The organism is Streptomyces sp. SD15, from assembly GCF_054462255.1.
The window spans coordinates 1-57,671 of sequence record NZ_JBTLMO010000054.1 but is presented as its reverse complement, the minus strand read 5'-3'; the positions used below and the strand labels follow the sequence as shown (position 1 = coordinate 57,671).

Annotated in this window: 45 protein-coding genes, 6 pseudogenes and 2 riboswitches (1 of these 53 running past the window's edge); of the genes and pseudogenes, 28 read left to right on the top strand and 23 right to left on the bottom strand. The window is 71.1% G+C overall.

Annotated elements, in window-relative coordinates:
* Window positions 1-5,085, top strand: part of the annotated coding region (locus ACX28W_RS36155) for an amino acid adenylation domain-containing protein (RefSeq protein ID WP_459004233.1) (this coding region is incomplete at its 5' end). Its footprint begins 336 nt before the window's first position; 5,085 of its 5,421 annotated nt are in view.
* Window positions 5,086-5,128: 43 nt separating this feature from the next.
* Entirely contained in the window at window positions 5,129-5,338 is a 210-nt protein-coding gene (locus tag ACX28W_RS36150; protein WP_362067570.1) for an MbtH family protein, read from the top strand.
* A 63-nt stretch (window positions 5,339-5,401) separates the two neighbouring features.
* Here ACX28W_RS36150 and ACX28W_RS36145 read toward each other — a convergent pair whose 3' ends face one another.
* From ACX28W_RS36145 to ACX28W_RS36130, 4 genes are all read right to left on the bottom strand, one after another.
* On the bottom strand, window positions 5,402-6,469 hold the full coding sequence (locus ACX28W_RS36145) for an iron-siderophore ABC transporter substrate-binding protein (RefSeq protein ID WP_459004232.1): 1,068 nt from the start codon (window positions 6,467-6,469) through the stop codon (window positions 5,402-5,404).
* Between the two features lie 59 nt (window positions 6,470-6,528).
* A complete protein-coding gene (locus ACX28W_RS36140; RefSeq protein WP_459004231.1) occupies window positions 6,529-8,310 on the bottom strand; it encodes an ABC transporter ATP-binding protein in 1,782 nt (593 codons plus the stop codon).
* Window positions 8,307-9,989: an ABC transporter ATP-binding protein gene (locus tag ACX28W_RS36135; protein ID WP_459004230.1), complete on the bottom strand. Its 1,683-nt coding sequence runs from the start codon at window positions 9,987-9,989 to the stop codon at window positions 8,307-8,309. Before ACX28W_RS36135 ends, ACX28W_RS36140 begins: the two co-directional genes overlap by 4 nt.
* Window positions 9,990-10,133: 144 nt before the next feature.
* Entirely contained in the window at window positions 10,134-11,081 is a 948-nt protein-coding gene (locus ACX28W_RS36130) for a methionyl-tRNA formyltransferase (protein WP_459004229.1), read from the bottom strand.
* Window positions 11,082-11,186: 105 nt separating this feature from the next.
* Between ACX28W_RS36130 and ACX28W_RS36125 the strand changes: the two genes are divergently transcribed.
* The 9 genes from ACX28W_RS36125 to ACX28W_RS36085 all read left to right on the top strand — a co-directional run bounded on the left by ACX28W_RS36125 (window position 11,187) and on the right by ACX28W_RS36085 (window position 20,482).
* A complete protein-coding gene (locus ACX28W_RS36125) occupies window positions 11,187-12,755 on the top strand; it encodes an amidohydrolase (RefSeq protein WP_459004228.1) in 1,569 nt (522 codons plus the stop codon).
* Between the two features lie 70 nt (window positions 12,756-12,825).
* Complete coding sequence (locus ACX28W_RS36120; protein ID WP_459004227.1) at window positions 12,826-13,056, top strand: hypothetical protein; 231 nt, start codon at window positions 12,826-12,828, stop codon at window positions 13,054-13,056.
* The gene (locus tag ACX28W_RS36115) at window positions 13,056-15,344 is read left to right on the top strand and encodes a heavy metal translocating P-type ATPase (RefSeq protein ID WP_459004226.1); all 2,289 of its coding nucleotides are present in this window, start codon (window positions 13,056-13,058) and stop codon (window positions 15,342-15,344) included. Before ACX28W_RS36120 ends, ACX28W_RS36115 begins: the two co-directional genes overlap by 1 nt.
* Window positions 15,341-15,862 (top strand): copper chaperone PCu(A)C, encoded by a 522-nt coding sequence (locus tag ACX28W_RS36110; protein WP_459004225.1) that lies wholly within the window; start codon window positions 15,341-15,343, stop codon window positions 15,860-15,862. Before ACX28W_RS36115 ends, ACX28W_RS36110 begins: the two co-directional genes overlap by 4 nt.
* Window positions 15,863-15,968: 106 nt before the next feature.
* Entirely contained in the window at window positions 15,969-16,631 is a 663-nt protein-coding gene (locus ACX28W_RS36105) for a hypothetical protein (RefSeq protein WP_459004224.1), read from the top strand.
* A gap of 95 nt (window positions 16,632-16,726) precedes the next feature.
* Window positions 16,727-17,341, top strand: a complete 615-nt coding sequence (locus ACX28W_RS36100; protein WP_459004236.1) for a sigma-70 family RNA polymerase sigma factor — start codon at window positions 16,727-16,729, stop codon at window positions 17,339-17,341.
* A gap of 161 nt (window positions 17,342-17,502) precedes the next feature.
* Window positions 17,503-18,573, top strand: a complete 1,071-nt coding sequence (locus tag ACX28W_RS36095) for an ABC transporter substrate-binding protein (RefSeq protein ID WP_459004223.1) — start codon at window positions 17,503-17,505, stop codon at window positions 18,571-18,573.
* A gap of 2 nt (window positions 18,574-18,575) precedes the next feature.
* Window positions 18,576-19,682 (top strand): FecCD family ABC transporter permease, encoded by a 1,107-nt coding sequence (locus ACX28W_RS36090; protein ID WP_459004222.1) that lies wholly within the window; start codon window positions 18,576-18,578, stop codon window positions 19,680-19,682.
* Window positions 19,679-20,482, top strand: a complete 804-nt coding sequence (locus ACX28W_RS36085) for an ABC transporter ATP-binding protein (RefSeq protein ID WP_459004221.1) — start codon at window positions 19,679-19,681, stop codon at window positions 20,480-20,482. The genes ACX28W_RS36090 and ACX28W_RS36085 overlap by 4 nt, the downstream gene beginning before the upstream one ends.
* Window positions 20,483-20,568: 86 nt before the next feature.
* Here ACX28W_RS36085 and ACX28W_RS36080 read toward each other — a convergent pair whose 3' ends face one another.
* Entirely contained in the window at window positions 20,569-20,697 is a 129-nt protein-coding gene (locus tag ACX28W_RS36080) for a hypothetical protein (protein WP_459004220.1), read from the bottom strand.
* A gap of 71 nt (window positions 20,698-20,768) precedes the next feature.
* Here ACX28W_RS36080 and ACX28W_RS36075 point away from each other — a divergent pair.
* The 4 genes and pseudogenes from ACX28W_RS36075 to ACX28W_RS36060 form a co-directional block, all read left to right on the top strand.
* A pseudogene (locus ACX28W_RS36075) lies at window positions 20,769-21,812 on the top strand (MFS transporter); the annotation flags it as partial.
* 217 nt (window positions 21,813-22,029) lie between these two features.
* On the top strand, window positions 22,030-22,878 hold the full coding sequence (locus tag ACX28W_RS36070) for a class I SAM-dependent methyltransferase (RefSeq protein WP_459004235.1): 849 nt from the start codon (window positions 22,030-22,032) through the stop codon (window positions 22,876-22,878).
* A 112-nt stretch (window positions 22,879-22,990) separates the two neighbouring features.
* Window positions 22,991-23,482 carry a peptidylprolyl isomerase gene (locus ACX28W_RS36065; protein WP_459004219.1) on the top strand — a complete coding sequence of 164 codons (492 nt, stop codon included), beginning with the start codon at window positions 22,991-22,993 and terminating at the stop codon, window positions 23,480-23,482.
* 248 nt (window positions 23,483-23,730) lie between these two features.
* Window positions 23,731-23,913 (top strand): annotated as a pseudogene (locus ACX28W_RS36060) (phosphoribosyl-dephospho-CoA transferase MdcG domain-containing protein); the annotation flags it as partial.
* A 49-nt stretch (window positions 23,914-23,962) separates the two neighbouring features.
* A riboswitch (cobalamin riboswitch) is annotated at window positions 23,963-24,158 on the top strand.
* Between the two features lie 210 nt (window positions 24,159-24,368).
* Here the strand turns inward: ACX28W_RS36060 and ACX28W_RS36055 are convergent.
* From ACX28W_RS36055 to ACX28W_RS36035, 5 genes are all read right to left on the bottom strand, one after another.
* Window positions 24,369-24,500 carry a hypothetical protein gene (locus ACX28W_RS36055; RefSeq protein WP_459004218.1) on the bottom strand — a complete coding sequence of 44 codons (132 nt, stop codon included), beginning with the start codon at window positions 24,498-24,500 and terminating at the stop codon, window positions 24,369-24,371.
* Between the two features lie 74 nt (window positions 24,501-24,574).
* Window positions 24,575-25,438 carry an energy-coupling factor ABC transporter ATP-binding protein gene (locus tag ACX28W_RS36050; RefSeq protein WP_459004217.1) on the bottom strand — a complete coding sequence of 288 codons (864 nt, stop codon included), beginning with the start codon at window positions 25,436-25,438 and terminating at the stop codon, window positions 24,575-24,577.
* Window positions 25,435-26,184: a cobalt ECF transporter T component CbiQ gene (cbiQ, locus tag ACX28W_RS36045; protein ID WP_459004216.1), complete on the bottom strand. Its 750-nt coding sequence runs from the start codon at window positions 26,182-26,184 to the stop codon at window positions 25,435-25,437. Before cbiQ ends, ACX28W_RS36050 begins: the two co-directional genes overlap by 4 nt.
* 5 nt (window positions 26,185-26,189) lie before the next feature.
* Entirely contained in the window at window positions 26,190-26,567 is a 378-nt protein-coding gene (locus ACX28W_RS36040) for an energy-coupling factor ABC transporter substrate-binding protein (protein WP_459004215.1), read from the bottom strand.
* The gene (locus ACX28W_RS36035) at window positions 26,564-27,253 is read right to left on the bottom strand and encodes an energy-coupling factor ABC transporter permease (protein ID WP_459004214.1); all 690 of its coding nucleotides are present in this window, start codon (window positions 27,251-27,253) and stop codon (window positions 26,564-26,566) included. The genes ACX28W_RS36040 and ACX28W_RS36035 overlap by 4 nt, the downstream gene beginning before the upstream one ends.
* A gap of 30 nt (window positions 27,254-27,283) precedes the next feature.
* Window positions 27,284-27,466: riboswitch (cobalamin riboswitch) on the bottom strand.
* 128 nt (window positions 27,467-27,594) lie between these two features.
* Between ACX28W_RS36035 and ACX28W_RS36030 the strand changes: the two genes are divergently transcribed.
* Window positions 27,595-28,350, top strand: a complete 756-nt coding sequence (locus ACX28W_RS36030; protein ID WP_459004213.1) for a DUF1775 domain-containing protein — start codon at window positions 27,595-27,597, stop codon at window positions 28,348-28,350.
* 138 nt (window positions 28,351-28,488) lie between these two features.
* On the opposite strand, the gene ACX28W_RS36025 is transcribed toward ACX28W_RS36030, so the two are convergent.
* Window positions 28,489-28,683: a hypothetical protein gene (locus ACX28W_RS36025; RefSeq protein WP_459004212.1), complete on the bottom strand. Its 195-nt coding sequence runs from the start codon at window positions 28,681-28,683 to the stop codon at window positions 28,489-28,491.
* Between the two features lie 240 nt (window positions 28,684-28,923).
* Complete coding sequence (locus ACX28W_RS36020; protein ID WP_459004211.1) at window positions 28,924-29,511, bottom strand: DinB family protein; 588 nt, start codon at window positions 29,509-29,511, stop codon at window positions 28,924-28,926.
* Between the two features lie 63 nt (window positions 29,512-29,574).
* Between ACX28W_RS36020 and ACX28W_RS36015 the strand changes: the two are divergent.
* From ACX28W_RS36015 to ACX28W_RS35995, 5 genes and pseudogenes are all read left to right on the top strand, one after another.
* A pseudogene (locus ACX28W_RS36015) lies at window positions 29,575-30,178 on the top strand (helix-turn-helix transcriptional regulator); the annotation flags it as partial.
* Window positions 30,179-30,298: 120 nt separating this feature from the next.
* Complete coding sequence (locus tag ACX28W_RS36010; RefSeq protein WP_459004210.1) at window positions 30,299-31,411, top strand: ABC transporter substrate-binding protein; 1,113 nt, start codon at window positions 30,299-30,301, stop codon at window positions 31,409-31,411.
* Between the two features lie 111 nt (window positions 31,412-31,522).
* Entirely contained in the window at window positions 31,523-32,509 is a 987-nt protein-coding gene (locus tag ACX28W_RS36005) for a LysR family transcriptional regulator (protein WP_459004209.1), read from the top strand.
* 81 nt (window positions 32,510-32,590) lie between these two features.
* Window positions 32,591-33,133: a DapH/DapD/GlmU-related protein gene (locus ACX28W_RS36000; protein ID WP_459004208.1), complete on the top strand. Its 543-nt coding sequence runs from the start codon at window positions 32,591-32,593 to the stop codon at window positions 33,131-33,133.
* A 552-nt stretch (window positions 33,134-33,685) separates the two neighbouring features.
* Window positions 33,686-35,683 carry an ATP-binding cassette domain-containing protein gene (locus ACX28W_RS35995; RefSeq protein WP_459004207.1) on the top strand — a complete coding sequence of 666 codons (1,998 nt, stop codon included), beginning with the start codon at window positions 33,686-33,688 and terminating at the stop codon, window positions 35,681-35,683.
* 245 nt (window positions 35,684-35,928) lie between these two features.
* Here ACX28W_RS35995 and ACX28W_RS35990 read toward each other — a convergent pair.
* Both ACX28W_RS35990 and ACX28W_RS35985 read right to left on the bottom strand, forming a co-directional pair.
* Window positions 35,929-36,106, bottom strand: a pseudogene (locus ACX28W_RS35990) (catalase); the annotation flags it as partial.
* 104 nt (window positions 36,107-36,210) lie between these two features.
* Window positions 36,211-36,747 carry a hypothetical protein gene (locus ACX28W_RS35985; protein WP_459004206.1) on the bottom strand — a complete coding sequence of 179 codons (537 nt, stop codon included), beginning with the start codon at window positions 36,745-36,747 and terminating at the stop codon, window positions 36,211-36,213.
* A 174-nt stretch (window positions 36,748-36,921) separates the two neighbouring features.
* On the opposite strand from ACX28W_RS35985, the pseudogene ACX28W_RS35980 reads away from it, so the two are divergent.
* Window positions 36,922-37,053, top strand: a pseudogene (locus ACX28W_RS35980) (SDR family NAD(P)-dependent oxidoreductase); the annotation flags it as partial.
* Window positions 37,054-37,227: 174 nt separating this feature from the next.
* Here ACX28W_RS35980 and ACX28W_RS35975 read toward each other — a convergent pair.
* The 5 genes and pseudogenes from ACX28W_RS35975 to ACX28W_RS35955 form a co-directional block, all read right to left on the bottom strand.
* Window positions 37,228-37,860 (bottom strand): annotated as a pseudogene (locus tag ACX28W_RS35975) (hypothetical protein); the annotation flags it as partial.
* A gap of 68 nt (window positions 37,861-37,928) precedes the next feature.
* Window positions 37,929-38,654 carry a YqjF family protein gene (locus tag ACX28W_RS35970; protein ID WP_459004205.1) on the bottom strand — a complete coding sequence of 242 codons (726 nt, stop codon included), beginning with the start codon at window positions 38,652-38,654 and terminating at the stop codon, window positions 37,929-37,931.
* A gap of 391 nt (window positions 38,655-39,045) precedes the next feature.
* On the bottom strand, window positions 39,046-39,675 hold the full coding sequence (locus tag ACX28W_RS35965) for a CoA-transferase (RefSeq protein WP_459004204.1): 630 nt from the start codon (window positions 39,673-39,675) through the stop codon (window positions 39,046-39,048).
* Window positions 39,675-40,370: a 3-oxoacid CoA-transferase subunit A gene (locus ACX28W_RS35960; protein WP_459004203.1), complete on the bottom strand. Its 696-nt coding sequence runs from the start codon at window positions 40,368-40,370 to the stop codon at window positions 39,675-39,677. The genes ACX28W_RS35965 and ACX28W_RS35960 overlap by 1 nt, the downstream gene beginning before the upstream one ends.
* Window positions 40,367-41,563, bottom strand: coding sequence for a thiolase family protein (locus ACX28W_RS35955; protein WP_459004202.1), 1,197 nt, complete (start codon window positions 41,561-41,563; stop codon window positions 40,367-40,369). Before ACX28W_RS35955 ends, ACX28W_RS35960 begins: the two co-directional genes overlap by 4 nt.
* A gap of 78 nt (window positions 41,564-41,641) precedes the next feature.
* Here ACX28W_RS35955 and ACX28W_RS35950 point away from each other — a divergent pair, with 78 nt between their 5' ends.
* The 5 genes from ACX28W_RS35950 (at window position 41,642) to ACX28W_RS35930 (ending at window position 47,496) form a co-directional block, all read left to right on the top strand.
* The gene (locus tag ACX28W_RS35950) at window positions 41,642-42,523 is read left to right on the top strand and encodes a LysR substrate-binding domain-containing protein (RefSeq protein WP_459004201.1); all 882 of its coding nucleotides are present in this window, start codon (window positions 41,642-41,644) and stop codon (window positions 42,521-42,523) included.
* A 112-nt stretch (window positions 42,524-42,635) separates the two neighbouring features.
* Complete coding sequence (locus tag ACX28W_RS35945; protein WP_459004200.1) at window positions 42,636-43,601, top strand: helix-turn-helix domain-containing protein; 966 nt, start codon at window positions 42,636-42,638, stop codon at window positions 43,599-43,601.
* 143 nt (window positions 43,602-43,744) lie between these two features.
* Window positions 43,745-45,535: an FAD-dependent oxidoreductase gene (locus ACX28W_RS35940; protein ID WP_459004199.1), complete on the top strand. Its 1,791-nt coding sequence runs from the start codon at window positions 43,745-43,747 to the stop codon at window positions 45,533-45,535.
* Window positions 45,536-45,538: 3 nt separating this feature from the next.
* Complete coding sequence (locus ACX28W_RS35935) at window positions 45,539-46,594, top strand: maleylacetate reductase (protein WP_459004198.1); 1,056 nt, start codon at window positions 45,539-45,541, stop codon at window positions 46,592-46,594.
* A complete protein-coding gene (locus ACX28W_RS35930; RefSeq protein WP_459004197.1) occupies window positions 46,591-47,496 on the top strand; it encodes an intradiol ring-cleavage dioxygenase in 906 nt (301 codons plus the stop codon). The genes ACX28W_RS35935 and ACX28W_RS35930 overlap by 4 nt, the downstream gene beginning before the upstream one ends.
* 120 nt (window positions 47,497-47,616) lie before the next feature.
* Here ACX28W_RS35930 and ACX28W_RS35925 read toward each other — a convergent pair whose 3' ends face one another.
* On the bottom strand, window positions 47,617-49,074 hold the full coding sequence (locus tag ACX28W_RS35925) for a DUF1996 domain-containing protein (RefSeq protein ID WP_459004196.1): 1,458 nt from the start codon (window positions 49,072-49,074) through the stop codon (window positions 47,617-47,619).
* A 901-nt stretch (window positions 49,075-49,975) separates the two neighbouring features.
* Entirely contained in the window at window positions 49,976-51,136 is a 1,161-nt protein-coding gene (locus tag ACX28W_RS35920) for a magnesium and cobalt transport protein CorA (protein ID WP_459004195.1), read from the bottom strand.
* A 225-nt stretch (window positions 51,137-51,361) separates the two neighbouring features.
* Here ACX28W_RS35920 and ACX28W_RS35915 point away from each other — a divergent pair, with 225 nt between their 5' ends.
* The gene (locus ACX28W_RS35915) at window positions 51,362-52,507 is read left to right on the top strand and encodes a winged helix DNA-binding domain-containing protein (RefSeq protein ID WP_459004234.1); all 1,146 of its coding nucleotides are present in this window, start codon (window positions 51,362-51,364) and stop codon (window positions 52,505-52,507) included.
* Window positions 52,508-52,696: 189 nt separating this feature from the next.
* Here ACX28W_RS35915 and ACX28W_RS35910 read toward each other — a convergent pair whose 3' ends face one another.
* Both ACX28W_RS35910 and ACX28W_RS35905 read right to left on the bottom strand, forming a co-directional pair.
* Complete coding sequence (locus ACX28W_RS35910) at window positions 52,697-53,488, bottom strand: S1 family peptidase (RefSeq protein WP_459004194.1); 792 nt, start codon at window positions 53,486-53,488, stop codon at window positions 52,697-52,699.
* A gap of 942 nt (window positions 53,489-54,430) precedes the next feature.
* Window positions 54,431-57,241, bottom strand: coding sequence for a helix-turn-helix transcriptional regulator (locus ACX28W_RS35905; protein ID WP_459004193.1), 2,811 nt, complete (start codon window positions 57,239-57,241; stop codon window positions 54,431-54,433).
* Window positions 57,242-57,671 lie beyond the last annotated feature (430 nt).

Below are 57,671 nucleotides of genomic sequence, written 5' to 3'. Positions count from 1 at the left end.
GGCTTCCGGATCGAACTCGGCGAGATCGAGGCGGTGTTGGCCGCGCACGAGACCGTCGCGCACGCCACCGTCCTCGTCAGGGACGACCGCCTGGTCGCCTACGTCGTCCCGGTCGGCGCCCACGACACGTCCCGCCTGCGCGCCGCACTGTCCGCCACCCTCCCCGCCCACATGGTCCCGGCCGCCGTCATCCCCCTGGACGTGCTCCCGCTCACCCCCAACGGCAAACTGGACCGGCGGGCCCTGCCCGCGCCCGACTTCGCCGCCGAGGTCACCGCGACCCAGCCGCGCACCCCCCGCGAGGCCCTGCTGTGCGAGCTGATCGCGACCGTCCTCGGGCTCGAACGGGTCGGCCCCGACGACGACTTCTTCGCCCTCGGGGGAGACAGCATCGTCGCCATACAGTTGGTCGGGCGGGTGCGTGCGGAGGGCCTGACGATCACCCCGCGTGACGTCTTCCGGCACAAGTCGGCCGCCGGACTGGCCGCCGTCGCCGAGGACTCCGTACGACGCCGGGACACGGCCGACGAACCGGCCGCCGTGCTGCTCGACCTCACCGCGGACGAGCGGGCCGAACTCCCCGACCACGCCGACCTGTTGCCGCTGTCGCCGCTCCAGGCCGGTCTGCTCTTCCACGCCGCCCTCGACTCGGGCGACGCGGGCCCGGACGTCTACACGGTCCAGGTGTCGTACGACATCGAGGGCCCTCTGGACACCGAACGGCTGCGCGCCGCCGGGCAGGCGCTGCTCGACCGGCACGACAGCCTCCGCTCCGGCTTCCGGCACCTGTCCACCGGCCGCCCGGTGGCCGTCGTACCCCGCACGGTGGCCCTGCCCTGGCGCCACCTCGACGCCCCTGAACAGGAAAGCGGCTGGGAGCGGCTGCTCGGCCAGGAGCGGCGCCGCTTCGACCCCGCCGAGCCGCCACTGCTACGGCTGCTCCTCGCCCGGACCGGCCCGGACCGGCACCGGCTCGTCCTGTCCCACCAGCACCTGCTGCTGGACGGCTGGTCGGTGCCGCGTCTGATGGCCGAGCTGTGGGAGCTGTACGCGGGGCGGGAACTCCCCGCGCCCGCCCCCTACCGGGACTATCTGCGCTGGCTCGCCCGCCAGGACATGGCCGCCTCCCGGTCCGCCTGGGGCGAAGCCCTGGACGGCCTGGCCGAGCCCACGCACCTGGTCCCCGCCGACCCGAACCGGCCCGCGGTCGTGCCGCGCACACACACCGTGCACGCGGACGCCGGGCTGACCGAGGCGCTCACCGCGCTCGCTCGGAGCAGGGGCGTCACCGTCAACACCCTGGTGCAGGCGGCCTGGGGACTGCTGCTGTCCCGGCTGACCGGCCGCGACGACGTGGTGTTCGGCGCCACCGTGGCCGGACGGCCGCCCGAGCTGGACGGCGTCGAGTCGATGATCGGCCTGTTCATCAATACCGTGCCGGTGCGCGTCCGGCTCCGGGACGACGAGCCGGTGGGCGCCTTCCTGGACCGGTTGCAGGAGGAGCAGTCCCGGCTCCTGGACCACCAGCACCTGGGCCTGGCCGACATCCAGCGCGGCGCGGGGCTCGGCGAGCTCTTCGACACGCTGGTCGTGTTCGAGTCGTACCCCGTCGTCGAGAGCGAGGGGGACGGCAGCGGACCTCGCGCGACCGTCCGGGACCACGAGGACTCCACCCACTACCCGTTCGCGTGGGCCGTGGAGCCCGCCGAACGGCTGCGGCTGACCGCCGAGTTCCGGCCCGACCTCTTCGAGGAGACGACCGCCCGGCGGCTCGTGCAATCGATGCTCACGCTGTTCGCGGCCATGACCGCCGACCCCGAACAGCCCGTCGGACGGCTCGACATCCTCACCCCCGCCGACCGCCGCACCCTCCTGGAGACCTGGAACGACAACGCCCTCCCTGCCGGACCAGGCACCGTTCCCGCGCTCTTCGAGGCGCAGGCCGCGGCCACCCCGGACGCGATCGCCGTCACCGACGCGGACGTCACCTGGACCTTCGCCGAGCTGAAGGCGCGCGCCGACCGGCTCGCCCGGGTGCTGGCCGCCGAGGGCGCCGCTCCCGAACGGATCGTGGCCCTCTCGCTGCCCCGTACGGCCGACCACATCACCGCGATCCTGGCGGTGCTGAAGGCCGGCGCGGCCTATCTGCCCCTCGACGCCGACCTGCCCGCGGAGCGGATCCGCGACCTGCTCGCCGACGCGCGCCCGGCGCTGGTCCTCACCACCGCCGAACTGGGCCCCACGCTCCCGGAGACCACCGTCCGCACCCTGCTGCTGGACGCGCTGGACGACGTACCCGGGATCGAGCCGACGGCGCCCGACCCGGACCATCCGGCCTACGTCATCTACACCTCCGGCTCGACCGGGCGGCCCAAGGGCGTGGTCGTCACCCACCGCAGCGTCGCCAACCTCTTCCACAGCCACCGGCACGACCTGCACGACCGGGCGAAGGAGCTGGCCGGCCGTCGGCATCTGCGCGTCGGCCATGCCTGGTCGTTCTCCTTCGACGCGTCCTGGCAGCCGCAGCTGTGGCTGCTGGACGGGCACGCCCTGCACATCGCGGACGACGAGACCCGTCGCGACCCCGAACTCCTCACCGCGCTCATCCGCAGCCAGAAGCTGGACTTCATCGAGGTCACCCCGTCCCTGCTGGCCCAGATGGCCGACAACGGCCTGATCGGGGAGGACGGCGACTGCCCGCTGGCCGTGGTCGGCTTCGGCGGCGAGGCGGTCCCGGACGCGCTCTGGTCCCAACTGGCCGCCCTGCGTGCCACGGAGGCGTTCAACCTCTACGGTCCGACCGAGGCCACCGTCGACGCCCTGGTCGGCAGGGTGGCGGACAGTGCCACCCCGGTCGTCGGGCGCCCGGTGCACAACTCCCGGACATATGTGCTGGATTCGGCGCTGCGCCCCGTACCTCCCGGTGTCACGGGCGAGTTGTACCTCTCCGGCGCCGGACTGGCACGCGGCTATCTCGGCCGGCCCGACCAGACGGCCGAGCGGTTCGTGGCCGATCCGTTCGGACCGGCGGGCGCCCGGATGTACCGCACCGGCGACCTGGCCCGCTGGACGGAGGGCGGACAGCTGGAATACGCGGGACGCACCGACGACCAGGTCAAGATCCGCGGCTACCGGATCGAACTCGCCGAGGTCGAGGCGGCCCTCGGCTCCCACGCGGGCGTCGCCCAGGTCGTGGTCACCGCCCGCGAGGACCGGCCCCGGGTCAAGCAGCTCGTCGGGTACGTGGTGGCGGCCGAAGGCAGCGCGGCCGCCGACCCGGCTCAGTTGCGGGCGCATGTGGCCGCCGTACTGCCGGAGTACATGGTTCCGGCCGCCGTGGCGGTCCTCGACCGGCTGCCGCTGCTGTCCAACGGCAAACTCGACCGCAAGGCGCTGCCCGCGCCGGACTTCACCGCGCTCGTGGGCGGCGGCCGGCAGCCCGGGAACGACATCGAGCGCGCGCTGTGCGCGGTCTTCGGCGAAGTACTGGGGCTGCCCGCCGAAGTCGTCGGCGCCGCCGGAGACTTCTTCGCCCTCGGCGGCAACAGCCTCGTCGCCATGGAGCTGGTCGGCCGGGCCCGTGCGGCGGGCCTGGGGATCACCCCGCGCCAGGTCTTCCAGCACCGGGACGTGGCCGCGCTGGCCGCCGTCGCCGTCCCACTGGACCCGGCGGGGGCGGTCCGCGGGCACGACGACGGCGCCGTCCCGCTCACGCCGATCATGCACGCCCTGCGCGAACGCGGTGGCCCCATCGACGGATACCACCAGGCCGCCCTGCTCCAGACCCCGGCCGCCCTGGACGAGGCCGGACTGCTGGCGGTCCTGCGGGCCGTCGCCGACCGGCACGACATGCTGCGCGCCCGGCTCGACCGTACCGACGGCGCGCGGTGGACCCTGTGCGTACCCGCCGCCGACACGGTCGACGTGGCGGAGTGGTTCGTCCGCGCCGATGTGGCCGGCGCCGACGACACGGCCCTGCGCGCGGTGATCGCCGAGCAGGCGCGCGTCGCCCGGGACCGGCTCGCCCCGGATGCCGGGGCGATGGTGCGGGCGGTCTGGTTCGACGCGGGCCCCGAGCGCCCGGGACGCCTGCTGCTGCTCGTCCACCACCTGGTGGTCGACGGCGTCTCCTGGCGGATCCTGCTGCCGGACCTGGCCGCCGCCTGGGCGGCGGTCGCGGCGGGCCGCACGCCCGACCTGGCCCCCGTCGACGTGTCCTTCCGCCGCTGGTCGCACCTGCTCGCCGCGCGCGCCGCCGACCCCGTACGCGAGGACGAACTGCCGCTGTGGCGTTCGGTCCTGGCCGACGGCGCCGGTCTGCCGCAGTCCCGGCCGCTCGACCCGGCCCGGGACACCGTCGCGTCCACCCGGCATCTGTCCCTGACCCTGCCCGCCGACCGCACCGCCCCCCTGCTCGGCAAGGTGCCCACGGCCTTCGGCGCCAGCGTCAACGACGTGCTGCTGACCGCGTTCGCCCTGGCCGTCGCCGACTGGCGGCAGCGGGGGACAGGGACCGGGGGCAACGCGGTGCTGGTGGACCTGGAGGGCCACGGCCGGGAGGCGGAGCTCGCGTCGGACGCCGATCTGTCCCGTACGGTCGGCTGGTTCACCAGCGTCGTCCCGGTCCGGCTCGACCTCGGGGAGATCGACCTGGCGGACGCCTTCGCAGGCGGCCCGGATCTGGACCTGGCGCTCGCCCGGATCAGGGACCACCTGACCGCGCTGCCCACCGCGGGCATCGGGCACGGCCTGCTCCGCCACCTCAACCCGCGCACCGGACCCGAACTGGCGCACCTCGACGCACCGGGCATCGAGTTCAACTACATGGGCCGCTTCGACCACCCCGAGGCCGCCGACTGGTCCTACGCCGTCGAGGGCGACGCCGCCGATCTCGGCGCCGACCCGGGCCTGCCGATGGCGCACGCCCTCACCGTCAACTCCCTCACCGAGGACCACCCCGGGGGCCCGGAGCTCAGCGCCCACTGGGCCTACGCCGACGGGCTGCTGACGGAGGAATCCGTCCGGGACCTGGCACAGACCTGGTTCCGGGCCTTGGAGGCCCTGGTGGACCGCGCAGGCCGATGACACCCCTGACGTACACATCCAAGACAGTGGGAGGAACCAAGAGATGAGCAGCAACCCGTTCGAGAATCCCGAGGGCGTCTACGCGGTCCTGGTCAACGACGAGGGCCAGTACAGCCTCTGGCCCGACTTCGTCGAGGTCCCCGCCGGGTGGACGGTCACCCACGGCCCCGCCCCGCGCCAGGAGTGCCTGGAGCACATCGAGGCCAACTGGACGGACATGCGCCCCAGGAGCCTTGCCGAGCGCGGCCGGTAGGAGCACGAGCGAGGGGGCCGGTACGCGGATCCGCGTACCGGCCCCCAGCCTTTTGGCTCGCTGTCAGGAAGTGGGCTGCTCCACCTCGGTGTCCGTCTTGCCGTCGACCGCCGCCGCGAGCTGCGGCGCCAGTCGCTCGATGACGTACGGCAGGCTCAGCACGGTGACGAACGAGAAGGCCTTGCCGTAGTCGCTCCCCTCCTCGATGAACACCTCACGCCCCTCCTTCGCGACGGTGAGGTTCTTGTACGTGTTGTCCTCGTGCAGCTTCGCCGGGTCCTTGGTGAGATCGGGCACCGTCCACACGGTGACGTCGGTGTCCAGCAGATCCGTCCGCTCCTTGCTGATGTTGGCGCCGAACTGGTCGCCGATGCTCTTGTCGAGATCGGTCGGCAGCTTGAAGCCCAGCGAGGTGAGCGTGCGGGAGCGGGAGTCCTGGCTGCCGAAGACGAAGAAGCCCTCGTACGGGGTGGCCACCACACTGCCGGCGTCCTTGAAGGCGGGGTTCGCCTTCGCCGCCGCCGCGAACTTCGCGTCGACACCCTCGACAAGCTTCTTCGCCTCGGCCTCCTTGCCGAGCGCCTTGCCGATCGACTCGGTCTGCTGCTGCCACGGGATGCCGTAGTCGTTGTACTCCTTCGGCTGGGCCACCACCGGGGCGAACTTCGACAGGCTCTCGTACTGGGCCTTCGTCAGCCCGCCGTAGAGGGCGAGGATCAGATCCGGCTTGAGGGCCGCGATCTTCTCCACCTGGGGGCCGGTGCCGGTGTCCTTGAGGAGGGTCGGCGCCTTCGCCGAGCCGAGCTTGTCCTTGGCCCAGGGTCCGATGGCGCCGTCGTAGCCGCCGAGCCAGTCGGTGGTGCCGACGGGCACCTTGCCCAGCGCGAGCACGGCGTCCTGGTCGGTGAGGCCGACCGTGAAGATACGCTGCGGCTCGGACTTGATGGTCGTACTGCCGAACTTGTGCGTGAGGGTGACGGGGAAGGCACTGCCGGCGGAGCTCTTGTCCGACTGCGAGGAGGCGGAGTCGGAATCCGAGTCGGAGGAGCCGCACGCGGCCACCGAGCCGACGAGCATCAGGACGGAAGCGAGCAGTCCGGCGAACCGGGGGGCTCTCTTGGCGCGGAGCATCGGGTGATCCTTCTGTTCGGTCGTGTGTGAGCGGGGTGCGGGGGGTTGGTGGTGGCGGATCAGGGCCGGGTACTGCGGTTCTCCGACCAGGCTTGCCACAACGCCGCGTAAGGACCGTCGGCGGCGCGCAGTTCGTCGTGGGTGCCGCTCTCGGCGACCCGGCCGTCCTCCATCACGATGATCCGGTCCGCGGCGGCGGCTTGGCTCAGGCGGTGCGCGACGACCAGCGCGGTGCGGCCCTCGAGTGCCCGCTCGGCACCCTGCTCCAAGCGCTGGGCGCCGGAGCTGCCCGCCTCGGCGGTGGCCTCGTCGAGCACCGCGACCGGCGGATCGGCCAGCACCAGGCGGGCCAGGGCGAGTTGCTGCGCCCGGTCGGCGGTCAGCCGGTGGCCGCCCTCGCCCACGATCGTGGCGAGCCCTTCCGGCAGGGCCTCGGCCCAGCCGAGGGCGCCGACCCGGTCGAGGGCCTCGCGCAGCTCCTCGTCGGTGGCCGCAGGCCGGGCCAGTCTCAGATCGTCGGCGAGCGGTCCGGCGAAGACATGGACCTCCTGGGTGACCAGCGCCACCGTGCGGCCGGACTCGTCCGGCTCGGCGCCACCGATGCGCACGGTGCCGACCGATGGGCGATGCACACCGACGACCAGTTTGGCGAGGGTGGTCTTTCCCGCGCCGCTGGCACCGACCAGGGCCACTTTCTCCTTGGGGCGCAGCGCGAGGTCGACGTCGTGCAGTACGGGGCGGCCCGGCACGTAGGAGTGTCCGAGCCCGGTCACGGTGACGGTGGCGTCGGAAACGGGCCCCCGGTCGACGGTGTGCGGCACCGGTTCGTCGACGACGCCGACCAGCCGGGCCAGGGCCGCTGTCGCCGACTGGGCGTCGTCGAGCAGTACCAGAGCGGTGTTGACCGGCCCGAACAGACTGTGGAAGTACAGTGCGGCGGCCGTCGCGGTACCGATCGAGGTGGAGCCGCCGCGCACCAGCAGGAAACCGGTCACCAGGACGGCCGCGAGACCCGTGTACTCGGCCAGGTGCAGCCGGCTGTAGAAGCGCAGCACCAACTGCACGCCCCGCATGGTCAGTTCGACCGCGGTCCTGGAACGCGCGGTGACCCGCTCGGTGTGTTCGGCCTCCATCCGGTACGCCCGTACCGTGCCCGCCCCGCTGATGGTGTCGAGGAGCTGCTGCTGCTGGGCCCCGGTGGCGATGCGCTCCTTCGCGTACAGCGGGGTGGCGTTGCGTACGTACCAGCGGGCGGTGTGGGCCTGCACGGGCACCGCGAGCAGCGCGGCGAGCAGGAAGCGCCAGTCGAGCAGGGCCAGCGCGCCGAGGGTGAGCACGATGGACAGCGCGGAGCCCGCCAGTTCGGGCAGCGCGGTGCGCACCGCGTCGGTGACCCGGGAGACGTCCCGGGTGACGCGCGCGTTCAGATCGCCCGAGCCGGCCTTCTCCAGCCGGTCGAGCGGCAGCCGCAGGGCGCGTTCGACGAACCGCTCGCGCAGTTCGGCCAGTACGGTCTCGCCGAGCCGGGAGACCAGCGACCGCCCGAGCGCGGCGGCGATGCCCTGTGCGACGGCGACGGCGACCAGCAGCAGCACGGGCAGCGTGAGGTCTCCGGCCGGGCTGTGGTCGGTGACGAGGTCGATGATGCGGCCGAGCAGCGGCTGGGTGAGCAGTCCCACGCCGGTGGCCAGCACCATCACACCGAATCCGGCCCAGGCCAACGCCCGGTGCGGGATGAGCAGTTCACCGACGGCGGCCCGGGTGCGGGCGGGGGTGGCGGTGGGCAGCAGCTCGGGGGCCCCAGGGTTCGACGGGGTCGCGTCGGGTTGTGCGGTGGTCATGCCAGCACCGTCTTCCGGTACGCCGCGTCGGCTCGTACGAGATCGGCGTGCGGGCCGTCGGCGGCGACCCGGCCGGCGTCCAGGAGCACCACTCGGTCGGTGACGGCGAGCAGTGCTGGGCTGTTGGTGACCAGGAGCGTGGTGCGGGCGTGCCGGAACGCGCGGACGCCGTCGGCGATCCGGGCCTCGGTGACGGCGTCCACGGCGGTGGTCGGGTCGTGGACGACGAGCACGGGCCGGTCGGCGCCCAGCGCGCGGGCGAGGGCGACGCGCTGGCGCTGGCCGCCGGAGAGCGAGCGGCCCCCTTCACTGACCTGGGTGGCGCTGCCGTGCGGCAGGGCCCGGGCGACCTCGTCGGCCGCCGCGGCGGCCATCACCCGCTCCCTGCGGTCGCCGGTGCCGATGTTGTCGCTCAGGGTGCCCTCGAACAACGCGGCGTCGTGCGCCGCGACCAGCACCGCGGTGCGCAGCTCGGCCGGGTCGAGGTCCGACAGCGGTACGCCGTCGAGTTCCACCACACCCGCCTCAGGGTCGTCGGTGCGGCCGAGGCAGCGCAGCAGAGCCTCGGCGGCGGCCGGGTCGGTGCTGGCGACTCCGAGCAGTTCGCCGGGTGCGACGGTCAGGTCCAGTTCGCGCAGCCCACCGAGGCTGACTCCGCGCAGCCGGAGCGCGCCGCGCACCGGGGCGGACAGCGGCCGGTCGCCGGGGAAGACGCCGGGGGCGGCGGCGAGGACGTCCGCGATCCGGGCCGCGGAGGCCCGGCCCTGGGCGAACTCGGTGTTGACCCAGGCCAGTACGTCGAGCGGGCCGAGGAGGAACAGGGCAAGCCCGAGCGCCGAGACCAACTGCCCCAGCGTGATGTCCCCTTCGACGGCGAGCCGCCCGCCGATCAGCGCCACCAGCGCGATGAACCCCCCGGTCAGTGCGAGCACCACACCACGCTGCCAGGCCTCGGCGCGGGCGGCGCGCAGCGTGGCGGCCAGCGAATCCCGGCTGGTGCGCCGGTAGCGGTCGACGGCCGCGGCCTGCGCGCCGATGCCCTTGAGTACCCGCAGTCCGGCGACCAGGTCGGCCGCGACACCGGAGGCGTGGGCGGCCCGCTCCTGCTCGGCCTCGCTGCGGCGTTCCAGCGGCTTGCTGAGCAGATGCCCGAGCCAGAGCAGGACGGGCGTGCCCAACAGGACGACCAGGCCGAGCGGTACGGAGATCAGCAGCAGCGCGACCGCGCTGACGATCAGACCGGTGAGGGCCGAAGTCCCCAGCATGACGGCCATGTTGACCGCGCCGACCCGCTTGGCGTCCTCGGTGGCGATGTTGGCCAGCGCGCCCGGAAGTCGTCCGCTCTCGGCCCCGCCGCGCGGATCGAGGACGCGTCGTACGAGGTCCACCCGCAGTGTGTGCGCGGCCTGTTCGGCCGCTCGCTCCCCGGCCCGCGCCCCGAAGCGGAAGCTGAAGGACAGTCCTACGTACATGACGGCGAGTACGGCGAGCCAGCGCACCAGCGCCCCGGTGTCGCCCGCCGCGACGCCCTGGTCGATCACGATGCCGATGAGCACCGGGACCAGGGCCTCGCCGAGTTGATGGGCGGATCCGAGGAGCGCGGCGGTGGCGACCGCGCGCCGCTGTCCCGCGACCGTCCGCGCCAGAACGGTTCGCCCTGACGGTTCCTCAACTCCCATCGGCCGCACCCTCCGGAACCAGCCAGAATGAAATTTAGGTAAGGCTAGTCTAAGTGGGAGCCTCCAGGTCAAGGCTCTCGTCCATGGCGGATGGTGCGGTGACGGGTCCGGTGACGGGTCCCTCACGGGTCCGATCGACCTGGGTCAACTGCGGGCGGTGAGATAGCCGCCCATGGAAGTGAAGTAGTCGGTCGCGGGCATCTCTTCGCCGTCCTCCGTACGGATGCGCGTGATGGCGAGTCCGTGATGGCGCCCCGTGCGCGCGTCGGCTCCGGCGACGATCACCACCCCGTCGCCCTCGCGGTAGAAGATCCGGCCCGGAGTGCCGCCGTAGCGGCCGGTGGACACGACCGCCGCCAGGATTTCGAGGCGCTTGCCCCGGTGATAGGTGAACGCGCTCGGATACGGGGCGGACTGGGCGCGCACCAGACGTTCGAGGTCTTCGGCGGGCCAGTTCCAGTCGATGCGGATGTCCTCGGCGGACCGCTTGTGGAAGAAGCTCGCACGGGAGCGGTCCTGCCGGGTGAACTCGGTCTGCCCGGAGGCGATCAGGCGGAGGGCCTCCGTGGTGACCGGGGCGATCAGGTCGACCGTCTTGTGGAACAGGTCCGTCGCGGTGTCCCTCGGCCCCACGGTCACCGCGTGCTGGGCGACGATGTCGCCGGCGTCGAGTTCCTCGTTCATCATGTGCGCGGTGACGCCGACTTCCTTCTCGCCGTTGATCAGTGCCCAGATCAGGGGGGAGAACCCGGCGTAGGCCGGCAGCAGCGAGTCGTGCACGTTGAGGGTGCCGTGGCGGGGCAGTTCGAAGATGCGCGGGGGGATCCAGGTCCGCCAGTTGTTGGCCACGATGACATCGGGCGCGGCCTCTTCGAGTGCGGCGAACAGTTCCTCGTCGTCGGGCCGCTTGCGGATCAGCACCGGCACACCGTGCTCGCGGGCCAGGTCGGCGACCGAATCGCTCCAGATCTTCTCGTACGCGTGCTCGCTCTTGGGGTGCGTCACGACCAGTGCCACGTCGTGCTCGGAGTCCAGGAGCGCTTTCAGGGTTCGATGGCCCCAGGTCTGATAGCCGAACATGACGACCCGCATGCGGTTCCTCCTCGGGCTGAATGAAGAGCAGCGCCAAGTAAAGCAAGGCTTGCCTAAGTGGGCAATGGTGACAGGGGTCGCGGGTCACGTTAGCCTCGCCCCACCATGACGGGAACGCTGTGCACGAGGCTCACGAACGCCCACATCATCACCATGGATCCGGACCGCCCCGTCGCCCATGACCTGGGGATCTGGCACGGCCGCATCGCGGGCCTGGACGAGGCGGTGACCGGACTGCCCGCGCGCAGGGTGGTCGACCTCCAGGGCGCCACGGTGCTGCCCGGTTTCATCGACAGTCATGTGCATCTGGCGTGGACGGGATTCAAGGCGAACACCCCGACCGTTGCCCCGTGTACGCGGGTCGACGACGTGCTCGACGCCGTGGCCGCGGCCGTCGCCCGCAGCCCGCACGGCGCCTGGGTCAGCGTCGCGGGCTACGACCAGCGGGCACTGGGACGCCATCTGACCGCCGCGGAGCTGGACAAGGTCAGTGACGGCCGCAAGGTGTTCCTGCTGCACGAGTCCGGACACGCCTGCGTCGTCAACAGCGCGATCCTGAACCGGCTCCCCGCCGATGTCCCGCACGAGAACGGCTTTCTCGCCGAGGGCGCCATGGGTGCCGCACGCAGGCTCCGCGACCCGTACACCCAGGAAGAACTCGCGGACGCCATCGTGCGAGCCGGCCGGATCTGCCGGGCCGAAGGGGTGACGGCCTGCGCCGAAGCGGGCATCGGCGGCAGGCTGTTCGGCCACGGGCCCATCGAACTGGCGGCCTATCAGCTCGCGCGGGAGCAGGGCCGCCTGCCGCTGCGGGTGCAGCTGATGATCGCGGCGGACGTACTGCATCCGATCGGGCCACCCGGCGAGAACCATGGACCCCGGGCGCTCGACCTCGGCCTGCGCACCGGATTCGGCGACGACTGGCTGTCCGTGGGAGCGCTCAAGGTCTACACCGACGGCGGCATGATGGCGCGCACGGCCGCACTGAGCAGCCCGTACGAAGGCATGGGACATGCCGGGCAGTTGCAGGAGGACCCGGAACTCCTGATCGATACCATCGTCAACGGTCACCTCGGCGGCTGGCAGCTCGCCGTCCACGCCATCGGCGACCGCGCGGCCGATCTCGCACTGGACGCGCTGGAGCGGGCGCAGCGCCTCCGGCCGCGCCCCGGCGCCCGGCATCGCATCGAACACGCGGGCCTGATCCGGCCCGACCAACTGCCCCGCTTCGCGCGGCTCGGCGCGATCGCGGTGGTCCAGCCCAACTTTCTGCGGTACTTCGGCGACGACTACGCGTCGATCATGGGTAAGGAGCGGGCCCCGTGGCTGTACCGGGGCAAGGGCTTCCTGGACCAGGGCATCACGCTGGTGGGCAGTTCCGACCGGCCCGTCGCGGACGGTTCGCCCTTGCGGGCCGTTCAGTTCATGGTCGAACGTGCCTCCGAGTCCGGTCGGCTCATCGGCGCGGACGAGGCCATCGCGGTCGACGACGCCCTGCGCTCCTACACCGTCGGCGGGGCCTTCGCCTGCCACTGGGACGACCGGGCGGGCAGCCTCACCCCGGGCAAGCGGGCCGACCTGGTGGTGCTGGGGGACGACCCGCGGCGCGTCGATGTCGCCCGCATCGGTGACATCGAGGTGGTCACGACGCTGGTGGACGGCCTGGAAGAGTAACCACATCTGATGTGACGCACGTCACTCCAACCTTCCGGAACTCGAGCCCCGGCACTCCCGACTCCTGAAGATGGAAGAGTTCCCCCAATCCTCCTCCGGCGTGGATTCCATGCTTCGGAAACTGCTGCCCCCGCCCGCGCTCTGCGGCTTCCTCCTGCTGCTCGCGCTCATGTTCACGGTGTCCTACGCCGTCGGTGCCGCGGCCGGTCCGGTCGCGCCCGGCCTGCACGGCACCAGCACGGGCGGCGACGGAAGCGGCGGGGGCATGGAGGACATGGACATGCACGGGAGTGGCGGCTGATGGACACGGAAGCGGCGACCGGTCCACTGGTGACCACCGACCTCACCGTCGGCGGGATGACCTGCGCGGCGTGCGTGCGACGGGTGGAGAAGCGACTCGGCAAACTCGAGGGAGTCACCGCGACGGTCAATCTGGCCACCGGTCGCGCCCACGTCAGCCATCCGCCGCACATTCGCCCCGCCGAACTCGTCGCGACGGTCGAGCAGGCCGGATACACGGCCGCGCTGCCCGAGCCTGCCCCAACGCAGAAGGGCAAGGCGGGCAAGGTGGGCCAGGCGGATGAGGAGGAGCCGGAGGGCGCTCGGCTGGAGCGGCAGCGGCTGCTGGTCACGGCACTCCTCGCCGTACCCGTCCTCGTGCTGTCGATGGTGCCCGTGCTCCAGTTCCGCAACTGGCAGTGGCTGTGTTTCGCGCTGACGGCTCCGGTCGCGGTGTGGAGTGCCCGGCCGTTCCATGAACGGGCGGTGCGGGGGCTGCGGCACACGACGGCGACCATGGACACGCTGGTGTCGCTGGGCGTGATGGCGTCCTTCTTCTGGTCGGCGTACGCGCTCTTCCTCGGCGGAGCGGGTGATCCCGGGATGCGGATGCCGTTCAGTCTGCTGCCGTCCGCGGCGGACGGTACGGCGCACGTCTATCTGGAGGCGGCCGTCGGGGTGCCGCTGTTCGTGCTGACCGGGCGGTTCCTGGAGGGGCGGGCGCGGCGGAGCACCGGGGCGGCTCTGCGGTCCCTCGCCGGGCTTGCGGCCAAGGAGGTGTCGGTACGCGAGAACGGGGTCGAACGGCTCGTCCCCATCGAGGAGTTGGGGCTGGGGCAGGTCTTCGTCGTACGGCCCGGTGAGCGGGTCGCCACCGACGGGACGGTCGTGGAGGGCAGCTCCGCCGTGGACCTGTCCCTGGTCACCGGGGAGAGCGAGCCGGCCGAGGTCGGGCCCGGCTCGGCGGTGGTGGGCGGCGCCGTGAACGTCGGCGGACTGCTCCTCGTCCGCGCCACCGCGATCGGCGCCGACACACAACTCGCCCGGATCACCCGGCTGGTGACCGATGCCCAGGCCGGCAAGGCGCGGGCGCAGCGGCTGGCCGACGCGGTGGCCGGGGTGTTCGTGCCGGTCGTCCTCGCGCTCGCCGTCACCGTCCTCGGCTTCTGGCTCGGCGCCGGAGCCGACCCGCAGGCGGCCGTCACCGCGTGCGTGGCCGTGCTGGTCGTGGCCTGCCCCTGCGCGCTGGGCCTGGCGACCCCGACCGCGCTCATGGCCGCCACCGGACGCGGCGCGCAACTGGGCGTCCTGGTCAGTGGTCCGCAGGCGCTGGAGGCGTTGCGGCACATCGACACCGTCGTCCTGGACAAGACCGGCACCCTCACCTCCGGCCATATGACCGTCGCCCGCGTCACCGCCGTACCGGACGGGCTCGGGCGGGAGACGGTGCTGCGGCTGGCCGGTGGCGTGGAACAGGGCTCGGAGCATCCGCTGGGCCGGGCGATCGTTTCGTACGCGCGGCGGGAGGGGCCCGAGCTGCCGTTGCCGGAGCCGAGCGAATTCAGCGCAGCGGTGGGACGCAGAGTCCGCGGCCGCGTCGAGGGCCGCCTCGTCGAAGTCCTGGCGCCCGAGGACGAACTGCCCGCCGCCCTGGCGGACGCGCTCCCGGCGGCCGAGGCCGCCGCGCACACGCCCGTCCTGGTCCGGGTGGACGGCGTGGCCGAGGCGCTGATCGAGATCGGCGACGTGGTACGGCCCGGCAGCTACCGGGCGGTGGAGCGGCTGCGGCGCCTCGGCGCGTATCCGGTGCTCGCCACCGGCGACCGGGAGGCACCGGCCCGCGCCGTCGCGGCCGCGCTCGGCATCGAGGAGGTGCACGCCCGCTGTTCCCCCGAGGACAAGGCCGAACTCGTACGGAGGCTGCGGGCGGACGGCCGCCGGGTCGCGGTTGTCGGGGACGGTGTGAACGACGCCGCGGCGCTGGCCGGCGCCGACCTCGGCATCGCCATGGGCGGCGGCACGGACGCGGCGATCGGGGCCGCCGACGTGACCCTGGTGCGCGGCGACATCGAGGCGCTGGGGGACGCCGTACGACTCGCGCGGCGCACCCTCGGCACGATCCGCGCCAACCTGCTGTGGGCGTTCGGCTACAACGTCGTGACCGTGCCGCTCGCCATGGTGGGCCTGCTCAACCCGATGGTGGCCGCGGCGGCGATGTCGGCGAGCTCGGTGCTCGTGGTCGGCAACAGCCTGCGGCTGCGCGCCTGGCAACCATCGCCCGCGCGGAAGGCTCGGAGTCGCCGCCGATGACCGAACACCTCTGGCGTCCCACCCGACGCCGGCTCACCGACACCCTGCTCGCCGCGCTCGCGCCCGTCGCCGCGTGCGGCGTCGCCCTCGGGGGCCTGACCACCTGGGTCGGCTCCGGCAACGCCGGCAACCCGCCGCGGATCGAGGTCACCGCCGGGCGCGTCTTCCTTCCCTACGGCGACAACCGGGACACCACCGCGTTCTTCCGGATCTCCAACTCCGGCGACGCGGACGACCGGCTCGTCGGAGTCTCCTCGTCCGCCACGGGCGGCGGTGACATCGCGCTCTCGCGGCACGGCACCACGGGCGGCGGGAGGGCGTACCGGGAGCCGGTGGACTCGGCCCTCGTCCCGGCGCACGCCGGCCTCACCATGTCTCCGCACGGTCTCGACACGACGGTGCGAGCCAGGGCGGGATGGCGTGCGGGCGACCTCGTGCCCTTCACCCTGACCTTCCGGCACGGTGGGCGGATCAAGGTCCTGGCGGTCGTGGTCCGCCCGAGCGACGACCCCCTGTGACCTCGACGTGTGTTCTGGATCATGTGTCCCGGATTGAGTGGGAGGGCGGGGTCATGTCCGTACCGCACCATGACACCCGAACCCCGGATGTGAGGATGAGCCCGTCATGACCGCTGGGTGGTGTTCTCGCACGGTACGGGCCACGGTGTTCGCGGTCGTCTGTGTGCTGCTCGCCGCCCTGGGGCACGTCATGATGTCCGGAAGCCACGTGCCCTGGTGGGCGTTGGGCGCCGCGGCCGCGGCGGCGGGCGGTACGGGGTGGTGCCTCGCCGGTCGCGAGCGCGGCCTGCCGCTGATCGTGTCCGTGGTGGTCGTCGCCCAGGGGGCGCTCCACTGGGCCTTCTCGCAGGCGCAGAGCTCGGCCTTGGCGGGCATGGGCGGCAGGTCCATGGGGTCGATGGAGCATGCCATGGGCTCCACGCACAGGGAGTCCACGCACATCGAGTCCATGCGCAGGGACGCCATGGACTCAATGAATTCCATGGACATGGGCGGCACCTCCTCGTTCGGCATGCTCGCCGCTCACCTGCTGGCCGCGCTGCTGTGCGGTCTGTGGCTCGGGTACGGCGAACGCGCCGCCTTTCGCATCCTGCGGGCCGTGGCCGGTCGGCTGGCCGCACCGCTGCGGCTGCTGCTCGCCCTGCCCACACCGCCGCACCGCCCGCGCCTTCGCGTACACCGCGCCCGCTCGGACCGGGCGCCGCGGCGACTCCTTCTCGTCCACGCGATCACTTCTCGGGGTCCGCCCGTGGGGACCGCTGTCGTCTGAAAAGACAGCCGGTACCCCGAGGCAGCCCGTGCGCGCCTCGGGCCTCGGCCGTGCGCCGCCGTACGGCCGTACACCTCACCGAGAAGGACAACCAGGTGATCACTCCTGCCCTGCCCACCTCGCGCGACACAAGCTGTGACACGGCGTCGGTCGACGAGTCGATAACCGCCTGGGCACTCGCTGCCCGAGCCGGTGACCCGGACGCCGTCGAACGTTTCGTACGCGCCCTGCACCGCGACGTCCTGCGGTACGTCGCCCACCTCTCCGCCGACCCGCAGGCCGCCGACGACCTGGCCCAGGACACCTTCCTGCGCGCGCTAGGCAGCCTGCACCGGTTCGAAGGGCGCTCGTCCGCCCGCGCGTGGCTGCTGTCCATCGCACGGCGCGCGGTGATCGACAGCTTCCGGTACGCCGCCGCCCGCCCGCGGCTGTCCGACGTGCCGGACTGGCGGCTGGCCGTCGAGCACGCCCAGCCGCGCGGTCTGCCCGGCTTCGACGACGGCGTCGCGCTCCTCGACCTGCTGGCCGCGCTGCCCGACGAGCGCCGCGAGGCGTTCGTCCTCACCCAGCTGATGGGACTGCCCTACGCGGAGGCCGCCGAGCTCAGCGACTGCCCCGTCGGAACCGTCCGCTCACGCGTGGCCCGAGCCCGGGCCACCCTCGTCGACCTGCTCGCCGAGACGGACGCGCCGACGCCGGTGGCCGCCTGACGGGAGAGGTGCCGGTGTCCGCCGCGGGCGCGGTGTACACCGGCACCCCGTCGAAGCCGACGGGGTGTCCAACTCGTAGGAACTCAACCGGAGTCCGCGCCGACTACTGGAGCGGGTGGCAGAGGTCCTCCCGCGTACCGAGTGGATCCTGGAGAGTTTCGATGCGTTCTCGCGTGTGGTGGGGTACGGCGACCGTGGTGCTCGGTCTGCTGGCGGCGGGCTGCGGCGAGGAGACCGGGGACGGCGACACGGCCACGGCGGGTGACACCGCCGGGCAGTCCGGTTCCGAGGGCTACCCCGTGACCGACTGCATGGGCGCCAAGACCACGTTCTCCGCCGCCCCGACGAAGATCGTCACGAGCAACGCCTCCAGCCTGGAACTGCTGCTCCGCCTGGGCGCCGGGGACCAGGTGATCGGCACCGGGTTCCCGCCCGGCAAGGGCACCCTGCCGACCTCACTGGACGCGCAGGCGCGGAAGGTTCCGGTCCTCGGCGAGACGGTGATCGCCAAGGAGAAGCTCCTCGGCTCCGGCGCCGACCTCTACATCGACACCTTCGCGTCGATGGGCGGCATGGGCGGCTCCATGGGCGACGCGCCCACCGAGGCCGAGTACAAGACGGCCGGGATCAAGCACATCCATCTGAAGTCCACCGCCTGCGCCTCGACCCTCAAGAGCGCGGTGACCGACCTGTCGGCGGTCCAGGACGACATCACCTCGCTCGGCGGGGTCACCGGCACCGGCGCGAAGGCGAAGGAACTCGTCGCGGGCATGAAACAGAAGGTGGACGCCGTTCAGCAGGCGGTCGGACAGACGGCCGAGAGCAAGCGGCCCACCTACTTCTTCTTCGACTACGACGCCGGTACCCAGCAGCCCACCGTCGTCTGCAACCGCCAGGTCGCCAACGCGGTGATCACCCTGGCCGGCGCCCGCAACGCCTTCGCCGACTGCGACGGCGACTACCAGCAGGTCGGCTGGGAGGACGTGATCTCCAAGAACCCGGACTGGATTCAGCTGGGCGTCCGCAACCGGGGCAGCGAGGCGGCCAACAAGAAGGCGTTCGACGAGGCGCAGAAGTGGCTGGAGACCAACGCGGCGACCAAGGGCCTGAAGGCCGTCAAGGACGGCCACTTCCTGCGCATCGGCTCGGAGCAGACCACCATCGCCGGCGTCACCAACGCCGACACGGTCGAGGAGATCGCCAAGACCCTCTACCCGGGCAAGGTCGCATAGTCGTGTTCTCGGTGCTGTCGGCATCCCGCCGTGAGAACCGTGAGAACCGTGAGAAGGGCGAGGGCGGTAAGGGGCCCGACGCGCGGCCCCTGCCCGCCGGGCTCCTGACCGCCGTCCTCGGCCTCGCTCTCCTCGCTGCCCTCACCTTGGCGGTCTCCTGGGGCTCGACGTCCATCCCGCCCGCCGAGGTGTGGGGCGTGGTGTGGCGCAGACTGTCCGGCGAGACACCGCGGCCGGGGACCAACGATCTGATCGTCTGGCAACTCCGCCTCCCCCGCGCCCTGCTGGCCGCACTCGTCGGCGCCGGTCTCGGGGTCGTCGGTACGGCGGTCCAGGCCCTCGTACGCAACCCGCTCGCCGACCCGTACCTGCTGGGCATCTCCAACGGCGCCTCGCTCGGCGCGGTCGCCGCCATCGTGCTCGGCGCGGGAGCGGGCGGCGCGCTCGGACTCGGCCTGTCGGGCGCGGCGTTCGCGGGGGCCCTGCTCACCTTCGCCCTGGTGTGGGCGGTGGCCCGGCGCGGCGGGGGATTCGCGCCGCTGCGGCTGGTGCTCGCCGGGGTTGCGATCGGCCAGTTCCTGTCCGGGTTCACCAGCTACCTCGTCCTTCAGGCCGGGGACGAGCAGCAGACCCACAGCGTGCTGTTCTGGCTCATGGGCAGTCTGAGCGGGGCGACCTGGCAGCTGCTGGCCGTCCCCGCGCTGACGGTCCCGGCCGCGCTGCTCCTCCTCCAGGCCCGCGCCCGGGGGCTCAACGCCCTGCTGATGGGCGACGAGACGGCGGCCGGGCTCGGCATCGACGTCGTACGACTGCGCCGCGAGCTGTTCCTGGTGACCAGCGTGCTGACGGGTGTCCTGGTCGCGGTGTCCGGAGCCATCGCCTTCGTCGGCCTGATGGTCCCGCACGCCTGCCGCCTGGTCGTCGGCGGAGACCACCGCCGACTGCTGCCGGTCTCCGCGCTGTTCGGCGCGCTGCTGCTCGTCTTCGTCGACATCGTGTGCCGTACGGCCATGGACACGCAGGAGCTGCCGGTCGGCGTGGTCACCTCACTGATCGGCGCTCCGGCGCTGCTGTATCTGCTGGACCGTCGGTTGGGGAGCGGCAGTTGAGGATCGACATAGAGGATCTGCACGTCGCGTACGCCGGGCGTACGGTCGTGGCGGGGGCGAGCCTGTTCGCGGCCGAAGGCGAGATCACGGGCCTGGTCGGGCCCAACGGCAGCGGCAAGTCCACGCTCCTGCGCACGGTGTACCGACATCTGCGGCCCACCGCCGGGCGGGTGCTGCTGTCCGGCACGGACATCCGTCGGCTGAGCCCCGTCCAGTCGGCCCGTCATGTGGCGGCCCTGCCACAGGAGCGGGGCGGCGACTTCGAGTTGACCGTGCGCGAGGTCGTCGCGATGGGCCGCACTCCCTACAAGCGCGCCTTCGCGGGCGAGGACGCCGCCGACCGGGACATCGTCACCCGCGCCCTCGTCGACGTCGGCATGGACGGCCACACCGGACGCCGCTTCACGGAACTGTCCGGCGGCGAACGCCAACGCGTCCTGTTGGCCCGCGCGTTCGCCCAGAACCCGGACGTGCTGGTCCTCGACGAGCCGACCAACCACCTCGACGTACGCCACCAGGTGGAACTGCTCGCCCTGCTGCGAGACCACCGCCGTACGACGCTGGTGTCGCTGCACGATCTCAACGCCGCCGCCTCGGTCTGCGACCGCCTGCACGTCCTGCACGACGGAAGCGTGGTCGCCTCGGGCGCGCCGCGCGAGGTGCTGACGCCGGCGTTGCTGGCGGAGGTGTTCGGGGTGCGGGCGATGGTGGTGGACCATCCGCTGACCGGGGATCCGCTGATCGCGTTCGACCACCGGGCCCCGGCGCATCCGGTCGGCGATGCCGCGGTCACCGCATAGGTCGCTGAAACCGCCAACACTTTGGGTGAAAGTGTTGGCGGTTTTGAAGGAGGGTGTCCCCCGCGGGGGCTTCGCCGCGAAGTCGGTCAGGCCGCGGCGGGCTCGCCTACGCCGAATCCGGCCTCGACGATCGCGGCCCGTACCCGCGCGTCGTCGAGGTCCGCGCCGTGCACGGTGACCGCGTGCGGCGACTTTGGACACGGCCGGGAACTCACCCCCGCCCCCGCCCGACTTGTGGGACGAGGCTGCTGTCCGGCAGCCCACCCGCGAGGGGGAGGGGCACAGGGTGACCGACCACGGTCTCGGCTCGGATCGGCTTGGTGACATACCCGAGGCAGAGGACCGCTGGCTCCTGGTGGCCGTGGCGGGCGCGCTGTCGTTCGTCGCGATGCTCGACATGAACATCGTCAATGTGGCCCTGGCGGACATCTCCCGCGGCCTGCACGTGTCGGCCGCGACCGCCCAGTGGGCGGTGCTCGGCTACCAACTCCCCGTCGTCGCCCTGCTGTTGCCCGTGGGCCGCTGGCTGGACGGGACGGGCATGCGGGTCGCGCTGCTGACCGCGACCGGCGGATTCGCCGTGTGCAGCGCCGCCGCGGCCGTCTCGCCCTGGGCGGCCTGGCTGATCGCCGCCCGGATCGCCCAAGGTGCTTTCGGGGCGGCGCTGTTCGTCCTGATGCCCGTCCTGGCGCTGCGCTCCGTACGGCCGGAGGTGCGCGGACGGGCCATGAGCGTCCCGGCGACCCTCGGCCCGCTCGGTGCGGTGACCGGCCCCGCGGTCGGCGGGCTGCTGCTGGACCACCTGGGCTGGCGGGCGGTGTTCCTTGTGAAGATCCCCGTCTGCGTACTGGCGCTGGGCGTCGCCTGGCGGGCGATGCCCAAGGACGGCCGACCGCACCGGCCCGACCAGCGGTCCCTGGCAGACGCCCTGTTGATCGCCACCGGCGTGACGATCCTGCTGCTGGCCCTGACCCTGGCATCCGAGACCCCCTCCTGGCTGCTGCTCGCCCTCGCCGCCCTGCCCCCGCTGTGGTGGTGGCTGCGCGGACCGGGCGGCCGCCCGGTGACCGAGGTCGAGCAGTACGGCGACGTCCTGTTCGCCGTCAAGACCGTCGCCTATGTCGAGCACGAGGAACTGACCGCCACCAGCGAGGTCGTCAACACCGGCGAGATCATGGTCTTCGCCGGCCCCGACTTCGTCGTGACCGTCCGGCACGGACGCCACGGCTCCCTCGGCCCGCTGCGCGAAGACCTCGAAGCCGACGCGCGGCAGCTGGCCAAGGGCCCGGCCGCGGTGCTTCACGCCATCGCCGACCATGTCGTCGACGACGCGACCGCCTGCCTCGTGATCCACCGCGGCTTCAAGCGCAACGGCTGGCTGTGACGAGCTGACGGCTCAGCTCCTGACGGCGCCGGCGACGAGCGCCCGCGGCTCAAGCCAGTCTTCGTACGCGACGCCTTCTCGATCCGTCCCGCAGCTGATCGGGCATACTCGAGCCGCCTGCGAGTTCTTCACATGGGTCGCGAGTCATGAGTGGTGAGTGGATGTGGCGGTCGGCTGGGAGTGGGACGACGCCTTGTTCTCCGGCACGGCCGCCTACTACCAGCGCGGCAGGCTCCCGTATGCCCTCGGACTGGCGGACGTCCTTGCCGAGGTTCTGCGGCTCGACGGCCAGGGGCGTCTTCTCGATGTGGGATGCGGGCCGGGCACCCTTGCCCTGAGCCTGGCGCACTCTTTCGGTGAGATCGTCGGTGTGGACCCGGACAGCGGGATGATCGCGGAAGCCGGACGTGCGGCCGCCGAGGCGGGAGTAGCCGAAAAGGCACAGTGGATCCAGGCCCGGGCCGAGGATCTGCCCGCAGGTCTCGGGACGTTCACGGTGGCGACCTTCGGTCAGTCCTTCCACTGGATGGACCGCGACCTGGTGGCGGCAACCATCAGGGACATGCTCCGGCCCGCCGGGGCGTTGGTGCACATCTCGGACCTGAAGACGGAGCGTCGGACCGCCGACGGTCTTCCCCGTCCGGCGGTGCCCTATGCGGCGATGGACGAGCTGGTGCGGCGATATCTGGGACCGGTCCGGCGAGCGGGCCGCGGGGTACTGCCGCAGGGAACACCCGGCGGTGAGGCCGAGGTGTTCGCCCGGGCGGGATTCTCCGGCCCCCAGCGCCATGTCGTTCCCGGCGGGCAGGCGCTGGAGCGCACGATTGACGACGTCGTCGCGTGGGTGTTCTCGATGTCGTCCTCGGCTCCGCACCTGTTCGGCGCGCGCCTTGACGGCTTCGAAGCAGACCTGCGTGGACTGCTGCGGGAGACCTCCCCGTCGGCCCGGTTCTCCGAACGCCGGCCGAGCACCGAGGTCTTCGTCTGGTGGAGGGGCTCCGCCGAGTCGTGAGCGAAGACGGCCCGGGGATGTGATCATGCGGACACTGGGTCCGCCTGTCAGGCCTTTGTACGAAGATCTTCTATGCTCGGGTGCGACCATTCGAATCCAGAGGGGCAGAGCTATGAGCCAGAACGTCTTCTTCGAGGTGACCGCGAACGGCGAGCCACTCGGCCGCATCGAGTTCAAGCTGTACGACGACGTCGTCCCGAAGACGGCCAGGAACTTCCGTGAGCTGGCCACCGGCGAGCACGGCTACGGCTACAAGGGCTCGCCGTTCCACCGGGTCATCCCGGACTTCATGCTCCAGGGCGGTGACTTCACCAACCAGAACGGTACGGGCGGCAAGAGCATCTACGGCGAGAAGTTCGCCGACGAGAACTTCCAGCTCAAGCACACCAAGCCGGGCCTGCTGTCCATGGCCAACGCGGGCCCGAACACCAACGGCTCGCAGTTCTTCATCACCACGATCATCACCGACTGGCTCGACGGCAAGCACGTCGTCTTCGGCGAGGTCGTGGAGGGCATGGACGTCGTGAAGGCGATCGAGGCGCTCGGCAGCCGCTCCGGCGGTACCGCCAAGAAGATCGTCGTCTCGGACTGCGGAACCGTCTGAGCGGTCTGACCGCACACAGGATTCACGTCTGCCACGTCTGTCACGTCTGTCGTGCCTCGTGGCCACGGTCCTGTGCTGCTTGAGCCGATTGTTCGCCCGCTCGACGGAGCTGCGCTTCTGATAGCGCGCTTCGTCGAAGCCGGCGGTCGTCCGCCCGGCCCAAGTCCCGGGACTCGGCTCTTCTCTCCTCGTGACCTGCCGGTCTTGGAGACTGTGGCGACACTGCAAGGCCTCACCCACCCCCGCTGGTGCCACCGCCCGGGGGCCGGGACGGCAGCGCCGGCTTCGAACCGGCCACCGGTCACCCCACCGCGCACCAAGGCAGCGACCCGGACCTCGTCGTGCGCGTGCCGCGCCCCGTGTCACCGGCCGACGTCACCGAACTGCTCCAGGTCCTCGCCGGCCTGCCGGTCCGCATCGACGTCCCACTCCGGTCCCCAGCCTGCTGGGTCTCGCGCCGCCGGCGCCCTTCGAGCCTCGTGATAGCTGGCGCAGGCCAGTCGCACCTTCGTACGACGACGTACGAAGGTCAGGGAATCCGGTGTGAATCCGGGACTGACGCGCAGCGGTGAGGGTGACGGGCACGGCTATTCGGCCACTGGACCAGTGAGGTCCGGGAAGGCGCCGTGTCCGAGTGACCCCGAGTCCGAAGACCTGCTGGCACACGGTACGGTCGGGCCCCGCGTACGGGCCCTTGACGTAGAGGAACAGCAGTGTCCGTCACGCGCGCCACATCCCTGTCCGCCGCTTTCCTGTGCGGGATGCTCCTTCTTGCCGGCTGCGGGGGTGGAGGCTCCGGCGGATCCGAGGGATCGGCGGCGGACACATCGCGGTCGATCGGCCGGACGACGGGCAGGTGACGACAGGTCCTAGGGGTGTCGTTGGATCACGTGCGCCCCGGGTCGTGCCGCCGACTCCCCGCCGCGGCCTGCCGGGCGGCCCGCACCTGCTCGGGCAGCCCGGCGAGTGCCGCGCACACCTCGCAGCCGTCGCCCACGCAGTCGTGGGCCGCGGCCACCTCGGGAGAATTCCTCGCCGGCCACGGCGAGCATCTCCTGCCCGTCCACCACGACCGGCCGTGCCTGCGGCGCGTCAGCCATCGGCCGGTATCCGAGGCGTGGTCTGGGCCACGGCCAGGGCGGCCAGCTCGTCCGCCGTGCGCGGACCGGGTTCCGCGTCGGCCAACTGTCCCCGTGCGCGGAGCAGTTGCGCCGCGGCGATGCCCCATGGCAGCCGGAGCCCCGCCTGCTGGAGGAGATCCGTGCGGGCCAGTGTCCCGGCCGCGGGTCCCATGCGTACACCGGACGGGGTGAGCAGCGCCGCGTCGTCGGCCCAGCGCAGGGCGAGGTCCACGTCGTGCGTGGCCATCACCACGGTGGTGCCGCTCCTACGGAGGGCGTCGAGGGTGGCGAGCAGCCGCTCCTGACCATCGGGGTCGAGCCCCGCGGTCGGCTCGTCGAGGATCAGCACGCGCGGCCGCATCGCGACGGCACCCGCGATCGCGGTCCGCTTGCGCTGCCCGTACGAGAGCAGATGCGTGGGCCGGTCGGCCAGAGCGGTGATGTCCAGGGCGGCGAGCGCCTCGTCGACCCGCGCCCGCACCTCGGGGTCGGGCAGGCCGAGGTTCAGCGGCCCGAACGACACGTCCTGGGCGACGGACGCGGCGAACAGCTGGTCGTCCGGGTCCTGCACCACCAGCTGGACCGTGGTCCGCAGCCGGGTCAGGCCCTTGCGGTCGTAACGGACCGGGCGGCCCTCGACGGTCAACTGGCCGGTGCGCGGCCGCAGTCCGCCGCTGAGCAGCCGCATCAACGTGGTCTTGCCGCTGCCGTTGCGGCCGAGCAGAGCGAGCGCGCGTCCTTCCCGCACCTCGAAGTCGAGGCCGTCGAGCACGGGCGGGCCGTCCTCGTACGCGAAGGACGCGCCGCAGAGTGCGACGAGGGCGGGCTCGCTCATGTCAGCGGCCTTTCGAGTACGAAGGTGAGTACGGCCACGGCTGCGAGCAGCGCGAGACTCGCGGCCGTGAAGCGGACGGAGACGCGGGCCTCGGGCACCAGAACGCGCAGAGTGCCGTCGTAGCCGCGTCCGGCGAGCCCGGCCTGCAGCCGCGTCGCCCGGTCGAAGGCCCGGACGAACGCGGTGGCGCCGAGCCCGGACAGGGAGCGCCAGGTGGCGGCCCGTGTGGTGTGCCCGAGCCGGGCGGCCTGCGCGTCCCGGATCCGGCGCACGGAGTCCAGGAGCAGGAAGCTCATCCGGTACGTCACCAGCGCCACGTCGATCACGGGCGCGGGCACCCCGGCCCGCACCAGGCGCGGCAGCAGGTCGGACATCGGCGTGGTGAACGCGAACAGCAGCACGCCGAGCGAGGCGGCCGAGGTGCGCAGCAGCAGTTCCCCGGCGCGCACCGGCCCCCCGTCGGCCAGGGTCACGAACCCGTCCGGGCCGCCGACCTGCACGAGCAGCGTGACCGCTCCGGTCACACAGAAGCCGAGCGGAACGCGGTAGGCGCGCCAGAGCCGGCGCCAGGGTACGCCCGCCGGGCCGAGCAGCACGGCGAGGGCCGTGACGAGCACGAGAGGGGCTCCTGGCCAGGGAGGCAGTGAGATCGCGAGCAGGGTGAGCCCCAGCCCGAGCACGGCTTTGTCCACGGGGTGGCGGCGGCGCCAGTGGCTGCTGTGCGCCGCCGCGTCGATCGGCAGCACGGGTCTCAGGCCCGCCCCGCCGTGGATTTCCCGGTGGTCTGCGTGCCCGTCCCGGCAGGGGCCGTTCCTTCGTGAGCCCGGGCTCGCAGCTCGCCCTGGCGCCGGCCGCGGCGCAGGCCGAAGTAGTAGGCGAGGACGCCCGCGCCGATCGCGGCCTGGAGGGCGAACAGCGCCGACTCGATCTCGCCGGACGGCGGTTCGTACAGGGGCGAGAACCAGGGCTCGTAGTCCGGATCGATCTCGGTGATCGCCGTCTCCGCCTCGGCGTCGGCGCCGGTGAACGGCTCTTCCTTGTGGTCGCCGAGGCCGAGGGCCAGCGGCAGGACCGCGAGCGCGGCCACGAGGAGCAGCAGCAAGGCGTTGATCTTCGTGTTTCTGCTCATCGGGCCACCGCCTCGGTCTTCTTGCCGGCCAGCAGGACCCCGACCCGGGTCAGCTCACCCTTGCTGGACTGCACCAGCAGCCGCATCACCAACACCGTGAGCAGCCCCTCGCTCACCGCCAGCGGGATCTGGGTGACCGCGAAGATGGAGCCGAACTTGCCGAGCGCGCCCAGAAATCCGCTGCTGGGGTCGGGGAACGCGAGCGCCAACTGCACGCTGGTGACGCAGTATGTGGACAGGTCGGCGACGAACGCGCCGAAGAACACCGCGACCATCAGCGGCACGTCGAACCGCCGCAACAGCCGGTAGATCGCGTACCCGGCCCAGGGCCCGACGATCGCCATCGAGAAGACGTTGGCGCCGAGCGTGGTCAGGCCGCCGTGCGCGAGCAGCAGCGCCTGGAAGAGCAGGGTGATGGTGCCCAGCACCGCCATGATCGGCGGCCGGAACAGGATGGCGCCGAGCCCCGTGCCGGTGGGATGCGAGCAACTCCCGGTCACGGAGGGCAGCTTCAGCGCGGACAGGACGAACGTGAAGGCTCCGGAGGCGCCCAGGAGCAGGGTGCTCTCGGGATGCTCCCTGACCTCACGGGTGAGGGACCGTACTCCGTGGACGACGAATGGCGCTGACGCGACGCTCCAGGCGACCGCGTGCGCAGGGGGCAGAAAACCCTCGGCTATGTGCATGGCTCAGCAGACCCTCTCCAGCACCTCGTGGATGGTTGACGCGCCTTGGCCGGTCTCCTGGCTGACGGGTACCACCGCCCGTACTCCGCCTTCCCGGGTCCGAGGACCCAGTGGCTGCCCGCGAGGGCTGGAGCCGAACTTCCCGATCACAGTGGCGAGGGCCGCACCGGTATCACACCGGATTTCCCGTGCACCAAGGCGTGGTGACAGTAGTGCGCGCACAGGGAGGGTGACAAGCGGGGCACAGAGGCGTGAAGGCGGCGCATGTGCTCACACCTGGCTCCGAGCCTTTGCCTGCGCTTGAATTCACCGACCACAGTCCGTGCACAAGGGAGCCACAAGTGTCGCGCCTCACATCGCCGTTCAGCCTTCGCCGTACCGGCGTCCTCACCGCGGTCGCGCTCGCGGTCGCCGTCGCCACCGCCGGACCGGCGGCGGCCCATGCGGAGGTCGAGGCGGAGGGCGCCCGTGCCCTCGACCAGAACGTCGCGCTGACCTTCACCGCGGAGTCGGAGACCGGCTCCGCCGGGATCAGCAAGCTGGAGGTGATCCTGCCCGAAGACATCACCCCGCAGGACATCTCCTACAAGGAAGGGCCCAAGGGCTGGAAGCTCGCGCCCACCAACCGGGGGTACATCGTGTCCGGGCCGAAGCTCGCGGTGGGCGAGGACGCCGAGTACGTCGTCACCGTACGGCAGTTGCCCGACGTCAAGGTGCTGGACTTCAAGACCCTGCAGACCTACAGCGACGGCCAGGTCGACCGCTGGATCGAGTTGGACGACGAGGCGAGCGGGGACGGCCACGGCCACGGCCATCCGGCACCCCGCTTGGAGCTGAAGCCCGCCGCCCCCGGCGCCGAACCCATCAGCCCCAGCCCCACCGGACAGACGACGACGGCCACGCCCACGCCCTCGCCCAGCACCGGCTCGGGCGAGCCCACCTCCGGGGAGTCGTCGGCGTCCGCGGAACCGGTGGCGAAGGAAACGGACGACGACGGTATGTCCGTCGCCGTGCCCGTCGGTATCGGCATCGCCGTCCTCGCGATCGGCGGCGCGGTGTGGTGGCTCAGGAGCCGTCGCGGCGGCGCCGCCGCCTGACGGCCGCAGCCCCCTCGTACGAAACCTCCCGCCCAGTCCCCAGCAGTAGCTCGTGGCACAGGCAGGGGCGGCGGTGATGGAGTCACAGCGCCGCCATCACCCGGCGCGAGATGTGTCCGTGCCGCCGTGAGGTGCCGTTCAACCTTCTCGACGGCCGGGCCGCTGCCGGCGGGGGGCGGGCCGCGGAGGGGAGGCCTGGTGGATGCGGCGGGCCAGTGCACCGAACCGGTGGAAGACCTCACGCCCCGCCCCGGGGGACAGGACCGCACCGTGCAGCGGCCGGCCCGGCACCCCGGTGACCACCACCGCCCGCAGGCGCTCATCGGCGGCCACCAGCCGGGGCGCGGCCGCGCCCAGCGACGGAGCCCACGTCCGGTACGCCCGCTTGTGGACCTGGGAAGACGGCGGCGGCCTGTACGGCTCAGCATCGTCGACCCGTACAGGCCGCTGCCCGACCGCGGAGGAGCTGTCCTGGCCGCACGTCGGGGCCGGACACGTCCCGTCAGCCGATCGTGCTACGGCGCTGTCATCGACCAGGCGGCGAGTTACGCCTTTGCAGTCTCGATTTTGCGGTCATGAGTTTTCCCCAGAGGTGCGGGGTTTCGTGTGCAGGTAGAGGTCGCGCAGCAGGCAGACCTCGGACAGGTGGTGGATCAGTTCGCGGTGGATGTGCAGCACCAGGTCGGCCATGGGCAACTCGGGGAAGGGCTCCTTCGCGCCGACCGGGACCCGGAGCCCGGCGTCGCCGAGGCCGCGCACCCCGGCCAGCCAGATGTCGAGTTGGGTCTCGAGCTGGTCGAGCGCGGTGGCCGCGCTACCGGCGTACTCCCAGGTCTCGTACGACGCCGCCGGCGCGCCGAAGTGCGCCGCGTTGCGCGCGGCGAGCACGCCGACGATGACGTGACCGAGGCGCCAGGCGATCGTGGTGAAGGCCGCGGGGACCGGCTGGGGGGAGGTGTAGTCCATCGTGAAGTCCCCGGCACCGAGCTGCACGGGTGCCGTCGAGCTGCCGCGCGGCTGCACGCTCCAGACGTCCGGTACCGGCGACCAGAAGTATTCGTCGTCGGTGAGGCCCTCGAGCCGGGCTCGGAGCTGGTGGTTCCAGTGGAACTCCCACTGCTCGCGCAGCGTCCGGTTCAAGTCGAGTTCGTTTGCGTCCATGGCGCCCACCCTGACACCTCTAGCGGACAGGATCGGTCCGCTATCTCTGGCAGGGTGGGCGCCATGGACGTGGCAAGCGGTGACGAGCGCGGTACGACGGAGCGGGTGCTCACCCTGCTCGGGCTGCTGCAGCAGCGCCAGGTCTGGACCGGACCCGAGCTCGCCGACCGGCTCGAGGTAACGCCGCGCACAGTACGGCGCGATGTCGAGCGACTGCGCGCCCTTGGCTATCCCGTGCATGCCAGTCAGGGTGTCGGCGGCGGCTACCAATTCGGTCCGGGGCAGGACCTGCCGCCGCTGCTTCTCGACGACGAGGAGGCGATCGCCACCGCGGTCTCACTGCTCGCCGGCGCGGGTGGCGCGGTCGCCGGCGACGCCGCACTCCGGGCGCTGACCAAGCTCGACCAGGTGCTGCCCACCCGGTTGCGACACGAGGTACGCGCGCTCGCCGGCTCGGTGGCACTTTTGCCCGCGCGCGGCGCCCGACACGGCGACGTACGTGCAGGAGGGCGTGGCGAGCCGGGTCTACCCGCACCAGGCGCGCTTCCTCGTGCACGCGTCGGCCGACACGGTGCGCGCGCAGATTTCGGCGTCGGCGGCCGTCGTGCGACGACGCGGGAGCGAGCTCTGCGAGGTGCTCAGTGGCGCTGCCGGCCTCGATGCCGTCCGGCATGGTCACCCAGGTGCGCCCGCCACGGCGAGATGAGATGAACGCGTACTACCGGGCCTTGCCACTCTGCGATCCGGGCAAACTACCACCGAATCGTCACACGGGAGACGCCAACGCATGAATACGCCACCATCGCCACCTGGAGCGGAGCGGACTGACGGATCATCCGTCCAGATCGGCGCTCTCGTTCCGCTGACTCGGCCTGGCTGGGTCGAGGCAGGCCAACACTTGCTCGCCGGCCTCGAGCTGGCCGTTCGCGAAGTCAATGACGCCGGCGGGATCGCCGGAAGACCACTCGAGCTGGTGGTCCGAGACACCGCGGCTGATCCACAGAGGGCCGCGGCGGCCGTAGACGAATTGGCTCGCCTGGGCGTGGCTGCCTTGGCGGGGGAGTATCACAGCGTCGTCGCTCGCGCCGCTGCCGCCAGGGCCGACGCCCTCGGCCTGCCGTTCCTCTGCTCGTCAGCGGTTCTCGACGCGCTCACCGAACAGCCGACGGAATGGGTCGCGCGCCTCTCCCCGCCGCAGTCCCGCGGCTGGCAGATCTACGCAGACTTTCTCCTCAGCGCGGGCCACAGCCGAATCGCCGTAGCAGCCCAGCCGAGTGTCTACTGGGCATCTGGGGCCCGCATTCTGCGGGACTGCCTCGCTCCACGCGGCGGCACCGTCATCGAACTCGACATGCGCGCGCTCGCCCCCACGGCCGTGTGCGACGAACTCGTCGACCATCGCGCGACAGCCCTCCTTCTTCTGGTCGGCCACCCGGAGCCGGCAGTGTCGATCGTCAAGTCTGTCCGCCGCGACCAGCGCCTCGCCGAGATCATGATTGGTGCTCCGGCCGGGCAACCGGAGTTCGCCGAATGGGCGACGTTGCTGGGCGACGACAGCGCCGCGATCCCGTTCTTGCGCTACCTGCCCGAGCGCCTCAGCCCACTCGGTGCACGAGTTGAGACGGCCCTGCGCGAGCGGCTGGCCGAAGCGCCCTCCTTCGTCGCCTTCGAGGGCTACGACACGGTCGCCGTCCTCGCCGATGTGCTGCGTTCTCACGGCACGGACCGGGCGCGCACTGCCGAATCCTGGCCGCGCGTTGCAGTCGAAGGCACCCGCGGGCAGATCCGGTTCTCCCGCACGCCAGGCATCAACGTGTGGCAATGGGCTTGGACGCCGATCCAAGTCGTTGATCGAGATCCGGCGGAACCCGATCGCTTTCGGATCCTTCACGCCGGCTGAGAGAGCACGGAGGTCCGACTGCCCAGATCTGTCCGAACTTGAGGCTGTCTACCTGCACAACCGATCCTCCGCGCGCCACAACGTTCAGTTGTGCACGCCTAGGGTGAACCAGTGGACACCGAGGCATTGCGATCGTTCGTCCGGGCGGCCGAGCTCGGACAGTTGCAACATGCGGCCGATGAGCTGGGCGTGACGCAGCAGGCAGTCTCCAAGCGGATCGCCGCCCTGGAGCGCGAGCTGGAAGTCCGTCTGTTCACACGTACCGCCCGAGGGGTTGAGCTGACGCTCGATGGTCAGGCGTTTCTCCCCCACGCGCGGAGCATCGTCGCGGGTGTCGAGCGGGCCATCACCGCGGTCAGGCCCGGCTCCCGGGCCCTTCGGATCGACGTTCTCGGACTGCGAAGCGCGCAGGCCGTTGTTCTGCACGACTATTGGCGGTCGCGTCCCGAAACCAACCTCGACGTGGTGACCCTCCGGGTCAACGACCCACGTGTGGCGGTCGCCGCCGTCGAAGCAGGCGATATCGACGCCTCGTTCCGTACCGTCACTGCCCCGGACACACTGCCGCCCGACGTGCAGATTATTCACGCGTTCGACTCTCCGCTGGAACTTCTCGTCGGCCCGAGACATCCGCTCGCCTCCGCGCGAAGACTGACGCCACCGCAGTTGCGTAAGCACCGGATATGGGTGCCGGGTATCGCCCCCCGAAGCGAATGGGCAGAGTTCTACGATCAGCTCGCCACCGAATTCGACCTACGCATCGACGCGGCAGGCCCGCACTTTGGAGACGAAGTACTCCTGGACACCCTCGCGGATTCCGCGGACGTGGCCACCCTCGTTGGGGCACGCGACCGGTACATCTGGCCGACGAACCACGACCTACGCCGCATCCCTATCGTGAATCCGACCCTCGCATACCCACTCTCTCTCATCCTCCCCAGAACGAATCCACATCCAGGACTCCGTGGAATCATCACCCACCTCGGAAGCCTGCCCAGGCTCCCTGAGACGGTCTGGCTCCCGTCCTGGGCAACGACGCCACGGCGCGGCGACAGCGACATCACACATGCTCGCAGGTCCCAACCCCGACAAAGGTGACTCGACCGGCTGCTGACAGCAGCCTCCACCAGCGCCCAGTGAGTCTTATCCGGTCACCGGTACATCAGAAAGGACCGTGGCATGTCCAGCGACCGTCTCATGCGCATCCATAGCGCCGAGTTCCAGGCCATGGGCGAGAGGGTCCTGCGGGTCACCGAGCTCACCTCCCGCCTGAACGTCCTGCCTTTCGAGGACGAAGCGGGCAAGGCGGAACTGTTCGAACAGATCCTCGGCAGGCCGCTGTCGACGCGAGTCACGATCTATCCGCCCTTCTACACGGACCACGGCCTTCACTTGGACCTCGCGGAGCGCGTGTTCATCAACCAGAACTGCACGTTCCTGGACTACGCCGGCATCCGGCTCGGCGAGCGAGTGATGGTCGGACCAAAGGCCACGTTCATCACCGTCGGGCACCCGGTCGATCCTGAGGAGCGACGGGGGTGGCTGAGCGGCGCGCCCATCGATGTGGCGGAGAACGTGTGGATCGGCGCCGGTGCCACGATCCTTCCCGGCGTCAGCATTGGCCGTGATGCCGTGGTCGCCGCCGGCGCGGTCGTGACCGATGACGTTCCGCCGGCAAGCCTGGTGACCGGCAGTAAGGCAACCGTGCACCGACGGTGGTGACGACCTTTCCGGGGCCACACCGAGCTCCGGACTACGGGCAGTCATCAACCACATCGGAAGCCTGGCGCCCCTCCCCGGGACAACTGGCTCCGGTCCAGGGCGACGAACCAACGTCGCGGCCATCATCACATCGCCTCACACAGCCACTGACACCGAAAGCCCACGCGCGTTGCCGGCATGGGGCCGTGGCCCGCTCTCGCCACGGCCCGGCCGGCCGTGCCTGCATCGCTGTCGCCGCCGCGGTGGCAATCCCCCGAGGGAGTGACCCAGCTTGATCGAACGAGTTTGAGAGTCGGGCGCCGCAGCCCGCCCACCCAATCCGCCGGATCAGAACGTGTGTTCATGAAATGCCCCCCGAATCGGCCGTGACGGGACCAGATCCGGCGCGTTTTTGGAGCACCAGTGCCACTTCGCCGCCCAGATGGAGGACGCCATGCATCCTGTACCTGCCCCCGCGCATCAGACCTCTGGAATCGAACGGCGACACCCCGGAGCTACGGCCCGTCTTGACAGCGCCCGCCGTTCAGCACGACCGGATATGGGGTGGGCGGCATGAGCGAGCCCACCGATGCAGCAGCCGACCGTGTCCCGGGGCCGCGCACCGCCCCCCTGCCTCCACCGCCCGCGACGGTGCCCGCCGGGCCTCAGGACGAGAACATCACCGACGAGTTGGCGGAGGCGTACTGGGCGGTCCACGACGGCGCCGCCGCCAGCGCCACCGTCCGCCAAGTCCTTGTCCGCCTGCCCAAGATCACGTCTCTGATCGGCCGACTCGCCTGGAATGCCGACCGGCGCGCCACCCTCTGCGTCCTCGTGTGCCAGCTGGCCTCGGCCGCGATGAGCGCCTTCGGTCTGATCGCCGGCGTCGCAGTCCTCCAGCACCTGTTCGCCCAAGGTCCCACCCCTGACCGTGTGCGGGCGTCCCTTCCGCAACTGCTCCTGGTGGTGGTTCTGCTGGCCGCCCGCGCGGTGCTCGAGGCGGCCGTTGCGGTCGCGCAGGCCCGCGTCACGCCGAAGATCCGCACCGCCCTGGAGTGCGAGTTCCTCCATCTCACCGCGCACGTGCGGCTGGAGGCGGTCGAGGACGCCGACTGGCACGACGAGGTCCACCGCGCCAACGACCGCGGCCTGTTCTACGCGCGGCAGATCGTCGGCCAGGTTGTCTCCCTGGCCTCCGCCGCGCTCGCGCTCATCGGAACCGTCGGCGTGCTCGGTTTCCTCCACCCGGCGCTCCTGCCGCTGCTCCTGCTGTCCGTCCTGCCCGTCGGCATCGCCGCCGTGCGCAGTGCCCGGGCCCGGTTCGCGTCCTTCAAGCGGTGGAACGCCTTGCAGCGTCGCGTCCGGGTCTTCTCCTGGCTGCTGCTCGACGTGGACGCCGCTGCCGAGCTGCGCTCGGACACCGCGCAGGGCGCGCTGCTGGACGAACACCGACGCCTGACTGTCAAGATCGCCGAGGAGGACACCCGGCTAGGTGTGCACTCCGCGCTGCTCAACCTCGCGGGGCGTGCCGTCGGCGGTCTCGGCACCGGCATCACCTACGCCGCCCTGGCCGGCATGCTGATCGCCAGATGGCTCCCGCTGGCCGCCGGGGCAGGCGCGGTCCTCGCCATCCAGTCCGGGCAGGCCGCGCTCACACGGCTCGTCGAGGTCGCCCACCTTGTCTACGAGCACGCCATGTGGGTGGACGACCTCCTCGCCGTCCAGGAACGCAGCCGCCAACTCCTCCCGCAGCAGGGGGTTGTGGAAGCACCCTCCGCAGTGAAGACGATCGCGGTGACCGACGTCCACTTCACCTACCCCGGCAAAGACACTCCGGCCCTCAACGGCATCAGTATGACCTTGACTGCCGGCGAGAAGGTCGCCTTCGTCGGCCTCAACGGATCCGGCAAGTCCACCTGCGCCAAGCTCCTGGCGGGGCTGTATGAGGCGCAACAGGGCAGCGTGTGCTGGGACGGCGTCGACGTGCGCGAGATGGACGCCCAGTCGCTGCACCGGCAGGTCGCCTGCGTGCTCCAGGAGCCGGTGCGCTTTCCCTTCAGCGCCCTGTCGAACCTCACCGCTGCGACCGGCACCCTCACTCAGGCCGACCCGGAGCGCGCCGCGGCCGCCGCCCGCGCCTCCGGCGCCGAGGGAGTCATCGCCGCCCTGCCCAACGGCTGGGAGACGCTGCTGTCCAAGCGGTTCAAGGGCGGACAGCAGCTGTCCGGCGGCCAGTGGGCGAAGATCGCGGTGGGCCGAGGGCTGTACAAGAACGCGCCGCTGCTGCTCCTCGACGAGCCGACCGCGAGCATGGACCCGCCCTCTGAACATGCCGTCTACGAGGCTGTGTTGCGCAGCCGTCTGCGCGAGGACCAGATCACGGTCCTGATCTCGCATCGGCTCGCCAGCGTCGTCGACTGCCACAAGATCTACGTCTTCGACGGCGGCCGCATCACCGAGTGCGGCTCCCACCAGGACCTGATGGCCCTGGGTGGCGCCTACGCCGCGATGTTCACCTTGCAGGCCGGCGGCTACCAGCCCCGCTCCGCCGCCGAGGAGGCGGCGAAGTGACCCCCACCGCCCCTCCGCCCACCGGGCCCGTCGGCGCCCGCGTCCGTCCCACGCGAGGTGCTGCCATGCCGCCCGCCCGATCCGACATCCGCGACCTTGTCGCGACGTACCTGGAGCGCCATCCCGCGAGCGTCAGCCGCGGGAGGTCGGCCATCATCTCCCGTACGAAGCCGTCGGCGTCGAACTCGGGGCAGACGGCATGCACTTCGCGGCCGATCCGGATGATGCGGTCGCGGTTGAGCGCCTGCTCTTTCAACCTGCGGGGTCTCGCGGTCGGGGTGCGGCTTTCCGGCGTGGACGACGTCCGGGAACGTGACGGCGTCCTGGATGAAGAAGACGGGGGATGTTGTTGCCGACCAGGTCGAAGGTGCCCGCGCGGGTGTAGAACTTCGTCGCGAAGCCCCGGGTGTCGCGCACCGTGTCGTAAGGAACACGGGTGTCTCGACGCCGTCGCCGCGGGCGTGCACGACCCGATGCGAAGAGCTCGTCAGGACGGCCTGGGAGGGAGTGTGATGGCTCATGAGCGATCACACCTGGGATGAGGTCTGGGCGTCGGTCGGCTGGAAGGTCTCGGTGATCTGTCGCAGGCGCAGCTGTTCCAGTGTCTCCAGCTGCCGGTCGGCGCGTACGAGAAGGCTGTCGAGGTGCACGGGATCGAGGCGGTTGTCGGCGTCGGCCAGCCGGCGCAGCGTCCGCCAGCCGGCTGCCTTTCCCTCCACGCCCAGACGCAGCAGCTCCAGCTCCAGCATGGGGGCGAGCGGAGAACGGCGTACGAGCCGGCCGTTGGCCTTGAGCCGACCCGCCCTCTCGGCCAGTCGGCCCGCGACGATCTTGTAGCGGCGTACGGGGACATCGAGCGACCGCATGATCCGCAACAGGTCCGCCCGATCCTCGGCGATCTCGTCGGCGATCGGCCGCACGGCGTCGGCGAGCGCCGGGTCCCGCTCGGCCTCTGCCCCGGCCAGCGACCGCACCCGGTCCACACCGAGGGTTGCTCCCGCGAGATGGTCGTTGAGGTAGATGCCCAGCAGGTCCGTGTCGGTTCGGTTCGGGCGGTCGTTCATAGGACCTCTCCCCTTGCGATCGATGGCGTGTCGGCGACGTCCGACATCCGCCGAGTACCCCGAAAGGTCTGCTCACACCGCCTGGCACGGAGACGGCGCTGTCCCGGGCCACGGCCGACCGGTGGCCATGGCGAGGACTGACGTCCGGGCGCGCGGCATCGTGGTGCGCGGACGCTGGTCGCGCCGACCGACACGACGGATGTCAAGGCGGTCGAGGACCTGGCGCGGCGGGCGGTGGAGGAGTTCGGCCGGATCGACGTCCGGGTCAACAACGCGGCCGTCAACGCCTTCGGCCGGTTCGAGGACGTGCAGTTGGAGGACTTCCGCAAGGTCCTGGACGTCCATGTGAGGGGCTACGTGCACGGGAGGGGCCTGCTCGGCGACCGCTGTCCTCGGCCGCCTTGCTCTCCATACGTCACCCCTTCCCCTACGTCCCCCTTCGTGTGGTCGGCCGGGTACCCCTGGGCAGGTGTCCTCACCCGGGGCCAGGGCCACCGTCGTCATGACCCGGGTGAGTGCGGGTTTCCGGGGAACCGAACCGGACCCGAAGCGCACGGGAGGTACCACAGGCGTCATCGCACCGAGGTCGTCGCCCTCGAAGACCGCCGACACCGCGTGGATCGGCCACAGGTCCTGGGCGCCGTACCACTCGCGGCGGTCCGCACGGGCACTGCCACGGGTGCGCACGCCGGCCAGCAACACGCGGGCGGGAAGGTCCGTCAGCGTGCTCCATGCCGGCAGACGGGCGAACACGCCGGGCACGACCCGCAGCAACCACCCCAGGAGCTGTCGGTGGCCGACGGTGAAGCGCAGGCCGAGTGGCCCGGCCATGACGGTCCAGGTGTCGTCCGCGACGCTCACGTCGACCGGGACGACGTGCACGGTGTCGAAGACGTAGGTGCCGCTGATGAAATCTGCCGTCTCGGGAGTGGGGGCGAGCAGCAGCCGTTCTCCGTCGGCCCGCTCCAGCATGGCATCGCTGAACGGCCCGAACGGCGACCGTGGCCAGTGCCCCAGCACGATGCGCGTCCCGGCGGCGGTGCCCATGCCGGCGATCCAGCCGTCGAAGCGCAGCCGCGGGCACCGCGTGGCCTCGCTGAGAATCCGGTTCATCCGCTCGCTTCCGCTCGAAGGTCCCGGGTGGGTCCGACAGACCGAGGCCCTGTCGTGTTCAGGCGCGGTCAGGAGGGCCCGGCCCGGACACAGGGCCGGGAGACCCCCAGCCGTACATGCCTGACGCGTTCCGAGAAATGCACGACGGGCTCGCCGAGCGGGGCCGGGAGCCCCGCCGCGGTGGTCAGCGTCTCCTCCAGCACCTCGACGGCGGAGTCGGCCAGGGTCCATGGCTCGTGCTCCACGGGCGTTTCCCAGAGAAGACCCATCCGGCGCGTGTACGCCCGCCAGCGCGAGGTCAGCCACACGTCCCGCTCCGTCGGCTCGATCGGGTCGCCGGGGCGGACGACCAGGCGGTAGGAGGCCCCATCGGTCCACCTCGAACCGGCGTACGTGACGGTGTCCCCGCGCACCGAGACGCGCAGGGTCCCCGAGTTGTACGGAGCGCCGACCGCACGAGCCGCGACCATCAAGGGGCAGGCGACCTCGATGGACAGGAACCAGAGCCCGTCCCGCCCGTCGTCCCTGCGCCGGACGTACGTCCGCAGGTTGGTCTCCGCGAAGCTCGGGAGCCCGGGGACCCCGGCGGGTACGCCGGGAGGGCGCAAGTCCGCCATGACGAACGGAGTGAGAGCCACCCAGGCGGCCCCGTCGTACTCGTCCACGACCAGTTTCTCCGGCACCAGAGCTTGAACAGCCTCCGGCCGGAAGGGCCAGTGGACGAACGTCTGCCACCGCCAGCCGACCCGCAGCGCGGGTACGCGCACCCTCTGTTCCGCTTCGTACGTCACCACAGGCGCCGGGTCCCCACCTACGGCCCCACGGAAACGTACGTCGCGGTCGCGCCGCCCGGCCCAGAGGCCCATGGGGTTGGACTTGACGAACGTCGCGTCACCATCGGCAACGCCATGCTGAGATCGCCGCTGCACCACTCGGCGGGGCACCGTCGCCGGCCGCAGCACCAACAACCGCACCCCGCCCAGTACCCCGGCAGGGAAGGCATGCGACAAGGCAGCCGGCAGTGCCCTGTCCACCCCGGCGAACCGCACTCCGGGGCACACCCGGGTAGGCCGATCGAAGCAGCACGGCCGAACAGCCTGCCGCCACGTCTCCGCCGAGCGGGCGACATCAGGCACACCAGCATCGGTCACAAGCCCATCCCGACACCTGCGGGGGCGTATCACGTCAAGCGGCACGCCCGAGCCCGAGGCGGGCCGACAGGTCTTCGGGGGTGGTGCCGTATGTCTCGAGGATCTTCACCTCGCCGGTGGCGAGGTCGAAGATCCCGTGGTCGGTGTAGACGCGGCTCACGCAGGCCGGCCCGGTGAGTGGGTAGGTGCAGGCCGGCACGAGCTTGGGGGAGCCGTTCTTGGCGAAGAGCGTCATCATCACGTAGACGTCCCTCGCGCCGATGGCCAGGTCCATCGCCCCGCCGACGGCCGGGATGTCGTCGGGGCGGCCGGTGTGCCAGTTGGCCAGGTCCCCGTTGAAGGCGACCTGGTAGGCGCCGAGCACGCAGACGTCGAGATGGCCGCCGCGCATCATCGCGAAGGAGTCGGCGTGGTGGAAGTACGACGCGCCCGGCAGCTCGGTCACCGGCACTTTGCCGGCGTTGGTCAGGTCGGGATCGATCTCGTCGCCGATGGCGGCGCGGCCCATGTTGAGCATGCCGTTCTCGGTGTGGAGGACGATGCCGGAGCCCGCCGGCAGGTGGTCGGCGACCTTGGTCGGGTGACCGATGCCCAGATTGACGTAGGAACCGGCCGGGATGTCGCGGGCGACGACAGCGGCGAGCTCGTCGGGGGTGAGTGCCATCAGCGGGCTCCCTGGGAGATGTACTGACGGGGTTGGACCGTCACGATCCGGTCGACGTAGATGCCCGGTGTCACGACGGCCTCGGGGTCGAGGGAGCCGATGGGCACGATCTCGGCGACCTGGACGATCGTCTGGGTGGCGGCGGTGGCCATGACAGGACCGAAGTTGCGGGCTGTCTTGTGGTAGACGAGGTTGCCCATCGCGTCGGCACGATGCGCGCCGATGAGGGCGACGTCGCCCTTGATCGGGTATTCCAGTACGTAGTCGCGCCCGTCGATGGTGCGGACCTCCTTGCCCTCGGCCAGCAGGGTGCCCACCGCCGTCGGGCAGTAGAACGCGCCGATGCCCGCACCGGCCGCACGCAACCGCTCGGCCAGGTTGCCCTGCGGGACGACCTCCAGCTCGACCTTGCCGGCCCGGTAGAGGTCGTCGAAGACGTAGGAGTCGCTCTGCCGAGGGAACGAGCAGATCACCTTCCGCACCCGCCCGGCCTTGAGCAGCGCCGCCATGCCGACCTCCCCGTTGCCGGCGTTGTTGCTGACGATCGTCAGGTCCTTCGCGCCCTGCCGGATGAGCCCGTCGATGAGGTCGAAGGGCATGCCGGCCAGACCGAAACCGCCCACCAGGACGGTGCTGCCGTCCTCGATCCCGGCCACCGCCGCGTCGACGGTCCCGAGCACCTCGGCCCGGCTCATCGGCCGACCTCCGTGTTCTCGAGGTTCTCGAGCACCACGGCGAGCGCCTGCCCGACGCCGATGCAGATCGCCGCCACGCCGTACCGCTCGCCGCGTTCGGCCAGTACCTTCGCGAGCGTCCCGAGGATGCGGGCGCCGGAAGCGCCGAGCGGGTGGCCGATCGCGATGGCGCCACCCTTGACGTTCACGATGTCCGGATCGATGCCCCAGGCGTCCAGGCAGGCGAGGGACTGCACCGCGAACGCCTCGTTGAGCTCCACCGCGCCGACCTGGTCCCACCCGATGCCGGCCCGCGCGAGCGCGCGGCCGGCGGCCTCGACCGGCGCGAACCCGAACGCCTGCGGCTCCAGTGCGGAGGCGCCCCGGCCGGCGATTCTGGCGAGCGGCGCCAGGCCGATGACGTCCGCCGCCGCCTCGGAGCCCAGCAGTACGGCGGAGGCGCCGTCGTTGAGCGGAGATGCGTTGCCCGCGGTGATCGTGCCGTCCTTGCGGAACGACGGCTTCAACGCGGCCAGCTTCTCGACGGTGGAGTCGGCCCGGATGCCCTCGTCGCGGGCGAGCTCGGCGCCGTCGACAGGTACGACCAGGTCGTCATAGAACCCCTCGTCCCAGGCCGCGGCGGCCAGCCGGTGGGAGCGGACGGCGAACTCGTCCTGCCGCTCGCGCGGGATGCCGAACCGCTCCCGCAGCTGCTCGTTGCACTCGCCCAGCGAGACGGTCCACTCCGCCGGCATCCGGGGGTTCACCAGTCGCCAACCCAGTGTGGTGGAGACCGCGGTGACGTTGCCGGCAGGGAACGCGCGGTCGGGTTTGGGGAGCACCCACGGCGCCCGGGTCATCGACTCCACTCCACCGACCAGCATGATGTCGGCGTCTCCCACGTCGATGGCCCGCGACCCGATGATGGCGGCGTCGAGCGACGAGCCGCACAGCCGGTTGACCGTCGTGGCGGGCACGGAGACAGGGAGCCCGGCCAGCAGGGCGGCCATCCGACCGACGTTCCGGTTGTCCTCGCCCGCCTGGTTGGCGTTGCCCCACACGATCTCCCCGATCGCGGCGGGGTCGAGACCGGGCGCCTTCGCGAGCACGCCGTTGATCGCGGACGCCGCGAGATCGTCGGGGCGGACGCCGGCGAGGGCGCCGTTGAAACGCCCGAACGGCGTGCGGGCGGCGGCATAGACGAATGCAGTCATGTCGACCACGGTAAGCGCGGGTCTTGATACGGTGAAGGACCAATATTCGACCCAATTGAGATGTGGCGAGTCTTGGTAGTGAACCTGCGTCACCTCAGGTACTTCGTCGCCGTCGCCGAGGAGTGCCACTTCGGCCGTGCCGCCGATCGGCTCCACATGGCGCAGTCGCCGCTCTCCCAGGCGATCCGTCAGCTTGAGGCCGAGCTCGGGGTCGAGCTTCTGCACCGCACCACGCGGCGTGTCGACCTCACCGACGCCGGCCGCGCCTACCTCGCCCGGGCGCGCGCGATCCTCGCTGACGTGGACGAGGCCGCCCACGAGGTCCGTCGGGTCGCGGCCGGAGCGGTCGGCCACCTCGCGATCGGCTGCGTCGGCTCGGCGACCTACAGCCTGCTCCCTGCGCTGTCCCGCCGTCTCGCGACCGAGCTGCCCGGCGTGGACTTCGCCTTCCGCGGCGAGATGCTCGTGCCCGACCAGGTCGAGGCCCTCCGGTCGGGCGAGATCGACATCGCCCTGCTGCGACCGCCGGTCGCCGACCCGTCGCTCACGGTCACGCTGCTGCGGCGCGACCGGCTGGTGGTCGCACTGCCCGCCGACCACCCGCTGGCCCAGCGGAAACAGGTCCGTGTGGCGGACCTGGCTCGCAGCGATTTCATCGTCCACTCGGCCGACCGACGCTCGGTGATGTACGGCGTGGTGCTCGGGTTGCTCCGGGACGCCGGCATCGATCCGCACATCCGGCACGAGGTCGGCGAGACCTCCACGCTTGTCACCCTCGTGGCCGGCGGGCTAGGCGTCGCGGTCGTGCCCGAGCCGGTGACCGCGCTCGCCCTCGCGGGCGTCGCCTACCGACCGCTGGTCCGCCCGGCCGTCACCGTCGACCTTGCCGTCGCACACCGGTCCGACCGGACGGAGCCGCACCTGGGCCGGACGATCGACGTCATCCGCCGGATGTTCTAGCCCTGCCCGACTGACGACGGCCCGATCCCGCCGTACTCCCGGGCCGTCATCTATCAGACGATGCCGTACTGACACTCGCACTCTTCGACACCACGGTCCTACCCTCAAAGCCATGCACCCAGCTCCCGTAGCCGCAGCAGCGCCCCGCCCGGCGCACGTGTTCTCGACGGCACATGTGCCGTCGGCGGAGCGGCTGCGGGCCTGGGAGGAGCACAACGCCGCCGCCTTGATCGCTTTGAAGTGCCGCACACCGACGGGCGAGGATTTCCTGGCGCGGGAGGACAACCTTCAGGTCGGGCGAGTTCATCTGGCTCGCGTTCGGACCACGGCACACGTTGTCGAGCGCCCCGCCGATCTCATCGAACGGCAGCCCACGGGTTCCGTCGCCATCTATGTCTCCCTTCGCGGGGACTCGCTGTTCCGGCAGGCGGGCAGGCGGCAGATCATCCACGCCGGCGACCTCCTGGTCTGCGACGCGGACGGGCACTTCGTCCGTGGATTCGGCCACGGTCTGGACGAACTGGCGGTGCGAGTCGACCGCCGCGCGCTGCCGGACGTGGTCTGCGGTCCCACACCTGGGGAACCGCTCATCGTCCGGAAAAGCGAGATGAACCCGTACGGTCGAGCGATCACCCGCCTTGTCGGACGTGCCGTCGGCGTCGAGGACGCGACGCGGCCCGACGAGCAGACGATCGTGGACCTCGCGGCCGCGCTCGTGAGCAACGGCGCCACCCGGCCGCCCATCATCCACCGCGCGCTCGCATGCGCCCGCATCGAGGACAGACTGCGCGATCCGCGCCTGTCGGCGCCCGAAGTCGCCGACGCGGTCGGCATCAGCGTCCGTCAGCTCACCCGCGTCTTCGCGGAGGCGGGAACGACGTTTCCGCGCTACGTGCTCGGACGGCGGCTCGAGCTCGCCTACAGCTTGCTGACCGGACCGGGCGCCGCGGTGTCGAGTACGGCAACGGTGGCGACCATGTGCGGATTCAACTCGGCGGCGCACTTCTCGCAGACCTTCCACGCCCGGTTCGGCATCACCGCCGGCGAGTTGCGCCGTACGGCCGCGAAGCGCGACTGAACAGACGCGGAGCGCAACCGAAACGGCCGCGCCATACGGATTTCGGCCGTCCTCCCCACCATCCGACCTGGTGCGGACAGGGCCGCGGGCACTCTGCCTTCAGAACACCGCGAGAAGAACGCGAGAAGAAGGTGAGACCCCGCATGCCCGACTTCAACGACGGCCAGCGAGTGACCGAACTTCCGGCATCGTCGCAGGTGGAGACCGACGTCCTGATCGTCGGCTCCGGTCCGGCCGGCGCCTCGGCGGCGCTGTTCCTGTCGGCCCTGGGGATCGACAACATCGTGATCACCAAGTACCGGTGGACCGCGAACACCCCACGGGCGCACATCACCAACCAGCGGGCGATGGAGATCTTCCGCGACATGGGCATCGAGGACCAGGTGCTGGCCGACGCCACCGCCCACGCCCTCGTCGGTGACACCGTCTTCTGCACCTCCCTCGCGGGCGAGGAGATCGGCCGCATCCACACCTGGGGCACCAGGCCCGACCGGGAGGCCGACTACCAACTGGCATCGCCCTGCCTCACCGTCGACATCCCGCAGACCTACCTCGAGCCGATCCTCGTCAAGAACGCCACCGTGCTCGGGACTCAGACCCGTTTCTCCACCGAGTACGTCTCGCACACGCAGGACGACACGGGCGTCACCGTCCAGGTGCGCGACCGGCTCACCGGCCAGGAGTACGAGATCCGGGCGAAGTACCTCATCGGCGCCGACGGCGCCCGGTCGCGGGTCGCCGAGGACATCGGCCTGCCCTACGAGGGCGCGATGGACATCGCCGGTTCGATGAACATCACCTTCAAGGCCGACATCGAGTCCTACGTCGGCCACCGGCCCTCCGTCCTGTACTGGGTGATCCAGCCGGGCGCCAACGTCGGTGGCATCGGCGCCGGACTGGTCCGGATGGTGCGCCCCTGGAACGAGTGGCTCATCGTGTGGGGCTACGACATCAACTCCGAGCCCCCGGTGGTCGATGACGCCGAGGCCATCCGCATCGTGCGGCAGCTGCTGGGGATTCCGGAACTCGAAGTGGAGATCACCGGCACCAGCCTCTGGGGCAACAACGAGATGTACGCCACCCACCTGCAGAAGGGCCGTGTCTTCTGCGCGGGCGACGCGATCCACCGCCACCCGCCGAGCAACGGCCTGGGCTCGAACACCAGCATCCAGGACTCCTACAACCTGGCCTGGAAGATCGCGGCCGTGCTGCGCGGGCAGGCCGACCCGTCGTTGCTGGAGACGTACTCGGCGGAGCGGGCGCCCGTGGCCAAGCGGATCGTCACGCGGGCCAACAAGTCGAGCCGCGAGTTCGCCGACATCTTCCAGGCCCTCGGCGTCCTCGACGCGAAGGACGAGGCTCAGATGCAGGCCCGGATCGAGGAGCGGAAGGCCAACACCCCCGAGGGTGCGGCCAAGCGGGCCGCCCTCGTGGCGGCGATGGAGACCAAGAACTACGAGTTCAACGCCCACGGCGTCGAACTCGGCCAGTTCTACGAGTCCAGCGCCGTCGTCTCCGACGGCACCCGTCCCGCTCCGAGCAGGGACGAGGACCTCTACCACGTCATGTCGACCAGTCCCGGGGCGCACGTTCCGCACGCCTGGGTCGGCGACAACGTCACCAAGCTCGCCATGATGGACCTGGCGCCATACACCCGCTGGACCCTCATCACGGGCGTGGCCGGTGAGGACTGGGACGGCGCGGCCGAGAAGGTCGCGCAGGACCTCGGGATCCCGCTCGAAACCGTGGTGATCGGCCCGGGCCGCGAGGTGACGGACCTCTACTACGACTGGGCCAAGCTCCGGGAGGTGGAGGAGTCCGGCGCGATCCTGGTTCGGCCCGACAAACACATCGCCTGGCGCTCGATGGGCCTCGCCGACGATCCCGAAGCAGCGCTTCGCAGCGCCCTCACCCAGATCCTCGGGAAGGCGTGAACGGTGCGGTTCATTCACGAGACGCTGTTGCAACGGGTCGTCTTCGCCCCTGGTGAGGCGCCGGCCGCGGTGGCGGCCGAGGTGGCCGGGTTGCGGGCGACGAAGGTGATGCTCATCGCCGCGCCGGCGGAGGCGGCCCTCGCCGATCGCGTCGGCGCGGACCTGCCGGTCGCGGTGCGCCATGACGAGGTCGTCATGCACGTTCCGGTCGACGTGGCCGACCGCGCCAGGAAGGCCGCGACGGAGGGCTCCGTGGACGTGTTGGTGTGTGTCGGCGGCGGCTCGACGACCGGCCTGGCCAAGGCGGTGGCGATGACGACCGGCCTGCCGATCGTGGCGGTCCCCACCACGTACGCCGGTTCGGAGGCGACCAATGTCTGGGGTCTCACCGAAGGCGAGGTGAAGACCACCGGCGTCGACTCACGTGTCCTGCCGCGCTCCATCGTGTACGACGCCTCGCTGATGCTGAACCTGCCGGTGGAGATGTCCGTGGCCAGCGGCCTCAACGCCCTGGCCCACTGCGTCGACTCCATGTGGGGCCCCCGCGCCGACCCGATCGACCAGGCCCTGGCGGGTGAGGGCATCCGGGGCCTGGCCCGCGGCCTGCCCGCCGTGGCCGTGGACCCGACCGGGCTGGAAGGCCGCGAACAGACGCTCTACGGCGCCTACTTGGCTGCCGTCGCCTTCGCCTCCGCAGGCTCGGGAATGCACCACAAGATCTGCCACGTGCTGGGCGGGATGTTCAACCTGCCGCACGCCCAGACCCACGCGGTGGTGCTGCCGCACGTGCTGGCCTTCAACGCCCCGGCCGCGCCGGAGGCCGAGCGGCGCATCGCCCAGGGCTTCGGGAGCCCGACCGCGGTCGAGGGGCTCGCGGCGTTGCGCGAGGCGCTCGACGCTCCGAGCGCGCTGCGCGACTACGGCATGCCCGAGGACGGCATCGCCCGGGCGGTGGCCCCCATCCTCGACGCGGTCCCCGCCGACAACCCCACTCCGTTGACCGAGGAGAACCTCACCGCGCTGCTGCGTGCAGCCTGGGAAGGAAGTGATCCCGCATGACCCTCACGTCCACCCACGACGTCTCGCCGGAGCAGTCGGCCCGCGAGGAAGAACTGATCGCGCGCGTGCGGCGCTCCTTCGACTCCTGCCAGGACCCCCGCCTCAAGGAACTGATGCAGGCGGTCGTCAAGCACCTCCACGCGTTCCTGCGCGAGGTCCGCCTCACCGAGGAGGAGTGGAACAAGGGCATCGAGTTCCTCACCGCCGTAGGACATCTCACCGACGACAAGCGCCAGGAGTTCATCCTGCTCTCCGACACCCTCGGGGCGTCGATGCAGACCATCGCGATCAACAACGAGGCCTACGACGACGCCACCGAGGCCACGGTCTTCGGCCCCTTCTTCGTCGAGGGATCCCCGAAGATCGAGCCGGGCGGGGACATGTCCTTCGGGGCCGCCGGCGAGCCGTGCTGGGTCGAGGGGACCGTCCGTGACGCCGACGGCACGCCGATCCCCGGGGCGAAGATCGAGGTCTGGGAGGCGGACGAGGACGGCTTCTACGACGTGCAGTACGACGACGACCGGGTGTCGGCCCGGGCGCACCTGTTCACGGACGCCGACGGGAGCTACCGCTTCTGGGGCATCACGCCGACGCCGTATCCGATCCCGCACGACGGTCCCGTGGGAAAGATGCTGGCGGCGACCGGCCGCTCGCCGATGCGGGCCTCGCACCTGCACTTCATGGTCGAGGCACCGGAGTGCAGGACCCTCGTGACCCACATCTTCGTCAGGGGCGACGAGCTGCTCGACTCCGACACCGTCTTCGGCGTCAAGGAGTCCCTGGTCAAGAACTTCGAGCGCCGGCCGGCCGGCACGCCGACGCCTGACGGGCGCGTCATCGACGGCACCTGGACGGAGGTCCGCTTCGACATCGTCCTCGCCCCCGCCGACGGCCGAGGATGACACACGTCCGCGGCAGGTCCCGGCCTGTCGCGGCCGACCGCAGCGGGGCGTTCATGTTTCAGCCATGGACACCGAGTGGTGGGCGTCGTCAGCACGACGCCCACCACTCGGTACTCGGACTCAGCTGCACTTACGTCCGGTGTTGATGCACCCGACCGCCTTGTTCATCAGCTTCGCGTCGAAGACGTTGATGAAGTCACCGTGGTCGGTGACCGGCTTGTGCTCCTGTTCGGGGAAGCTGTCCAACGAGAAGAACGGACGGGTCTTGCCGTTGTCCTTGACGCTGGGCGCGTCCACGTCGTACACCAGACGCTGCACCAACTGCGGAATGGCCTTGAAGCCGGTCGGGCAGTTGCCGTTGGCGTCAGCGAAGGCCACGTGCGTACGGTGGTTGGCGCTGTCGATGTTCGTACCGTCCCAGCAGCTCTGGAACTTGAAGGTGCGCACCACGTCGCTGCCTGACGGGCAGAGGGGGTACTTGTCCTTCAACTGCACCTTGTTCTCGAAGCCGGTGCAGCTCCAGGAGGCGTTGGCGTTGGCCGTGCCGTTGACGAACGCCTTGGCGTCACCGGTGATGATGCGCAGGAACTTGGGCATCGCCACCACCTTGCCGCGGGGGCTGCCCACGAAGTTCAAGGTGGCCTTCTTGGCCGTCAGAATCCGGCCCGTGTTGCCCTCGGCGCCGCCGCCCTGATTGTCGGCGTCGAACTCCTTGGTGCCGTCCTGCAGGCGCAGCACCGGCCAGTAGTAGGACGACTTGTCGCCCTTGTTCCGGCAGCTGGTCCCGGCCTTGGTGAAGTCCTCGTCGCTCGAGAAGGCGTCGTTGTCCTGGTTGCCGACGTAGTCGTGCACGTGGTGTGCGCCGTTGGTGACACCGGGCGCGACGATGACGTTGTCGCTGTTGTACAGCTTGTTGGCGTTCACTCCGCACTTGGTGACGAAGACACCCTTTGACGCCTTCGACGACCTTCTCGGCGTGCGCACATTGGACTTCACCTTGGTGATGTCCACGAAGTCGGCGGCGACGGGACCGTTGCCGGTTTGTCCGGCATTGGTGTTGTTGCCACCCTGGTTGTTGTTGCCGCCCTGACCGGCGGTGGGCTGGTTGCCGGTGGCGCGCAGCGTGCAGGCCGCCAAAGTGTCAAGGCCCTGCGGCTTGGCTGCCACACGGCCGATGGCGGTGGCGATCCGGTCGATCGTCGCCTTCCGCTTGTCCTTCAGCGGACCCACGATCGCGTTCTGGGCGAAGTTGGGGTCCTGCTGAATCGCCTTCTGGGAGGTGGAAAGGCGCTGGTATGCCTCGGATATCTGCTTGTCGAGGAGTGCCAGTTCCTTGTCGACCTGGGGCTTCGCCTGGGCGGGCACTGATGTCAACTGCTGGCCGACGTCGGGGCAGTCAATGGTGGAGGTTCCAGCCGCGAGCACCTGGTTCTGGGCGGAGCCCTTCGACGCGCCGGTTTCGTCGGCCGAGGCGTAGATGTTGACCGCCACCAGCCCGCCGGCCCCTATGGCCAGTGCGGCCGCCGCGCCTACCGCCCGGCGGGCAGTCTTCGATCTTTTTCGCGTGTTGCGTCTCATCGGGCCTCTCAAGGACATCTGCCGGAGCCGGCAGGACTTCCGGCATGGGGGAAGCGCGTCCTTAGATACGGATGTGCGCGCCGAATACTCAGCGAATTCTCAGGTTCGTAGGTTCCTCCATCCGTAAACCGTGCATGAGCGCCCAATCCGGGCCGGGTCAGCTTCCAGTAATGGTTGTGACCAGTTCACTGGCTGTCTTCGCCACGCCCATGGCCGGAAGTTCGGGGTGGTCTCGGGGCGGTCGAGGACGGGCAGCAGGTCGCCCAGGACGGTGGCGGTGAGTTCGACGCACCGGCCGACAGCAGTCTCTGCGCCAGCGAGCGACAGCGTCTCCCGGGCTCCGGAGGGTCGAGTATCTCGACGTCGTGCCCCACCAGGAGTACACGCATGAGCACGGCGTTGAGGCCGGCGGTGCCAGGTCCGTGCGCACACGTCGGTCATCCGGTCGACGCGAAGCTGCGCCAGCCCTGACCGCTCTCGGCCGGGTCGCCACTGTCCATGACGAGTCGCTGATGGATGCGGCGACGGCGGTGTGCGGAGGGGGCCCCACCCTCCTTGCGTACGTCGCCCGCCCGGCCACCACCCATTGGCGGACACTGGTGTGTCAGGCGCGTAGGCGGAGTTGGTCCTTCGATCTTGACCGCTGAGGTGACGAACCCCGGGGTCCGACGGGGTTCCGTGCTGCAGTTCCACGTACCAGGCCATGCTCGTGTCCGCAGGGAATGGGACGCTGACGCGGTATGTCCCGTCGGCTGTTTGTGTCATGGCGGTCAGGGGCCACTTGGCCTGGCGCCAGTCCGTGCCGCGGATGCGGGCAGTGGCGAGGTGGGTCACCGTGATCGGAAAGGCGCTTGCGATCCGGGCTGCACGCTCTCACGGCAGTGCCTCACGGGACGATTACTCAGAGCCAGTCCCGCCGCTTGAAGATGATGTACAAACTGGTGCAAACGACCGCCATCAGGACGATTGCAAAGGGGTATCCGAACACCCAGTGCAACTCCGGCATGTGCGTGAAGTTCATGCCGTAGATCGTCCCGACCAGCGTCGGAGCGAACAGGATCGCCGCCCAGGACGAGATCTTCTTGATCTCCTCGTTCTGTTCGAAGCCGGCCTCGGCCAGGGCGCGCATTTCGGCGTTCTGTTGCTGGGTGACCAGGGTCGCGTTGACGGTGAGGATGTCGGTGAGGGCCTGGCGGAAGCCGTCGACGCGCTCGCTGGTGTGGGTGACGTGGTCGGCGACGTCGCGCAGGTAGCGCTGGAGTTCCTCGTCCGTGCCGTACTTGGCGAAACCCGCCATCAGGCCGTGCAGCATGCCGACCAGGGGGCGGGTGGCGCGCTGGAACTCGACCATTTCGCGGGAGAGCTCGTAGATACGGCGGGAGACCTTGGGGTCGTTGCGGAAGACCTCGGTCTCGATCTCGTCGATGTCGTTCTGGACGCCCGAGACGACGGGGGCGTAGCCGTCGACCACGGAGTCGAGGATCGCGTAGAGGACGGCCTCCGGGCCGAGCTTCAGCAGTTCCGGGGTGTCCTCCATGCGCCGCCGCACCGCCGAGAGGTCCGGCGCCGCGCCGTGCCGGACCGTGATCACGAAGTCGGGCCCCACGAACACGTGCAGCTCGCCGAAGTCGACCTCCTCGGCCGCGTCCAGATAGCGGGCGGCGCTCAGGACGACGAAGAGCGTGTCGCCGTAGCGCTCCAGTTTCGGGCGTTGGTGCGCCTCCATCGCGTCCTCGACGGCGAGCGGGTGCAGGTCGAACTCGGCGGCCAGGGAGAGGAGTTCGGCCTCCGTCGGACGGGCCAGGCCGATCCACGCCATGCCGGCCGACTGTTCGCGCAGCTCGCGGAAGGTGTCGGCGAGGGAGGAGGGGGTCGAGACGCGTACGCCGTCGCGGTACAACGCCGCCTGTACGACGCTGCCGGCGTCGGCGGGTTCCGGCACCGGCGAGTCGGGGTGGGGCGCGGAGGGCTGCGCGGGCGTCGCGGCCGGTGGGGTCAGGGCGCGCCGCCAGACGGACTTCCTGGCGTTCTTCGCGCTCGGGCGGGGGCGTCGCTCCGGCATCGCGGCTGCCTCCCCTGTCTAACGGACGTCTCTGTGATCACGGAGCAGGATATACGGGTCAAATTACCGTTCAAGTGGTGTGGGTGCCGGAGCGGGCGTCGTACCGACCGGCACCAGGCAGAGGTTTCCTGGACTTGCGGACAGAAGGTGTCCGCAAGTCGCGTTAGCGTGCGCGGCATGACGAGGACGAACGGCACGACGACGAACGGCATGAGCGAGGGCGGCATGAGCGCGAGCTCCCCGAAGGGGCGCAGCGCCCAGGGCCGCCGTGCCAAGGCCACCCCGCCGGCACCCGTGCTCGGCACCCGTGCCCTCAACCGCGCCACCCTCGAGCGACAGCTCCTCCTGCGCCGCTCCGCCCGCACCGTCACCGACGCCGTCCAGCACCTCGTCGGCCTTCAGGCGCAGAACGTGAAGCCGCCGTACTACGCTCTCGCCGCCCGGCTGGAAGGGTTCCGGCCCGAGGAACTGTCGGCGGCCATGGAGGACCGTGCCGTCGTACGCATCGTCACCCTGCGCTCCACCATCCACACCCACACCGCCGACGACGCGCTCACCCTGCGCCCGCTCGTCCAGGCCGCGCGCGACCGGGAGCTGGGCACCTTCCGCAAGGGGCTCGCGGGTGTCGACCTGGACCGGCTCGCCGCGATCAGCCGGGAGCTGGTGGAGGCCGAGCCGCGCACCATGAGGCAGTTGCGGGAGGAACTGCTCCTGGAGTGGCCGGACGCGGACCCGTTCGCGCTCTCGGTCGCCGCCCGCTGCCGGCTGCCGCTGGTCCAGGTCACCCCGCGCGGACTGTGGGGCCGCAGCGGCCAGGTCGCGCTCACCACCGCCGAGCACTGGCTGGGCCGCCCTGCCGAACCCGCGCCCGCTCCGGACGCGACCGTGCTGCGGTATCTCGCCGCGTTCGGGCCCGCATCCGTCAAGGACATGCAGACCTGGGCGGGTCTGACGCGGCTGCGTGACGCCTTCGAACGGCTGCGGCCGCGACTGGTCACGTTCCGTGACGAGAGCGGCGTCGAGCTCTTCGACCTGCCGGACGCGCCCCGCCCCGACGCGGACACCCCGGCCCCGCCGCGTTTCCTGCCCGAGTTCGACAACCTGCTCCTCTCGCACGCCGACCGCTCCCGGGTCGTTCCCGCCGACTTCAAGGGGCGCACCTGGGCGGGCAACCAGGCGTACTGCACGCTGCTCGTCGACGGCTTCCTGGCGGGCGTATGGCGGCAGGAGGAGGACGTCCTCACCATCGAGCCGTTCGGCAGGTTCACGAAGGCCCAGCGGGACGAGGTGGTGCGGGAGGCCGAGCGGATGCTGCAGGTGATGGCGGGCTCATCGTCGTACGACATCCGGTTCGGGACCGTCACCAAGTGAGTCCGCCCGGGCTGCTTCTTGGCCGGCCGACAGGGGCCGTGTGACGAGGTGCCGGCGGACAGTTGGGCACTGCGGGGAAGCTGACCGCCGACAAGCAGAGGGATGGACAGGGGGCGTTGCGGGCCGCTCGTGGAGGCCCGCAACGCCCCCTGGCTCTTACCTGAGGGACACTCAGGAGTCTGTCGGTGACTACGAGTTGATCTGCGTGGTCACCAGATTCGAGAAGGTGGTCAGACGGGTGTAGACGCCGGGGTAGCCGGCCTCGGCGCAGCCCTCGCCCCAGGAGGTGATGCCGGCCAGGACGCCGCCGATGAGCAGCGGGCCGCCGCTGTCGCCCTGGCAGGTGTCGACGCCGCCGGAGGTGTATCCGGCGCAGACCATGTCGGAGGCGATGAAGTCGGAGCCGTAGGAGCTCGCGCAGCTGGAGTTGGACACGATCGGGACGGTCGCGGTGCGCAGCTGGTTGGAGGAGCTGCCGTTCGCGGAGGTGGTACCCCAGCCGAGGACACGGGCGGTGGCCCCGGTCGCGTACACGCCCGTCTGCGAGGCCGAGACGTACGGCGCCGGGGTGTACGACATCGACGTCGACAGGGTCAGTACGGCCACGTCGTCGCCGTTGGTGGCGTCCGTGTAATCGGGGTTGATCCAGATCTTGCTGACGCCGCTGACGGTGCCGTTCGTGCCGTTGAGGTAGGTACGGCCGCCGACGACTCTGACGCTGCTCGTGGTCTCGCCGACCATGCAGTGGGCGGCGGTGACGACCTTCGTCGCCGAGACGAGCGTGCCGCCGCAGAACTGGTTCTGCGAGGCGTCCGTGATCTGCATCATGAACGGGTACGCGGTGGTCGTGGTCGTCGTGCCGCCGACGATCGGCTGGGGGGCGGCGACGGCGCCGGGTGCGCCCAGGAGAGCGGTCGCGGCGGCGGCAGCGGTCGCCACACAAAGAGCGGCGGTCTTCTTGGCGCGGTTGAGCCCGAACATGGATCTCCTCAGAAAATTGCCGGTGGGGGGACGCACGGGTGTGGGGGGTGAGGCACGGTGTCTTTGGGCTGACGCCGTGTGCCCGAGCGAGCGGCACGACGCTCACGCTAGAAGCGGGGGCGCTCCGCTTCCAAGGGGGGAACTCCCTAGGCGCGTTGGGGGAGGGAAAACCCTTGGCCGCGCGGCCCGGAGTTTAACGCGCGGTCGCGTCCGCTTGGTCCCGTCCGTCCTGGGGGCTGCCGCCCCCAGACCCCCGCTTCGGCCGAAACGGCTTCGTCCTCAAACGCCGGACGGGCTGGGTATGCCCGACCGGCACGTGAAGGCCCAGCCGCGGGCCTGAGGGTTCGGGCCCGAGGGTTGAAGGTTCCGCCCGGGTTGGCCGGGGGCTTGAGGGTTCCGTTCCGTCTGGGGTTTGACGGTTGGTCGGGGTTTGAAGGTTGCGCCCGGGCGTTGGATGGTTGGTCGGGGGTTTGAGGGTTCCGTTTCGTTTTCGTTCGGGGTTTGACGGTTGGTCGGAGGCCTGAGGGTTCAGGCCGGGGTTTGATGGGTGGTCCGACGGTTTGTGGGCTCCCGCATAGGTTTCGATGGTTGGCCGGGGACTTGAAGGTCTTAGCCGGGGCTCGAAGGTTTGCAGCGCCGGGCGGCAATCTTTAGCCCGTCCGGCGTTTGAGGACGAGCCCTTCGGGCGAGCGGGGATGCGGGGGCGGAGCCCCCGCGGGTGGGGTCCGAGGGGGAGCTCCCACCCGGCGGGGGTCTGAGGGGGAGCTCCCCCGGCGGGGGTCTGAGGGGAAGCTCCCCCGGCGGGGGGCCAGGGGGCGCAGCGCCCCTGGCGGGGTACGGGGCGGAGCCCCGGGGGATGGGACGGGTAGGGGCGGCGGGGGCGAAAAACCCACACCGGTACCCCAAAGACACCGGCACCGCCAACAGGCACCGGCAACAAATTCACCCGCTCCGTCCCCCCGCCGCCAACCGCACAATGTCCACCCGCGACCGAATCCCCAGCTTCCGATACACCCGCGTCAGCGTCGCCTCCACCGTCTTCACGCTGATGAACAGCCGCGCGGCGATCTCACGATTCGTGGCGCCCTCCATGACGAGCGCCGCGACCTGACGCTCCGTCGCGGCGAGGGTGTCGAGGGCCGCGGAGGCCACGGCAGGCGCGGCCGGACCGGCCGTGGCCACCGACTCCACCTGACGCAGCCACGGCAGCGCCCGGCAGCGACGGAACAACCGCGTCGCCTCGTCGTACGAGGTCGGCCCCGGCCGGTGGGTGCGCAGCCCGGCGAGGGCATACGCGGCACGGGCCTCCTCGAGGCCGTAGCCCAGCTTGCCGAGCCGATCCTGAGCCGTGGTCAGCTGACGTACGGCCGCACCCTGTTCGCCCCGCGAGGCCCGTACCAACGCCTCGGCCCGATCGAGCACGGCGAGCACACTCTCACGGCCCAGCCGCAGCGCCCGCACCCGCGTGGCGTCGATGACGTCCTGCGCCTCGACCGGTTCACCGATCCGCACCAGCGCCTCGGCGAGGTCACCGTGCCAGCGGCCGCGGGCGGGGTCGGTGACCCCGAGCCCGTCCTCCAACTCCCGTACCCGTCGCAACGACCGCACCACCGCCGCCGGGTCCCCGGCCACCAGCTGAGCGTGCCCCAGGGCGCCCAGGGCACGCGAGAGATAGACCAGGTCGCCGTCCTCCTCGGCGCGGTCCACGGCCTCCCGGGCCAGCGCCAGCGCCCGGTCGACGTCGCCGCCCGCGGCCTCGGCGAGCGAGGTGAACATGGCGGTGGCGGCCTCGCCGATCCCGGTGTCGCGGGCGAGCCGCAGGCTCTCGCGGGCCAGATCGAGCGCCCGCCCGCAGTGTCCGGAGCGCAGCTCGGTCTCGGCGAGGCCGCGCAGGAAGTGCACCTCGCTCTCGACCATCCCGCGCCGCCGCACCTCACGCAGCAGCGCGGTGATGGTCGTGCGCGCCTCGGCGAGCTGATCGCTCATGATCAGCCAGCGGAAACGGGCGGCACCGGCGCCGTTGTGATCGCAGGCCACCCGGGGATCCTGCGGTTCGCGCATCGCCCGCTGGATGGTTCCCGGGGCGCCCGGGTGCCCCATCAGGGTCTCCATCTGTGCCTGGAAGCCCAGCGCGAGGAGTTCGGTGGGCCGGTCCCCGGCCCGGGCCGCGAGTTGCGCCGCGCGGGCGCCCTCCTCGCGGGCCTTGGCCATCTCGCCCTCCACGAGGAGCGCCCGCCACGCCAGTTGGTAGCGGACGAGGGCGAGCAGCCGAGGGTCGTCGCCCGCGTCCGCGAGCGCCTGTGGGAAGACGGCGTCGATCTCGGCCATGGAGTGACCCGCGGCGTCGATCACGATCATCCAGGCCCGTACGCGGTCCGCGGGCACGGTGGCCCGGGCCAGCACCTGACGCGCGATGTCCCGCGCGATGTCCGTCTCGCCGGCCGTCATCGCGTCCTCGGCCGCTTGCAGTTCGCGCTCCTGCGGGCTCGGCACGGTGCCGGCCGGAGTGTGCCGGGCGGCCAGCAACCCGAGCCCCGCCGCGACCGACAGCGCGCCGCGATCGCGGGCCGCGGCGGCGGCCTCGCCGAGCCGTGCTGCCACCTGCGGGTCCGTACCGGTCGTGGCCAGGGCGAGGTGGCGGGCCCGCTCGATGGGGTCGGAGGCCGCGGTGGACAGCGCCGCGTGGGCCGCGCGCCGCTCCTGGGGACTCGCCTCCGCGTACAGGGCGGCCGAGATGAGGGGGTGCGCGAACCGGATGCCCGGTGTCTCGCGCTCCGTCGCCAGCAGCCCGAGCGAGGCGGCCTGCGCCGTCTCCGCTTCGGCGTTCTCGCGCCCCGCGGCGTGCAGCAGCGCGAGCGTGGGGCGGGCGCCCGCGCTCGTGACGAGCAGGGTGTGGCGGGCCTCGGCGGACAGCGCCTCCAGGCGGCTGAGGACGAGTGCCCGCAGCGAGGTCGGCACGGGCAGCGGTTCGCCGGGGCTCGGCGCGGTCGGACTCTCGGCGAGTGCGCGGCCCAACTCCAGCGCGAAGAACGGGTTGCCGCCGCTGGTGCGGTGGATGTCCCGCACGGTCGAGCGGGGCAGCCCGGTGTAGCCGCGGCGACGGAGGAGTTCGGCGACCTGCGCCCGGGACAGCGGGTTGAGCCGCACGGCCAGGGTGTCCGGTGGGGACGCGCGTAGATAGCGGTCGTGCTGCTGATCCTGTGGTTCCGTGTCGGTGCGTACGGCGCACAGCATCGTCACGGGCATTTCGCCGAACCGGCGGGCGGCGAAGCCGAGCAGTTCGGCGCTGGCCGGGTCGAGCCACTGCAGGTCGTCGGCGACGATCAGGACCGGGCCCTGCGCGGCCAGCGCCCGGAACACGGACAGCACCGCGAGCCGCAGCGCGAGACCGTCTCGTTGCAGGGTCGATTCGCCGCGGCCGGTGAGTGCGGATTCCAGGGCGGTGCGCTGCGGGGCGGGCAGCCGGTCGGAAACCTCGTCCACCACCAGGCCGAGCAGGTCGGCCAGGGCGAGGAAGGGCAGATGGGATTCGGACTCAGTGGTCGAGCACCGCAACACGGTCCGTGCCGATTCGGCGCATTCCGCGGCCAATGCCCGCAGGAAGGTCGACTTTCCTATTCCCGCCGGGCCGTGCAGCAGCACACTGCCTCCGCCGGAGAACTGCTCGCGCGCCCCCGCGAAGAGCTCCTCCCGGCCGATGACGAGGTCGGGGCGGGGTCTCGCAGGTTCCTTGAAGTCCCCTCGCACGCTCACCGCTCCCCTCGTATGTCGTGTCCGGGCCAATATTAGGCAACGACGCTTTGAATTTCGGAGTCTCGGGGTGGTGAGGGAAATAACAGGGCGTTGGCATAATGCATTTCAGGGCGCCGCTGACTGAATGCCCAGCCGCAGGCGGGGGCCGCGGAGCGGCCGGTTCGGGGAGCGCGGGGTGGTCATAAGGGGCGGGTGGGTGGGAAACCGCCGCGGAGCGGCGAAGAAAGAGGCCGCGGCGCGGCCGATGCCGGGCGCTGAGCGCCAAGAGCCCAGCGGGGCCGGCCTCCGGTTCGGGCTCCCGTGCGACGGTCGGCAGTGCCCGCGCCTCGTCCCGTACGGCCAGGGCCTGTTCGCTAGGGCCTGTCCGGCGGATCATGCCGGAGACGCGGGGTCCGGCACGCCGATCTGCGGCGTTGTCGTCGGTTGCCGA

Excerpts from the sequence above, each read along its gene's own strand:
- ACX28W_RS36010 (WP_459004210.1), top strand. The coding sequence starts at position 30,299 with ATGAATACGCCACCATCGCCACCTGGAGCGGAGCGGACTGACGGATCA.
- ACX28W_RS36040 (WP_459004215.1), bottom strand. The coding sequence starts at position 26,567 with ATGAGCAGAAACACGAAGATCAACGCCTTGCTGCTGCTCCTCGTGGCC.
- ACX28W_RS35940 (WP_459004199.1), top strand. The coding sequence starts at position 43,745 with ATGCCCGACTTCAACGACGGCCAGCGAGTGACCGAACTTCCGGCATCG.
- ACX28W_RS36140 (WP_459004231.1), bottom strand. The coding sequence starts at position 8,310 with ATGACCACCGCACAACCCGACGCGACCCCGTCGAACCCTGGGGCCCCC.
- ACX28W_RS35925 (WP_459004196.1), bottom strand. The coding sequence starts at position 49,074 with ATGAGACGCAACACGCGAAAAAGATCGAAGACTGCCCGCCGGGCGGTA.
- ACX28W_RS36095 (WP_459004223.1), top strand. The coding sequence starts at position 17,503 with ATGCGTTCTCGCGTGTGGTGGGGTACGGCGACCGTGGTGCTCGGTCTG.
- ACX28W_RS36135 (WP_459004230.1), bottom strand. The coding sequence starts at position 9,989 with ATGGGAGTTGAGGAACCGTCAGGGCGAACCGTTCTGGCGCGGACGGTC.
- ACX28W_RS35920 (WP_459004195.1), bottom strand. The coding sequence starts at position 51,136 with ATGCCGGAGCGACGCCCCCGCCCGAGCGCGAAGAACGCCAGGAAGTCC.
- ACX28W_RS35985 (WP_459004206.1), bottom strand. The coding sequence starts at position 36,747 with ATGAACGACCGCCCGAACCGAACCGACACGGACCTGCTGGGCATCTAC.
- ACX28W_RS36035 (WP_459004214.1), bottom strand. The coding sequence starts at position 27,253 with ATGCACATAGCCGAGGGTTTTCTGCCCCCTGCGCACGCGGTCGCCTGG.
- ACX28W_RS36120 (WP_459004227.1), top strand. The coding sequence starts at position 12,826 with ATGGAAGAGTTCCCCCAATCCTCCTCCGGCGTGGATTCCATGCTTCGG.
- ACX28W_RS35915 (WP_459004234.1), top strand. The coding sequence starts at position 51,362 with ATGAGCGCGAGCTCCCCGAAGGGGCGCAGCGCCCAGGGCCGCCGTGCC.
- ACX28W_RS35930 (WP_459004197.1), top strand. The coding sequence starts at position 46,591 with ATGACCCTCACGTCCACCCACGACGTCTCGCCGGAGCAGTCGGCCCGC.
- ACX28W_RS35910 (WP_459004194.1), bottom strand. The coding sequence starts at position 53,488 with ATGTTCGGGCTCAACCGCGCCAAGAAGACCGCCGCTCTTTGTGTGGCG.
- ACX28W_RS35945 (WP_459004200.1), top strand. The coding sequence starts at position 42,636 with ATGCACCCAGCTCCCGTAGCCGCAGCAGCGCCCCGCCCGGCGCACGTG.
- ACX28W_RS36150 (WP_362067570.1), top strand. The coding sequence starts at position 5,129 with ATGAGCAGCAACCCGTTCGAGAATCCCGAGGGCGTCTACGCGGTCCTG.
- ACX28W_RS36110 (WP_459004225.1), top strand. The coding sequence starts at position 15,341 with ATGACCGAACACCTCTGGCGTCCCACCCGACGCCGGCTCACCGACACC.
- ACX28W_RS36050 (WP_459004217.1), bottom strand. The coding sequence starts at position 25,438 with ATGAGCGAGCCCGCCCTCGTCGCACTCTGCGGCGCGTCCTTCGCGTAC.
- ACX28W_RS36105 (WP_459004224.1), top strand. The coding sequence starts at position 15,969 with ATGACCGCTGGGTGGTGTTCTCGCACGGTACGGGCCACGGTGTTCGCG.
- ACX28W_RS36145 (WP_459004232.1), bottom strand. The coding sequence starts at position 6,469 with ATGCTCCGCGCCAAGAGAGCCCCCCGGTTCGCCGGACTGCTCGCTTCC.
- ACX28W_RS35955 (WP_459004202.1), bottom strand. The coding sequence starts at position 41,563 with ATGACTGCATTCGTCTATGCCGCCGCCCGCACGCCGTTCGGGCGTTTC.
- ACX28W_RS36020 (WP_459004211.1), bottom strand. The coding sequence starts at position 29,511 with ATGGACGCAAACGAACTCGACTTGAACCGGACGCTGCGCGAGCAGTGG.
- ACX28W_RS36130 (WP_459004229.1), bottom strand. The coding sequence starts at position 11,081 with ATGCGGGTCGTCATGTTCGGCTATCAGACCTGGGGCCATCGAACCCTG.
- ACX28W_RS36065 (WP_459004219.1), top strand. The coding sequence starts at position 22,991 with ATGAGCCAGAACGTCTTCTTCGAGGTGACCGCGAACGGCGAGCCACTC.
- ACX28W_RS35995 (WP_459004207.1), top strand. The coding sequence starts at position 33,686 with ATGAGCGAGCCCACCGATGCAGCAGCCGACCGTGTCCCGGGGCCGCGC.
- ACX28W_RS36000 (WP_459004208.1), top strand. The coding sequence starts at position 32,591 with ATGTCCAGCGACCGTCTCATGCGCATCCATAGCGCCGAGTTCCAGGCC.
- ACX28W_RS35965 (WP_459004204.1), bottom strand. The coding sequence starts at position 39,675 with ATGGCACTCACCCCCGACGAGCTCGCCGCTGTCGTCGCCCGCGACATC.
- ACX28W_RS35960 (WP_459004203.1), bottom strand. The coding sequence starts at position 40,370 with ATGAGCCGGGCCGAGGTGCTCGGGACCGTCGACGCGGCGGTGGCCGGG.
- ACX28W_RS36115 (WP_459004226.1), top strand. The coding sequence starts at position 13,056 with ATGGACACGGAAGCGGCGACCGGTCCACTGGTGACCACCGACCTCACC.
- ACX28W_RS36125 (WP_459004228.1), top strand. The coding sequence starts at position 11,187 with ATGACGGGAACGCTGTGCACGAGGCTCACGAACGCCCACATCATCACC.